Raw genomic sequence first — 54,792 nt, 5'->3', positions numbered from 1 at the left:
GGAGGCCCGATCCTCCGGCGGTTACGTCCGGGCGCCCACGGCCCTTCAGGGTCCCGGCTCTCGGTGCGGGTGTTCCCGTCCGTCAGCCGGCGTCGGGCACGGCGGTCTTGGCCGGCACGGTCGCACTCGCCTTCGCGGGGGGCCGGCAGCGGCCCGCCGCCGCGGCGGCCAGCCGGCCCAGGGCCTCGTCCTTGCCGCAGGGGTACGCGCCCAGCGCGGTCTGGCGGGCCACGATCCGGCGCTCGCCGCGCATCAGCCGCCAGCCGCGCCGCAGCAGGAACGGCACCGACTTGCGGCCCTCGCGCAGATCGCGCAGGAGCCGGCGGCGGAACGTCGTCGAGGGGCGGCCGCGCAGGCACAGCGCGTCGGCGAGGACGCCCAGCGACTGGCACCGGCCCACGATGTCCGCGGCGAAGATCCCCTCGGCGACGAACAGCGGGGTGCGCTCGATGTGGAAGCCCTCGTGGCCGGTGCGGGAGCTGGTGGCGATGTCGTACACCGGCACGTCCGTGTGCCCGGTGCGGCAGAGTTCTTCGATCGCGGCGACGGCGGCGTCCGCGTCCCAGGAGTCGGGGGAGTCCCAGTCGATGTCCTGGGAGCCGGCGACGAGCGGCAGCGTGGGGTCGCCCGCCTCCTTGTAGAAGTCGTCGAGCCGCAGCACCGGAAGGCCGGTGCGCGCGGCGAGGGAGGACTTGCCGGAACCGGAGGGGCCCGCCAGCAGGACGACACGGCTCGAAATCGCTTGGGAACTCACAGAACACGAGTGTGACGCATTGACCCGCACAGGGGATCCCCCGGAGGTCTTGTTGGTATCCAGCATCACACCTCAACTACGCTACGCATTCAGTCGATTACCCGATTCGATCGACGGTTCGATCGACCCGACCAGGTGGGAACCCCATGGCACGTCACGCACGATCCACGTCCCGGCGCCGCACGCTGCTGCGCGCGGGCCTGACCGTCACCGCGGTCGGCGCCGCGCTCGGCGCGGGGGGTGCGGCGGCCCAGGCCGCCCCGCTGCCCCTCGTCCAGGCGACCGGCACCGACACCAGCATCGGCGACGCGACCGAGGCGGCCGGTGGCGCGGTCACCGGAGCCCTCGGCAGCGCGGTGGGCAACGGACTCGCCCCCGTGACCCACCTCAGGCTCGACCCGCTGGCCGGGACCGGCGTGGACCCGCTGGACAACGCGGTCGGCACCCAGATCGCCGACTTCAAGCCGGTCTCCACCGCCCTGGTCACCGACTCGCTCACCAGCGGCGGCGCGCTCAAGGACCTGCCGATCGTCGGCCAGGTCACCGGGCTGCTGCACGGCTGACGCAGGCCGGCGCGCACGAGGGCGCGGACCGGGCCCCGGATCTCTCCGGGTGCGTCGGTCCGCGCCCTCGTGCCGCGTACGGATCAGTACGAGGAGCCCGACACGCCCAGCGCGCCCGTCGGGTGCCAGACCGTCTTGGTCTCCAGGAACGCGGTCAGCCGGTGCGTGCCGGGGTCCGCGGACCAGTCGGCCTCCGCCTCGCCGTCACCGCCGCCGTCCACGGCGTGCGGGCGGGCGACGCGCTTGAGGTTGTCGGCCGCCGCGATCTCCAGCTCCCTGGCCAGGTCGGCCCCGGCGCCCGTGAGGTCGATGCCGTTGACGTCCTGGTGCGAGGCCAGGGGCGTGGCGATCTCCGCCGTACGGCCGGACAGGATGTTGACGACGCCGCCCGGGACGTCCGAGGTGGCCAGCACCTCGGCCAGGGAGAGTGCGGGGAGCGGGGCGTGCTCCGAGGCGACGACGACCGCCGTGTTGCCGGTGGCGATCACCGGGGCCAGCACCGAGACCAGGCCCAGGAACGACGACCGCTGCGGCGCCAGCACCGCCACGACACCGGTCGGTTCGGGCGTCGACAGGTTGAAGAACGGTCCCGCGACCGGGTTCGCCCCGCCGGCGACCTGGGCGATCTTGTCGGTCCAGCCCGCGTACCAGACCCAGCGGTCGACGGCCGCGTCCACCACCGCCGCCGCCTTGGACTTCGACAGGCCCTCGGCCTCCGCCACCTCGCGGACGAACTGGTCCCGGCGGCCCTCCAGCATCTCCGCGACGCGGTAGAGGACCTGGCCGCGGTTGTACGCGGTGGCGCCCGACCAGCCGCCGAACGCCTTGCGGGCGGCGACGACCGCGTCGCGCGCGTCCTTGCGGGAGGACTGCGGGGCGTTCGCCAGCCACCTGCCCTTGGAGTCGGTCACCTCGTACACCCGGCCGCTCTCGGAGCGGGGGAACTTCCCCCCGACGTACAGCTTGTAGGTCTTGAAGACGCTCAGTCGGTCATCGGACATCGAGGTACGCCTCCAGGCCGTGGCGGCCGCCTTCGCGGCCGAAGCCCGACTCCTTGTAGCCGCCGAACGGCGAGGTCGGGTCGAACTTGTTGAACGTGTTGGCCCAGACGACGCCCGCCCGGAGCTTGTTCGCCACCGCGAGGATGCGGGAGCCCTTCTCCGTCCAGATGCCGGCCGACAGGCCGTACTGGCTGTTGTTGGCCTTGGCGACCGCCTCGTCCGGCGTGCGGAACGAGAGGACGGACAGCACCGGGCCGAAGATCTCGTCGCGGGCGATGGTGTGCGCCTGGGTGACGTTCGTGAAGAGCGTCGGGGCGAACCAGTAGCCCGCCGAGGGCAGTTCGCAGGGGGCGCTCCAGCGCTCCGCGCCCTCCGCCTCGCCGGTCTCGGCGAGCGCGGTGATCCGGGCCAGCTGCTCCGCGGAGTTGATCGCGCCGATGTCGGTGTTCTTGTCCAGCGGGTCGCCCAGGCGCAGCGTGGAGAGCCGGCGCTTGAGGGCGTCCAGCAGCTCCTCCTCGATCGACTCCTGGACCAGGAGGCGGGAGCCGGCGCAGCAGACCTGGCCCTGGTTGAAGAAGATGCCGGTGACGATGCCCTCGACGGCCTGGTCGATCGGGGCGTCGTCGAAGACGATGTTGGCGCCCTTGCCGCCCAGTTCCAGGGTGACCTTCTTGCCGGTCCCCGCGACCTGGCGGGCGATCGCCTTGCCGACGGCGGTCGAGCCGGTGAAGGCGACCTTGTTCACGTCGGCGTGCTCCACGAGCGCCCGGCCCGCGTCGCCGTATCCGGTGAGGATGTTGACGACGCCCCGGGGCAGCCCGGCCTGGCGGCAGATGTCCGCGAAGAACAGCGCGGAGAGCGGGGTCGTCTCGGCGGGCTTGAGGACCACCGTGTTGCCCGTGGCGAGCGCCGGGGCGATCTTCCACGCGAGCATCAGCAGCGGGAAGTTCCACGGGATGACCTGGCCGGCCACGCCCAGCGGGCGCGGGTCGGGGCCGTAGCCCGCGTGGTCCAGCTTGTCGGCCCAGCCCGCGTAGTAGAAGAAGTGCGCGGCGACCAGCGGGAGGTCCGCGTCGCGGGTCTCCTTGATCGGCTTGCCGTTGTCCAGGGTCTCCAGGACGGCCAGTTCGCGGGAGCGCTCCTGGATGATCCGGGCGATCCGGAAGAGGTACTTGGCGCGCTCGGAGCCGGGCAGCGCCGACCACTTCTCGAAGGCCCTGCGGGCCGCCTTCACGGCCCGGTCCACGTCCTCGGCGCCCGCCCGCGCGACCTCGGACAGCACCTCCTCGGAGGACGGGCTGACCGTCTTGAAGACCGTGCCGTCGGCCGCGTCGGTGAACTCACCGTCGATGAACAGGCCGTACGACGGGGCGATGTCGACGACGGAGCGGGACTCCGGCGCCGGTGCGTACTCGAATGCGGATGCCATGGGTATCAGTCCACCGTCACGTAATCGGGGCCGGAGTAACGGCCGGTGCTGAGCTTCTGGCGCTGCATCAGCAGATCGTTCAGCAGGCTGGAGGCGCCGAAGCGGAACCAGTGGTTGTCCAGCCAGTCCTCGCCCGCCGTCTCGTTCACCAGCACCAGGAACTTGATCGCGTCCTTGGAGGTGCGGATGCCGCCGGCCGGCTTCACGCCGACCTGCACGCCGGTCTGCGCGCGGAAGTCGCGCACCGCCTCCAGCATCAGCAGGGTGTTCGCGGGGGTGGCGTTGGTGGCGACCTTGCCCGTGGAGGTCTTGATGAAGTCCGCGCCGGCCAGCATTCCGAGCCAGGAGGCCCGCCGGATGTTGTCGTACGTGGACAGCTCGCCGGTCTCGAAGATCACCTTGAGCCGGGCGGCCCCGCACTCCGCCTTCACGGCGAGGATCTCCTCGTACACCTTCAGATAGCGGCCGGACAGGAACGCGCCCCGGTCGATCACCATGTCGATCTCGTCGGCACCGGCCGCGACGGCGTCGCGGACGTCCGCGAGCTTCACGTCCAGCGCGGCGCGCCCCGCCGGGAAGGCGGTCGCCACGGAGGCCACCTTCACACCGGAGCCGGCCAGCGCGGCCGCGGCGGTGGCCGCCATGTCGGGGTAGACGCAGACGGCGGCGGTGCGCGGCACCGTGCGGTCGGTGGGGTCGGGGTGGAGGGCCTTGGCGGCCAGCGCCCGGACCTTGCCCGGGGTGTCCGCGCCTTCCAGCGTCGTCAGGTCGATCATCGAGATGGCCAGGTCGATGGCGTACGCCTTGGCCGTCGTCTTGATCGAGCGGGTTCCGAGCGCGGCGGCGCGGGCTTCCAGGCCGACGGCGTCGACGCCGGGCAGCCCGTGCAGGAAGCGGCGCAGCGCACTGTCGGACGCCGTCGCTTCGGCGAATGCGGGTGCAGTGGTGGGCATGGTCACCAGAGGAGCATATCTACGCGCGTAGCGGCCTGTACAGGGGGTGGGGTCCGGCCACGGTTCCCGGCACCCGCCCCGCACGGTCCGCCACCGCCCCGCGCGGGGCCCGTCCGCGTGTCCGGACGGCCGCCCCCGCGCCCGCCGCGGCCGTCAGGCAGAATCGGGCCCATGACGAGCCCCACGCCGCCCTCCGAGCCCACCTACGCCGACCGGACCTTCCGGTCGCCCGCCGGGCTGGTCGGGGGCGCCCTGATGCTCCTGCTCCTCTGCTGGATCGGCGGGGACGCCGCGTTCCGGGGTCACGGCCGGGTGCCGTGGCTGGCGCTGGCCGGGCTGCTGACCTCGGTGCCGCTGGTGGTCGCCTTCACCCTGCGCCCCGTCGTCGCCGTCAACGACGAACGCATCCGCATCCGCAACCCGTTCCGCACGATCGTGCTGCCGTGGACCGAAGTCGCCGACGTCCGCGCCGGGTATTCGAGCGAGCTGTTCACCGCCGACGGCCAGAAGTTCCAGCTCTGGGCGGTCCCGGTCTCGCTGCGCCAGCGCAAGAAGGCCGCCCGCAACCAGTCGCGCGCCGCCATGGACGACCCGCATCGCCGTACCTCCGTCACCGCCGACGTCCGGGACTCCAAGGCCCGGGTCGCCCCCGCCGACCAGACGGTCGTCGATCTGCGGGAGCTGGCCGAGCGCGCCGGCGACGAGCCCCTCCCCGGCGGCACCGCCCGCTCGATCCGCTGGGCCTACGAGATCATCGCCCCGGCCGTCGTCGGCGCGGTCCTGCTCGTGGTGCTGGGGGCGTTCGGCTGATCTCCGGGCGCCCGTCCGGGGCCCCGGTGTGTACGCCCGGTGGCCGAGGTCAACCAGCGGGTGAAAGCGGACCGGTTCGGCGGTTTTTCGGTGTACCGGACCCCTCCGTCTCCTTGCATGGCGCCTGCCTCACCGGCATCCGACCGGACGGCGGGGAGGCGGCCACGAAAACGTGACCCCGGGGCCGGCCGCACGGATCAGATCCCGGCCGCGGCCGCCAGGTCCCGCCGGATGCCCGCCAGCAGCTCCGCGCCTCTGGTCCGGGCGCGGGGCAGCGCGGCGGCCGAGGCGACCGGCACCACGACCTCCAGATAGCACTTGAGCTTGGGCTCGGTGCCGCTCGGGCGGACGATCACCCGGGCGCCCTCCAGCTGATAGCGCAGCCCGTCCGTGGGCGGCAACCGCTTCGAACCGCGCGCCAGGTCCTCGGCCGAGACGACCGGGAGACCCGCCAGCGAGACCGGCGGGTGCTCGCGCAGCCGGCGCATCGCGTCCGCGATGACGGACAGGTCCTCCACCCGCACCGACAGCTGGTCGGTGGCGTGCAGCCCGTGCTCCACCGCCAGATCGTCCAGCAGATCGAGCAGGGTGCGCCCCCGCTCCTTGAGCACCGAGGCGAGTTCGGCGACGAGCAGCGCCGCCGTGATGCCGTCCTTGTCGCGGACGCCGTCGGGGTCGACGCAGTAGCCCAGCGCCTCCTCGTAGCCGTACCGCAGGCCCTCCACCCGGGCGATCCACTTGAAGCCCGTCAGCGTCTCCTCGTAGCCGAGGCCCGCCTTCTCGGCGATCCGGCCCAGCAGCGAGGACGAGACGATCGACTCGGCGAACACCCCGGTGGCGCCCCGCGCCACCAGATGCGCGGCGAGCAGCGCGCCGACCTCGTCGCCCCGCAGCATCCGCCAGCCGCCCTCGGCCGACGGGTCCGGGACGGCGACGGCGCAGCGGTCGGCGTCCGGGTCGTTGGCGATGACGAGGTCGGGGTCCGTGCGGCGCGCGGTGGCGAACGCGAGGTCCATCGCGCCCGGCTCCTCCGGGTTGGGGAAGGCCACGGTGGGGAACGCCGGATCGGGCTCCGCCTGCTCGGCCACCAGCACCGGGGCGGGGAAGCCGGCCCGCGCGAAGGCGGCGGTGAGCACGGACGTGCCGACGCCGTGCATCGCGGTGTACACGACGCGCGCGGTGCGCGGCGAACCGGCCGCGAGCACCGCGTCCGTACGTGCCAGATAGGCATCCAGGACCGATTCGCCCAGCGTCTCCCAGCCGCCGCCGGGCCGGGGCACGGTCTCCAGGGGGCCGACCGCGGCGATGGCGGCGGCGATCTCACCGTCGGCGGGCGGCACGATCTGCGAGCCGTCGCCGAGGTAGACCTTGTAGCCGTTGTCGCGCGGCGGGTTGTGGCTGGCGGTGACCTCGACCCCGGCGACGGCGCCCAGATGCCGTATGGCGTACGCGAGGACGGGCGTTGGCAGCGGGCGGGGGAGCACGGCGGCGCGCAGTCCGGCGCCGGTCATCACGGCGGCGGTGTCCCGGGCGAAGTCGGCGGACTTGTAGCGGGCGTCGTACCCGACGACCACGAGCCCGTCGCCCTGCCCCCGGTCCTTCAGATACGCGGCGAGCCCGGCGGCGGCCCGGATGACGACGGAGCGGTTCATCCGCATCGGCCCGGCGCCGATCTCGCCCCGGAGCCCCGCGGTGCCGAACTGGAGGGTGCCGGAGAAGCGGTCGCCCAGCTCCTCCAGGTCCTCCGCGTCGATGAGCTTGGCCAGCTCCTCGCGCGTCTCGGGGTCCGGGTCCTCGGCGAGCCAGGTCCTGGCCCGGTCGATGAGGTCCTGTGTCGTCACGGTCGTCCGCCTTCCGGGGGGTGGCTGGGGTGGGATGGGCGCGGGTGCGGTCAGATCCGGTCGAGGACCCGGGCCAGCAGCGAGCCCATCCGGGTCGCCGAGTCGCGGCCCGCCTGGAGGACCTCCTCGTGGTTGAGCGGTTCGCCGCTCAGCCCCGCCGCCAGGTTCGTCACCAGGGAGATGCCCAGCACCTCCGCGCCGGCCTCGCGCGCCGCGATGGCCTCCAGCACCGTGGACATGCCGACCAGGTCGCCGCCCATCACCCGGACCATGGCGATCTCGGCGGGCGTCTCGTAGTGCGGCCCGGGGAACTGGACGTAGACGCCCTCCTCCAGGGTCGCGTCGACCTCCTTGCACAGCGCCCGCAGCCTCGGCGAGTACAGGTCGGTCAGGTCGACGAAGTTGGCGCCGACGATCGGCGACGCCGCCGTGAGGTTGATGTGGTCGCTGATCAGGACCGGCTGTCCCGGGCGCATGCCCTCGCGCAGTCCGCCGCAGCCGTTCGTCAGGACGACGGTCCGGCAGCCCGCGGCCACTGCGGTGCGCACCCCGTGCGCCACGGCGGCGACGCCCCGGCCCTCGTAGTAGTGCGTCCGGCCCAGGAAGACCAGGGCGCGCTTCTCGCCGATCCGGTACGAGCGGATCGTGCCGCCGTGGCCCGCGACGGCGGGGGCGGGGAAGCCCGGCAGCTCGGTCACCGGGAACTCGGCCTCCGGAACGCCGAGCGCCTCCCCGGCCGGCGCCCAGCCCGAGCCCATCACGAGGGCCACGTCGTGGGTCTCGGCACCGGTCAGCTCGCGCAGGCGGGCGGCGGCGTCGGCGGCGGCGGAGTACGGGTCGCCCTGGATGTGGTCCGGAATAACAGATGCGTTCACGCGGATGAGCGTAACCGCTGAATCCCTACGCGCGTAGATGCTCCTGGACAGAGTCTGGGCGTGTTCGTTCGTGTGTTCCCACAGTCGGGCCCGCGCACGGCCGTGAAACGGCAGTTCAGCGCGGGGGTCCGGGGCTCAGCAGGGGCGCTTGCGGAGCTCCATCACATAATCGTGCGGCGCGCCCGCGGACTCGGCCGCGTCCGCGATCTCGCCGAGGTAGCGCGCGGAGGGCAGACCGCCCTCGTACCCGTTCAGCACATAGATCCAGGCCGGCTCCTCGCCGTCCAGGGTGTGCACCCGCACCCGCATCCGCCGGTAGATGTCCAGGCCGACGCCCTCCCAGCGGTCCATGGAGTCCTCGTCCATGGCGGCCAGGTCGTAGAGGGCGACGAAGACCTGCGAACGCGGCGCCTCGACCACCGTGGCCAGCGCGCCCTCCCAGCCCATCTGCTCCCCGCCGAAGGTCAGCCGCCAGCCGTTCAGCCAGCCGGTGCCGCGCAGCGGGGAGTGCGGGGCGCGGCGCGTCATCAGCCGCGCGTCGAGGTTGCCGGCGTACGCGGCGTAGAGCGACATGGGATCGAGGGTACGGGAGGGGACGGCGGGAGCGTCGGTTACCGGAAGGTTGCCCCCCGCCGGGGGAGCGTGATCACCCGGCCCTCCCGGTTCCCGCGCCCGGTTCCCCGGCCGCCGCGCGCACGGATGGAGGGCCCCGGGGCGAAGCAGCTTGGCGCGTGCGGGACAATGAAGTACGTACTGCATTCCCCGGGGCGATCCCCCGGACCCCCGGCCGGGGCAGCAGACGGCCGCGGGACGAGAAACGCGAGGCGGACTTTCGTGACCCGGATCGTGATCATCGGCGGCGGACCCGGCGGGTACGAGGCGGCGTTGGTGGGCGCCCAGCTCGGCGCGGAGGTGACCGTCGTCGACTGCGACGGCCTCGGCGGCGCGTCCGTGCTCACCGACTGCGTGCCCTCGAAGACGCTGATCGCGACGGCGGAGGTGATGACCACCTTCGACTCCTCCTACGAGGAGCTGGGCATCATCGTCGCCGACGACACCCCGAGCGAGCAGGCCGCCCGCGTGGTCGGCGTCGACCTCGGCAAGGTCAACCGACGGGTCAAGCGCCTCGCGCTCGCCCAGTCCCACGACATCACCGCCTCGGTCACCCGGGCCGGCGCCCGGGTGATGCGCGGGCGCGGCCGGCTGGAGGGGCTCCAGGCCGCCGACGGCTCCCGCACGGTCGTGGTCACCGCGGCCGACGGCACCGAGGAGACCCTCACCGCCGACGCCGTGCTGATCGCCACCGGCGGTCACCCCCGGGAGATACCGGACGCGCAGCCCGACGGCGAGCGCATCCTGAACTGGACCCAGGTCTACGACCTCGACGTGCTGCCCGACGAGCTGATCGTGGTCGGCTCCGGTGTCACCGGCGCCGAGTTCGCCGGGGCCTACCAGGCCCTCGGCTCCCGGGTCACCCTCGTCTCCTCCCGCGACCGGGTGCTGCCGGGCGAGGACCCGGACGCCGCCGCCGTCCTGGAGGACGTCTTCCGCCGCCGCGGCATGAACGTCATGGCCCGCTCCCGCGCCCAGTCCGCCAAGCGGGTCGGCGACCGGGTCGAGGTCACGCTGGCCGACGGCCGGGTCATCACCGGATCGCACTGCCTGATGGCGGTCGGCGCCATTCCGAACAGCGCGGGCATGGGGCTGGAGGAGGCCGGGGTCCGGCTGAAGGAGTCCGGCCACATCTGGACCGACAAGGTCTCGCGCACCAGCGCGCCGGGCGTCTACGCCGCCGGTGACGTCACCGGGGTCTTCGCCCTTGCCTCGGTCGCCGCCATGCAGGGCCGGATCGCGATGTACCACTTCCTCGGGGACGCGGTCGCCCCGCTGAACCTGAAGACGGTCTCCTCCAACGTCTTCACCGACCCGGAGATCGCCACCGTCGGCTACACCCAGGCCGACGTCGACGCGGGCACCATCGACGCCCGGGTCGTGAAGCTGCCGCTGCTGCGCAACCCGCGCGCCAAGATGCAGGGCATCCGGGACGGCTTCGTCAAGATCTTCTGCCGCCCCGGCACCGGCATCGTGGTCGGCGGCTGTGTCGTCGCCCCGCGCGCCAGCGAGCTGATCCACCCCATCTCGATCGCGGTCGACAACAATCTGACCGTCGAACAGATCGCGAACGCCTTCACGGTCTACCCGTCGCTGTCGGGATCGATCGCGGAAGTGGCCCGGCAGTTGCACACCCGGAAGAGCGCGGGCGAGGCGTAACCGGGCACCGGGCGGCCGGAAGACGGCCGTTCGGTCAGTACGGGACAACAACAGGGCCGCCTATACCACTTGGCGACCCTCGGTATGCGCAACTTCTGCTATTCGCCGCAAACACCTGAAAACGCTCGGGCGGTCACGTTACTGTCAGTTCTGTGTTCGCTGCAGAACGTCGTCAGTTGATCCTCGAAATGGTGCGTGCCAACGGGGCGGTATCGCTCCGTGAGCTCGCCCGCGTCGTCCAGACCTCCGAAGTGACCGTACGGCGGGACGTGCGGGCACTGGAGGCAGAAGGACTCCTCGACCGCCGGCACGGCGGTGCGGTCTTGCCGGGCGGTTTCACGCGGGAGTCCGGCTTTCCGCAGAAATCCCATCTCGCCACCGCGGAGAAAACGGCCATCGCCGATCTGGCGGCCGGCCTCGTCGAAGAGGGCGAGGCCATCGTCGTCGGCGCCGGTACGACCACGCAGGAGCTGGCCCGCCGGCTCGCGCGGGTCCCCGGTCTGACCGTGGTCACCAACTCGCTGCTGGTCGCCCAGGCCCTGGCCCATGCCAACCGGGTCGAAGTGGTGATGACCGGGGGCACCCTGCGCGGTTCCAACTACGCCCTCGTGGGCAGCGGGGCCGAGCAGTCCCTCCAGGGGCTGCGGGTCTCCCGCGCCTTTCTGTCCGGGAGCGGCCTCACCGCCGAACGCGGACTCTCCACGTCCAACATGCTCTCCGCGAGCGTGGACCGGGCGCTGGTGCAGGCCGCGGCCGAGGTGGTGGTCCTCGCCGACCACACCAAGCTCGGCTCCGACACCATGTTCCAGACCGTGCCGACCGACCTCATCACCCGTCTGGTCACGGACGAACCGGCCGCGCACGACGACCGCTCGGCGGCGGAGCTCCAGGCCCTGGCCGACCAGGGCGTGCAGATCGCGGTCGCCGGACCCGGCGGGGCCGCCCCCGCCACCGACCCGCTGCCCTCCGGGCGCTCCTCGCGCCGCGAGATGCCCCTGCCGGGACAGCGCCGCACCCACACCCAGCAACTGCGGGGCGGATCGGTCCTGGCCGACCAGAGCGGCCAGGGCGAGCGGGCCAGAGTCGCCGACCTGCGCCGCCGCTGATCGTTCCCCCCTGGCTCAGGGGGCCGTCCGCAGGCCGAGCAGAGTGAGCGTCAGCAGCCGCTCGGCCAGCGCCGGATCGTCCGGCGACTGCTCGGCGGCGAGCGCGATGGCGTTGGTCAGCCGCATCAGATCGTCCATGGAGACGTCGGCGCGCACCGAGCCCGCCTCCTGCGCCCGGGACAGCAGCACCGCGCCCGCCTCGCGCAGGGGCACATTGCACCGGGAGAGCGCCGAATTCTCGTCCCGGCAGGTGGAGATGAGCGCCTGGGCCAGGCCCCGGTATTCACCCGCATGAGTGATCATCGCCCCCAGCCATTCCACCAGCGCGGCGCACGGGCGCTCGGCCGCCGCCAGTTCGCGGGAGCGGTCGATCAGGGCGGCCACCGCCTCCTGGAAGACCGCGCTCATCAGCGCGTGCCGCGTCGGGAAGTGCCGGTACAGCGTGCCGATGCCCACCCCCGCCCGGCGCGCCACGTCCTCCAGGGACGCGTCCGTACCGTGCTCGGCGAAGGCGGCGCGGGCCTCGGTGAGCAGCCGGTCGTAGTTGCGCCGCGCGTCGGCGCGCATGGGCCGCTGCGGCGCGAGGGCCGGTGTCCGTGCCGTGCTGATCGCCATTGCGCAGTCCTCCCAGTGTCCGCACCGGGGTCCAGGATGCCACCGCGCGGGCGGAGCGATCCTCCCGCACGACGACCGGCGCCCCGCCAGCGTCGGATGACGTGGGCGGGGCGCCGGCGGAGCGGACGGGCGGATCAGTCCTTGATCTCGCAGAGGACCGCGCCGGAGGAGACCGAGCTGCCGACCTCGGCGGCCAGGCCCTTGACCGTGCCGGCCCGGTGGGCGTTGATCGGCTGCTCCATCTTCATGGCCTCCAGGACGACGATCAGATCGCCCTCCTGGACCTCCTGGCCCTCCTCGACGGCGACCTTGACGATGGTGCCCTGCATCGGGGAGGCGAGGGTGTCGCCGGAGACCGCCGAACCGGACTTCTTCGCCGCGCGGCGCTTGGGCTTGGCGCCCGCCGCGAGGCCCGTACGGGCCAGGCTCATGCCCAGCGAGGAGGGCAGAGAGACCTCCAGGCGCTTGCCGCCGACCTCGACGACCACCGTCTCGCGGCCCGCCTCGTCGTCCGCCTCGGCCTCGGCGGGCGCGGTGAACGGCTTGATCTCGTTGACGAACTCCGTCTCGATCCAGCGGGTGTGGACGCGGAACGGGTCGGCGGTGAACGCCGGGTCGGTCACGACCGCGCGGTGGAACGGGATCGCGGTGGCCATGCCCTCGACGTGGAACTCGGCGAGCGCGCGGGAGGCGCGCTGGAGCGCCTGCTCACGGGTCGCACCGGTCACGATCAGCTTGGCGAGCAGGGAGTCCCAGGCCGGGCCGATGACCGAACCGGACTCGACGCCCGTGTCGAGGCGGACGCCCGGACCGGTCGGCGGGTCGAAGCGGGTGACGGTGCCCGGGGCCGGGAGGAAGCCCCGGCCCGGGTCCTCGCCGTTGATCCGGAACTCGAACGAGTGGCCGCGCGAGGCGGGGTCGTCGTAGCCCAGCTCCTCGCCGTCCGCGATCCGGAACATCTCGCGGACCAGGTCGATGCCGGAGACCTCCTCGGTCACCGGGTGCTCGACCTGGAGGCGGGTGTTGACCTCCAGGAAGGAGATCGTGCCGTCCGCGCCGACCAGGAACTCGACCGTGCCGGCGCCGACGTAGCCGGCCTCCTTCAGGATCGCCTTCGAGGCGGCGTACAGCTCCGCGTTCTGCGCGTCGGAGAGGAAGGGGGCCGGGGCCTCCTCGACGAGCTTCTGGTGGCGGCGCTGGAGCGAGCAGTCACGGGTGGAGACGACGACCACGTTGCCGTGGGTGTCGGCCAGGCACTGGGTCTCCACGTGCCGGGGCTTGTCGAGGTAGCGCTCCACGAAGCACTCCCCGCGGCCGAAGGCGGCGACGGCCTCGCGGACGGCGGAGTCGTACAGCTCCGGGATCTCCTCCAGCGTGCGCGCGACCTTCAGCCCGCGCCCGCCGCCGCCGAAGGCGGCCTTGATGGCGATCGGCAGCCCGTTCTCCCGGGCGAAGGCGACGACCTCCTCGGAGCCCGAGACCGGGTCCGGGGTGCCGGCCACCAGCGGGGCGCCGGCGCGCTGGGCGATGTGCCGGGCGGCGACCTTGTCACCGAGGTCCCGGATGGCGTGCGGCGGCGGGCCGATCCAGGTCAGCCCGGCGTCGAGTACGGCCTGGGCGAACTCGGCGTTCTCCGAGAGGAAGCCGTAACCCGGGTGGACCGCGTCCGCCCCGGAGTCCTTGGCGGCCTGGAGCACCTTGGCCATGTCCAGATAGCTGGCGGCCGGGGTGTCACCGCCCAGGGCGAATGCCTCGTCGGCCGCGCGGACGTGCAGAGCGTCGCGGTCGGGGTCGGCGTAGACGGCCACGCTCCCGATACCGGCGTCCCGGCAGGCCCGAGCAACACGGACAGCAATTTCGCCACGGTTGGCGATGAGCACCTTGCGCACGATGGCTCCCTCCTTGAAACAAGCTGAGTTTAGGGACTACCGACACGGCCTTACGACCCGTCCCCAATGGTGAGCTTGCCCACACGGAGTGTGATTCGAGGCTTGCTCGAGTCGCGAAATCCCTTGTGGCACCACGGTACGCCGGGAGCCGTGACCGCACAGTAGCCACGAGGTGTGGTCCAGGTCTCTGTTGGTACGAGCAGCGACGCGCGCTGTTTCTTTGTTGGTTTCCTACTAAGCCGGGAAACATTCTTTGCCCGACGCACTTGGGGGTGAACAACAGGGGTCCGAGGGCCGGGAGGAAGGGGTGGGGCGGGGTCGTGCCGCACCCCTTGTCCCCCGCATTACCCGTTAGTAGGGTCCGGGCATTCACACGTACTGCTGGTAACAGGGGGTGAGCGCCGTGGTGCGCAGGCCGGTGGCTTTCATAGCCGCGCTCGTGCTGTTCGCGGAGGCCGTGGGCGTCGTGATCGTCAACATGGTCCTCGGCACGGTCGTGAAGAACCAGACCATGTCCCTCGCCGGCACCGATCCCGACGTCATGTCCAAGGGCACCTGGGTGCTCGGCGGAGTCTCCGGGGTCTTCCTGCTCCTGTGCGGTGCGCTGCTCCTCGCCGCCGGCCTCCGCGACCGCGCCCCCGGCCGCGCGGCCCGGATCCTCCTCGTCGTCTGCGCCGTCGTCCACGGGGTGCTGGGCGCCCTCACGGTCGGCCTGGTCGGCTGGGCGGCCTTCGCCGGGATGATGCTCGTCCTCGGGCTGATCGTGCTGGTCCTGGTGGCGTACGGCCCCGCCGGCCGGGAGCCGGAACCCGGCCCCGGCGCCGAGCCCGAGCAGCCCGCGGCCCCCGCGCCCGCCTGAGCGGGTCCGGCCGGCCTCAGGCCCAGAGGTCGGTGACCCGGATGCCCAGCTCGCCCAGCAGCCGCCGCAGCAGCGGCAGCGACAGCCCGATCACATTGCCCGGGTCCCCGTCGATGGAGTCCACGAACGGCGCCGAACGCCCGTCCAGGGTGAAGGCGCCCGCGACGTGGAGCGGTTCGCCCGAGGCCACATAGGCGGCGACCTCGGCGTCCGAGGGCTCCCCGAAGCGGACGGTCGTGGACGCGGTCGCCGAGGCGGTGCGCCCGCTCGCGGTGTCGACCAGGCTGTGCCCGGTCCGCAGCACCCCGGAGCGCCCCCGCATCGACTTCCAGCGGGCGGTGGCCTCCTCGGCGTCGGCCGGCTTGCCGAGCGCCTCGCCGTCCAGTTCGAGGACCGAGTCGCAGCCGATCACCAGGGCCCCGGCCGCCTCCGGGCGCGCGGCGACCGCCGCGGCCTTGGCCTCGGCCAGGACCAGGGCCAGTTCGGCGGGGGTCGGGGCGCTCAGCGCGTCCTCGTCGACCCCGCTGACGATCACCTCGGGCGCGAACCCGGCCTGCCGCAGCAGACCGAGACGGGCGGGGGACTGGGAGGCGAGGACGAGGCGGCGGGGCGTCGGCGTGGTCATGGGCGCCATCGTACGGACGCCGGGAGGCCGGCTCAGCGCGTGCCCAGGACGAACATCGCCAGGACCATGGCCAGCGCCAGGACCAGGCCCGCGCGGCGCATCATCGTCTCCGCGTCGCGCAGTTCCTTGGGGGGCTTGTTCTCGGGGTCGGACCAGAGCATGCGGTGATCCTCCCGGTCGGTCCTCGGGCGGCGCCTGAGTACGCGTACTCAGCCCGCCGCCCCCGGCACGTCGCCCGCGTCACACGGGCCAGTACGTGCGCGCCCAGGCGCGCGGGCCGGGCACGTGCCGGCCCCGGCGGGCCAGCCGGCCCGGGTCGGACCACCGGGCGGGCGGCTCCGGAGCCCCGGAGGGCGCGGCGGACGCCGCCGCGGCGCGCGCCCGCACCACCGCCAGGGCGGCGGCCAGCTCCTCCGGGGTCGGGTTGCCCCGTACGACCTTGATCATGGCCAGGACCCTTTCTAGAGGGGGATGTTGCCGTGCTTCTTCGGGGGCAGGGCCTCCCGCTTGGTCCGCAGCTGGCGCAGCCCCTTCACCACGTGGGCGCGGGTCTCGGACGGCATGATCACCGCGTCCACGTAACCGCGCTCGGCCGCCACGTACGGGTTGAGGAGCGCGTCCTCGTAGTCCCGCATCAGCTCGGCACGGGTGGCGTCCCTCTCGTCGGCATCCGTGACGGCTGCGATCGTGCGACGGTGCAGGATGTTGACCGCGCCCTGCGCGCCCATGACGGCGATCTGCGCGGTCGGCCAGGCCACGTTGATGTCCGCGCCCAGGTGCTTGGAGCCCATGACGTCGTACGCGCCGCCGAAGGCCTTGCGGGTGATCACCGTGATCAGCGGGACGGTCGCCTCCGCGTACGCGTAGATCAGCTTCGCGCCGCGCCGGATGATGCCGCCGTACTCCTGGTCGACACCGGGCAGGAAGCCCGGCACGTCCACGAAGGTCAGCACCGGGACGTTGAACGCGTCGCAGGTCCGCACGAACCGCGCCGCCTTCTCACTGGCGTTGATGTCCAGACAGCCGGCGAACTGCATCGGCTGGTTGGCGACCACCCCGACCGGGTGACCCTCCACACGGCCGAAGCCGGTGAGGATGTTCGGCGCGAACAGGGCCTGGGTCTCCAGGAACTCGCCGTCGTCCAGCACGTGCTCGATGGCGGTGTGCATGTCGTACGGCTGGTTCGCCGAGTCCGGGATGAGCGTGTCCAGCTCCCGGTCCTCGTCGCTCACCGCCAGGTCCGCCTCCTCCGGGAAGGCCGGGGCCTCGGAGAGGTTGTTCGACGGCAGGTACGACAGCAGCGACTTGACGTACTCGATGGCGTCCTTCTCGTCGCCCGCCATGTGGTGCGCCACCCCGGAGGTGGTGTTGTGCGTACGGGCGCCGCCCAGCTCCTCGAAGCCGACGTCCTCGCCGGTGACCGTCTTGATGACGTCGGGGCCGGTGATGAACATGTGCGAGGTCTGGTCGACCATCACCGTGAAGTCGGTGATCGCGGGGGAGTAGACCGCACCGCCCGCGCACGGCCCGACGATCAGCGAGATCTGCGGGATCACACCCGAGGCGTGGACGTTGCGGCGGAAGATCTCCGCGAAGAGGCCGAGGGCCGCGACACCCTCCTGGATGCGTGCCCCGCCGCCGTCGTTGATGCCGATGACCGGGCAGCCGGTCTTCAGCGCGAAGTCCATCACCTTGACGATCTTCTCACCGTAGACCTCGCCGAGCGAGCCGCCGAAGATGGTGAAGTCCTGCGAGTACACGCAGACCGGGCGGCCGTCCACCGTGCCGTAGCCGGTGACGACGCCGTCGCCGTACGGGCGGTTCTTCTCGATGCCGAAGTTGGTCGAGCGGTGCCGGGCGAACTCGTCGAGCTCCACGAAGGAGCCCTCGTCGAGAAGGAGATCGACGCGTTCGCGCGCGGTCAGCTTGCCCTTCGCGTGCTGCTTCTCCACCGCGCGCGCGGAACCCGCGTGGGTCGCCTCGTCGATACGGCGCTGCAGGTCCGCGAGCTTGCCCGCGGTGGTGTGGATGTCGGTCTCTTCCGGCTCGGACATCGGGTGGCGGCTCCCTGCCTGGTCACGGGGGACGACTGCCGCTGCCGGCGCTGCGGCCGGTCGGCGGATGGACAGCCGTGGACAGCTACTGAGCCGTAGCGTATCCGCGCGGATACCGTTCGGCAGTGCGTCGTTTGACACACCTAGGGTGGCTTGCATGACTCCCTCGGATGCGCCACACAACCGTTGGTCCGACCTGGACCGGCCGCCCCTGAACCTCGCCGCGCTGCGGCGCGGACTGCTGCGGCCGGACGGGCTGTGGACCGCGCTCGACGTGGTCGAGTCCACCGGTTCCACCAACTCCGACCTCGCCGCGCGGGCCGGCTCCCTCGCCGAGGGCACCGTCCTGGTCGCCGAGGAGCAGACCGCCGGACGCGGCCGGCTGGACCGCGCCTGGTCCGCCCCCGCCCGCTCCGGCCTGTTCTTCTCGGTCTATCTGGCCCCCGGCGGCGTACCGATGGAGCGGTGGGGCTGGCTGCCCCTGCTCACCGGGGTCGCCGTCGCCACCGGCCTGGCCCGCTCGGCCGGCGTCGACACGGCACTGAAATGGCCCAACGACCTGCTGGTCACCGTGGACGGCGGGGAACGCAAGGCCGGCGGCATCCTCGCCGAACGGGCCGGGGACGGCGTCGTCGTCGGCATCGGCCTCAACGTCTCGCTGCGCGCGGACGAACTGCCCGCCCCCACCGCCGGCTCGCTCGCCCTCGCCGGAGCCGTCTCCACCGACCGCGAAACCCTTCTGCGGGCCGTGCTGCGCTCCCTGGAGCAGTGGTACGGGCAGTGGAAGGCGGCCGACGGCGACGCGGCGGCCAGCGGACTCCAGGCGGCCTACGCGGCGGGCTGCGCCACCCTCGGCCGGACCGTGCGCGCCCAGCTGCCGGGCGAGCGCACCCTCACCGGGGAGGCGGTCGCGATCGACGGCGACGGCCGGATCGTCCTGTCCACCGGTGACGGACTGCGCGCACCCGTCTCCGCCGGTGACATCGTGCACCTGAGGGGCGCGGACGGCGGTCTGACCTGACCCGGGTGCCTCGTCCGCTCCCGCCTCTGCGACGTGAGGTAGGGCACACCTGCCGTATCGTTGAGGCGATCCACCGACAGATCGGCAGGGCAGTGCGCAGGGAACGGGCAGGAGGCGGCTGGTGACCGTCGACGACACGAACTCCGGTGCGGGCGAGCAGCCCCCGCCGGGCCCCTCGGTCCACGCGACACCGCATCACGACGTCGACCACACGGCCGAGCCGACCGACGATCCGCTCGCGATCCGGCTGGAGGCGCTCATCCTGGGCGCCGACCGGCGCTACACCCCCTTCCAGGCCGCCCGGACCGCCGGTGTCTCCATGGACCTCGCCTCGCGGTTCTGGCGGGCCATGGGCTTCGCGGACATCGGTCAGGCCAAGGCGCTGACAGAGGCGGACGTGCTCGCGCTGCGGCGGCTCTCCGGTCTGGTCGAGGCCGGGCTGCTCAGCGAGCCGATGGCGATCCAGGTGGCCCGGTCGACCGGCCAGACCACCGCCCGGCTGGCCGAATGGCAGATCGACTCCTTCCTGGAGGGGCTCACCGAGCCGCCCGAGCCGGGGATGACCCGCACCGAGGTCACCTACCCGCTGATCGAGCTGCTGCTGCCGGAGCTGGAGGAGTTCCTGGTCTACGTGTGGCGGCGCCAGCTCGCCGCCGCCACCGGCCGGGTCGTCCAGGCCGCCGACGACGAGGAGATGGTCGACCGCCGTCTGGCCGTCGGCTTTGCCGACCTCGTCGGCTTCACCCGGCTCACCCGGCGCCTGGAGGAGGAGGAGCTGGGCGAACTGGTCGAGTCCTTCGAGACCACCTGCGCCGACCTGGTCGCCGCCCACGGCGGCCGGCTCATCAAGACCCTCGGCGACGAGGTGCTCTTCGCGGCGGACGACGCCGGCACCGCCGCCGAGATCGCGCTGCGCCTCATCGAGGCGATGACCCAGGACGAGACGATGCCGGCCCTGCGCGTGGGCATCGCCTTCGGCACGGTCACCACCCGGATGGGCGATGTCTTCGGGACCACGGTGAACCTCGCCAGCCGGCTGACCTCCATAGCCCCGAAGGACGCCGTGCTGGTGGACGGCGCCTTCGCCGAGGAGCTGATCCGGACCGGCGACGCCCCGGTCTCCGAGGCGCGGGCCGCCCAGGAGGCGGCCGCCGCCGCCGAACGGGCCGAGAAGGAGGGCGCGGAGGGCCGCGAGCCCGCCCCGCTGCCCGCGTACCGCTACGGGCTCCAGCCGATGTGGCAGCGCCCGGTCCGCGGCCTCGGCGTCGTCGAACCCTGGCTCCTGGCCCGCCGCGGCACCTCCTGACACCGCCCCCGGTCCCTTCCGGGGGCGGGGCTACTTTCACCGCACGCCCTAGGATCCTTCCGATAACGCTCGTTAACGCGTCGATCCGAGGGGTGCAGTCATGACGGTCACGTCCGAGCAGAGGTTCGGGGAGTTCGTCGTCGTCCGGAGCCGTGAGGGCCTGGAGCACGTCGCCGAGCTGGTCCTCGACCGGCCGAAGGCCATGAACGCCGTGTCCACGGACATGGCGCGCTCGATCACCGCCGCCTGTGCCGCGCTGGCCGCCGATCCGGCGGTGCGGGTCACGGTGCTCAGCTCCAGCCACGAGCGCGCCTTCTGCGTGGGCGCGGACCTCAAGGAGCGCAACTCCTTCACGGACGCCGATCTGCTGCGCCAGCGGCCCGTCACGCGCGCCGCCTACACGGCCGTGCTGGAGCTGCCGATGCCGACGATCGCGGCCGTGCACGGCTTCGCGCTCGGCGGCGGCTTCGAGCTGGCCCTGTCCTGCGATCTGATCGTGGCCGACCCGACCGCGCTGGTGGGGCTGCCCGAGGTCTCCGTGGGCGTCATCCCGGGCGGCGGCGGCACGCAGCTGCTGCCGCGCCGGATCGGGGCGGCCCGCGCCGCCGAGCTGGTCTTCACGGCCCGGCGGGTGGAGGCCGCCGAGGCCCACGCCCTCGGGCTGGTCGACGAGCTGGTCGGCGCGGGCGAGGACCGGGCCGAGGCGCTGGCCCTGGCCGGGCGGATCGCGGCGAACTCCCCGGTCGGGCTGCGGGCGGCCAAACGGGCGCTGCGGCTGGGCCACGGGCTCGATCTGCGCGCGGGCCTGGAGGTCGAGGACGCCGCGTGGCGCTCGGTGGCCTTCTCCGGCGACCGGGCGGAGGGCGTGGCCGCCTTCAACGAGAAGCGGAAGCCGAACTGGCCCGGCGAGTGACGACAGTCACCCTCGGTGAGGTTTAAGCGACGCACCGTGTCCAAAGGGAGCCGCCAACTGATCAAAGTGCCCGAAATCTCCCTAAGCTGGGGTGATGGGTGGTGACGATGCGCGACTGCGGTCCGTGGTTTCCCTGGCGCAGGCGATGGCCGCGGCGCACACCCCTCGGGGGTGCTGGCGGGCCGCCGCCCTCGGCGCCTGCGAGGCGCTGGGCGGTTCCTTCGCCGCGCTCTCGGTCTGGGAGCGCGGGCCGGGCCGGCTGAGGGTCCTGGTCAACGCGGGCGCCCGGGCCGAGGGGGAGGAGGAGTTCCCCGAGGACGAGACCTATCCGGTCCACCAGTTCCCGGAGATCACCGAGTTCCTGCACGAACGGTGGGCGGGCGGCGGTGAGCCGGACGCCTGGGTGGAGACCGCCGACGAGCCGGAGCGGCCGGCGGTCGCGGGCGTGCGCGGATACGGGCGCGGCTACTGCCACCAGCGGGTGGCGGCCCTGCGGCGGCGGGGGCGCGGCAGCTGCGTCGTCGCGCCGATCGTGCTGCACGGGAGGGCCTGGGGCGAGCTGTACGTGGCCCGTCCGATGGGGGCGCCGGTGTTCGACCGCCGGGACGCGGACTTCGCCACCGTGCTGGCCGCCGTGGCCGCCGCCGGGATCGTCCAGACCGAACGGCTGGAGGAGGTGCGCAAGCTCGCCTTCACCGATCCGCTGACGGGCCTCGCCAACCGTCGGGCCGTGGACGTGCGGATGGACGAGGCGGTGGAGCGGCACCGGGTGCACGGTTCCGTGGTGAGCCTGGTCGTCTGCGACCTCAACGGCCTCAAGCGGGTCAACGACACCCAGGGGCACGCCGTCGGCGACCGCCTGCTGGAACGTTTCGGCTCGGTGCTCTCCCGCTGCGGGGCGATGCTCCCCGGGACGCTCGCGGCCCGGCTCGGCGGCGACGAGTTCTGTCTGCTCGCCGTGGGCCCCGAGGCGGACGAGGTGGTCGCGGTGGCCGCGGAGCTGTGCGACCGGGCGGCCGAGATGGAGCTGGGGGACGGGGTCGCCTGCGGGGTCGCGTCCACCGGCGACCCGATCGGGCCGGACGTCTCCGCCCGTCGGCTCTTCCGGCTGGCGGACGCCGCCCAGTACCGGGCCAAGGCCGCCCGCTCGGCCCGGCCCGTGGTGGCCGGGCGCGACGACGAGGTCATCCGGCTCGCGGACTCCCCGCCGCCCTCCCCGCACGACCGCCGCAGGCTGCGCGGGAACCGTCCCGAGGGCTGAGCCGGGGTAAGGGGTCAACCCGTCGACCGCTAGTGACATGGGGGCTTTCAATCCGTACGCTTCTGAATATGGATATGCACACAGTCGTGGTGGGGACGTCCGGCACCACCGCTCAGGACGTCATCGCCGTGGCCCGCGGCAACGCCCGGGTCGAACTCTCCGCCGCCGCGGTGAGCGCCCTGGCCGCCGCCCGCGAGATCGTGGACGCGCTCGCCGCGAAACCCGAACCGGTCTACGGCGTCTCCACCGGATTCGGCGCGCTGGCCAGCCGCCACATCAGCCCGGACCTGCGCGCCCGCCTCCAGCGCAACATCGTCCGCTCGCACGCCGCCGGGATGGGCCCGAGGGTCGAGCGCGAGGTCGTCAGGGCGCTGATGTTCCTGCGGCTGAAGACCGTCGCCTCGGGCCGTACCGGGGTGCGCCCGGAGGTCGCGCAGACCATGGCGGACGTACTGAACGCCGGGATCACACCCGTCGTCCACGAGTACGGATCGCTCGGCTGCTCCGGCGACCTGGCCCCGCTCTCGCACTGCGCGCTGACCCTCATGGGCGAGGGTGACGCCGAGGGCTCCGACGGGACCGTGCGCCCCGCCGGCGAACTCCTCGCCGCCCACGGCATCACCCCGGTCGAACTGCGCGAGAAGGAGGGCCTGGCCCTCCTCAACGGCACCGACGGCATGCTCGGCATGCTCGTGATGGCCCTCGCGGACCTGCGCACCCTCTACACCTCGGCCGACATCACCGCCGCCCTCTCCCTGGAGGCCCTGCTCGGCACGGACAAGGTCCTCGCCCCCGAACTGCACGCCATCCGCCCGCACCCCGGGCAGGGCGCCAGCGCGGACAACATGCTGCGGGTGCTGGCCGGTTCGGGCCTGACCGGCCACCATCAGGACGACGCGCCGCGCGTCCAGGACGCCTACTCGGTGCGCTGCGCCCCGCAGGTGAACGGCGCGGGCCGCGACACCCTCGCGCACGCCGCGACCGTCGCGGACCGCGAACTGGCCGCCGCCGTCGACAATCCGGTCGTGCTCCCCGACGGCCGGGTCGAGTCCAACGGCAACTTCCACGGGGCGCCGGTCGCGTACGTCCTGGACTTCCTCGCGATCGCCGCCGCCGACCTCGGCTCCATCACCGAGCGCCGCACCGACCGGCTGCTCGACAAGAACCGCTCGCACGGGCTGCCGCCCTTCCTCGCGGACGATGCCGGGGTCGACTCGGGCCTGATGATCGCCCAGTACACCCAGGCCGCCCTGGTCAGCGAGATGAAGCGGCTCGCCGTCCCCGCGTCGGCGGACTCCATCCCGTCCTCCGCGATGCAGGAGGACCACGTCTCCATGGGCTGGTCGGCCGCGCGCAAGCTCCGTACCGCCGTCGACAACCTCGCCAGGATCGTCGCCGTCGAGCTGTATGCGGCGACCCGCGCGATCGAGCTGCGCGCCGCGAAGGGGCTGACCCCGGCGCCCGCCTCCCGCGCCGCGATCGACGCGCTGCGGGCGGCCGGGGCCCAGGGGCCGGGACCGGACCGCTTCCTCGCGCCGGACCTGGCCGCGACGGACGCCTTCGTGCGCGCGGGCGGTCTGGTGGCGGCCGTGGAGCCGGTCACGGGCCCGCTCGCCTGACCGATCGCCGCACGGCGTGCGGAAGCGGCCACCGGATCGGTCCGGTGGCCGCTTCCGTGGTGCGGGGCGGGTGCTCAGCGCACCGGGTGTGGGTCCGCGCGGTGGGCCGAGCGGACGACGTAGCCCGCGCCGGCGCCCAGGAACGCCATGCCGCCGAGCAGATAGGGCGTGGTGTCGAAACCGGGGCCGTTCTCGGCGAGCGCGGTGGCGCCGGGACCGGCCTGGGCGGTGGCCGCCGTGGGGGCCTGGGGGCCGGGCGGTGCCGAAGGGTCGCCGTCCGCGTGGGCGGACGGGACGAACCACAGCGCGCACAGCAGCGTTCCCGCGGCGGTCGCGGTCAGCAGGGGGCGGCGGGGGATGGCCAAGGAAATCGTTCTCCCTCAAGGCAGCCGTGGAGGAGGGGGCGGCCCAAGTGCCGGGCCCCCTCAGGCGTGTTGCGGTGATGCTAGTGAACGCTCCGGGCCCCGGGAAAGGGCGCGGAGGGGGTGGTGACGAGGCGTGCGGGGTCGGTGGCCCGCGCACGCACCGGGACGTCCTGATTCGCACTCTTTCGGGCGGAAATGGTGAGGGACATCACGGACGCCTGCGCCCTGTGCCCGCCCGGTCACCCGACCCCCCGGATCCCGTGCGCATACCGGCATCCGGAGCGGGGAAGGCGAGCAGCCGGAGAGGGGCGCGGCAGCGGTGGCGCTTTTGGCGTCCCGCACAATGGGGGGAACGGAGCCAGGCGGTCGACCGGTGCGCACACCCCGAGCCGGCCAAGGGAACCGCCGCCCCCGCCACCGCGTCGATGAGTGGTGTTCCCCACATCGAAGACGCATGTGGAACGGGTGACCCATGACAGGGGTTCTGGAACATTGAGGGGAAGGCCCGGTCGACGGCCTTGCTCGGGGTTTTCGGGGATTTCGGCAACGATGGAGAAGCGTGTGATGACGGACAGCAAGCGGCGCAAGGGCCTCATGGCCGCGTCCGCACTGCTCGGCGGCGTACTGGTGCTCTCGGCCTGCAACGACAGCGACGGGGACAGTGGCGGGGCCGCGACTCCCGCCGCCTCCACGCAGTCGCAGGCCGCCGACGTCGACAAGGCGGCGGCGCAGGAGACCTCCGAGGCGCAGATAACGATCGCGCCGAAGAACGGTGCGACGAACGCGAGCATCAACAACGCCGCCAAGGTCTCCGTCACCAAAGGCACACTGACGTCCGTCGAGATGACGACGGCCGCCGGCGCGGCGGTCAAGGGCACGATCTCCGCCGACGGCACCAGCTGGAAGCCGGACGTCCAGCTGGAGCGCTCCACCACGTACAAGATCAACGCGACGGCGAAGGACGCCAAGGGCCGCGAGGCCCACGAGAACTCCTCCTTCACCACCGTCTCGCCCGCCAACAGCTTCATCGGGAACTTCACCCCCGAGGACGGCTCCACGGTCGGCGTCGGCATGCCGGTCTCGATCAACTTCAACAAGGCGATCACCGACAAGAAGGCCGTCCAGGCCGGCATCACGGTGACGTCCAGCAGCGGCCAGCAGGTCGTCGGCCACTGGTTCAACTCCCAGCGGCTCGACCTGCGCCCGCAGGAGTACTGGACCGGTGGCTCGACCGTCACGCTGAAGCTCGCCCTGGACGGCGTCGAGGGCGCGGACGGCGTCTACGGCGTCCAGCAGAAGACCGTCACCTTCAAGATCGGGCGCAACCAGGTCTCCACGGTCGACGCCAAGACCCACACGATGACCGTCACCCGGGACGGCAAGACCATCAAGACCATCCCGATCTCCGCGGGCTCGCCCGACAACCCGACGTACAACGGCCAGATGGTGATCTCCGAGAAGTACAAGGAGACCCGGATGAACGGTGCGACCGTCGGCTTCACGGACGACGACGGCAAGGGCGAGTACGACATCAAGGACGTGCCGCACGCCATGCGGCTCTCCACGTCGGGCACCTTCATCCACGGCAACTACTGGGGCAAGGGCATCTTCGGCAAGGTCAACACCAGCCACGGCTGCGTCGGCCTCGCCGACGTCAAGGGCGCCGGCGACCCCAACCAGCCCGCCGCGTGGTTCTACAACAACTCGATGATCGGTGACGTCGTCATCGTCAAGAACTCCCCGGACAAGACGATCCAGCCCGACAACGGCCTCAACGGCTGGAACATGAGCTGGGCGCAGTGGACGGCGGGCTCCCAGGCCTGAGCCGGCCCCCGCTCCCCAGCCGGAACCCCACCCCGTACGCCGGAGGCGGCGGCACCCGATCCCCGAGGATCGCGGAGCCGCCGCCTCCGGCGTACCGCGTTCTCATCCGGATCTCATCGCGGCCTTAACCCACCATCACACGCGCTCCCTAGCCTCGCGCCCATGTTCTTCACCTACCTCCGGCGCGAACTGCGCCGCCGCAGAAAGGCGGCGCTCGTCGTCGCCTCCGGGCTCGCCCTCGGCATCGCGCTGGTCATCATCGTGAGCTCGGTCTCCTCGGGCATGAGCAAGGCCCAGGACAAGGTCCTGGAATCCCTGTACGGCCTCGGTACGGACATGACCGTCACCAAGGCCGCGGCGGCGCCCGGCTCCGGCGGTACCGACCGGCCCCGGTTCCAGTTCGACGCCAAGGACGGCGACGACGACACGACGCAGAGCACGGACCGGGTCATGGTCCAGGGCTTCCAGTCGCTGGCCGCCTCCACCGTCGACCGGGTGGGCGAGCAGAAGGGTGTCGCCGATGCCGTCGGCGGGCTGAGCCTGACGGTCATGAAGGTCGACGGCCAGTTCAAGCGCGGCGAGTTCAAGCAGCGGGAGGGCGGCGCCTCCCAGGGCGGCGGCCCGGGCGGATTCGGCGGTTCCGGTCAGCCGCAGGGCGAGGTCCAGGGCGGCGGCGCCTCCTTCGACGTCAACTCCTACACCGTGTACGGCACCGACGTCACCCGGCAGGACCTCGGCCCGCTCACCTCCTCGAAGATCACCGCCGGACGCACCTTCACGACCGCCGAGACCGACGCGAAGGTGGCCGTCGTCGACGCCGCGTACGCCAAGGAGAAGTCCCTCGCGGTCGGCAAGTCCCTGACGATCCACGGCACGACGTTCTCCGTCATCGGCGTCTCCACCGCCGACAGCGGGGACGCGGCGGCCAACGTCTACGTCCCGCTCCGGCAGGCGCAGACCCTCGCCGACGCGAAGGACAAGGTCACCACGGTCTATGTGAAGGCCACGGACTCGCAGAAGATCGACAGCGTCAAGTCCGCCATCCAGAAGAACATCTCCGGCACCACGGTCACCACCTCGGCCGATCTCGCCGACACCGTCTCCGGCTCCCTGTCCACCGCCTCCGACCTCGCCGCCGGCGTCGGCAAGTGGCTCTCCCTCGCCGTCCTCGCCGCCGCCTTCCTCGTCGCGGGCCTCCTCACCTCCTCCGCCGTCAGCCGGCGCGTCCGCGAGTTCGGCACGCTCAAGGCGCTCGGCTGGAAGAGCGGCCGGGTCACCCGCCAGGTCGTCGGCGAAGCCCTCGTCAACGGTCTGATCGGCGGCGTCCTCGGGATCGCGGTCGGCCTGGCCGGGGCGTACGCCGTCACCGCCGTCAGCCCCACCCTCACCGCCGAACTCGGCTCCTCCGGCGGCGGGATGCGCGGCCCGATGGGCGGCGGCATGGGCGGACCCGGCCGCCAGAGCGCGTCCAAGGCCCTCGACATCGCGCTGACCGCACCCGTCTCCCTCTCGGTCATCCTGACCGCCGTCGGCCTCGCCGTCGCGGGCGGGCTGATCGCGGGTGCCTTCGGCGGCTGGCGCGCCTCCCGGCTCCGCCCGGCGGACGCGCTGCGCCGGGTCGAGTAGCCCGAGCCTCCTCACCCGTCACCCGTCGCGCGACACGCGCCCACCGTCCAGCAGGAGTTGGCCCATGTACACCCTTCACGGCGTCACCAAGCAGTACACCCGGGGGAAGTCCACCGTCCACGCCCTCGCCGGCGTCGACCTCACCATCGAGGACGGCGGCCGGCTCGTCATCCAGGGACCCACCGGCGGCGGCAAGTCCACCCTCCTCCAGATGCTCGGCGGGCTGGACCGGCCCACGGCCGGCACGATCGAGCTCGACGGGGTGGACCTCGCCGGGCTCAGCGAGGCCAGGCTCACCAAGGTGCGCGCCGAGAACATCGGCTTCGTCTTCCAGAGCTTCAACCTCATCCCGACGCTCACCGCCCAGGAGAACGTCGAGACCGCCCTCGTCCCGCTCGGCGTCAGGGCCTCCGAGCGGCGCACCCGGGCCGCCGAGGCGCTCGTCTCCGTCGGCCTCGGCGAACGGCTCGGCCATCTGCCCAGTGAGATGTCCGGCGGCCAGCAGCAGCGCGTCGCCATCGCGCGGGCCCTGGTCAAGCGGCCCAAGGTGCTGCTCGCCGACGAGCCCACCGGCAACCTCGACGAGTCCATGCGCGACGAGATCATGGAGGTGCTGGAAACCCTGTGGAAGGAGCACGGGCTCACCTTCGTCATGGTCACCCACGACAGCGCGATCGCCCGCCGCGCACCGAGACTGGCCACCATCCGCAAGGGCAGGGTCACCATCACGGAGAACGCGGCGGCCTGAGCGGCGGCGGGGTGCGTGCCTCCGGCCGGCCCCTGGCCCCCTCCGCCCCGTCCGCCGGGGCGGTGGAGGCTCAGCCCGTCCGGGCCCGGACGGTGAGGGCCGCAGCGCGGCGGAACGCCGCGAGGTCGCCCCGGCGGACCTGGCGCAGCCCGAGCGGGTCGTCCGAGGCCAGGTGCTCCGCGAGCCCCCGGGGCCCGTGCGGGGCGCCGTACGGGCCCTGGGTGGTGCGGGCCCCGGCCCGCAGTCCGTGCCAGGGCCGCAGGGGCAGCCAGCACAGTCCGTACAGCCAGCGCAGCGCCAGCCGGCCGGGGCCGGGGCGCCGGACCTCCGGCAGGCTCACCACCCGGATGTCCATGATCAGCTTCCCGGCGCCGCCGCCGAAGCAGGCGGTGAGCAGGACCTGGTTCAGGAAGGACAGCGCGAGCACCGGCCCGGCCAGCAGGGCCGCCGCCTGGGCGACCGGGGCGCCGTCCACGTACGGCCTGATCAGCAGCCCCGCCGGGACCACGCACAGATAGCAGTCCAGGCCGACCGCGAGGAAGCGGCGCATCTCGCCGGCCCGGGGCGGTGTGCGGGGCCCGGGGCGTACGGCCGTCCCGGGCCCGGCCGCGCGGGGGGCCGGGCCGGAACCGGGGCGTCTGCGGTGCCCCCGTAACGGTGTCATGCGCGAATCATGACTGATGGCCCCGTGCCGCGTCCCGTGGTCCGCCCGGAGCGTCGCGCACGGGCGGCCACGGCGCGGCGGGCACCCCGGGGGTGCAGCCGGCTACACCCCCGGTCCGGGGGTCCGGCACCTCGTGGTCCGGCGCCCGCGCCGGAAGCATGGAGCAAGAGGCGGACCCGCCCCGCCCGCACCCCGTCTGGAGGAACCCGTGAAGTCACTGCTGTGGACCGTCCTCGTCGGCGCCGTCGCCGCCAATGTCGCCCTCACCTTTCTCGTCGAGCAGGACACGCTCTCCACCGTGCTGAGCGCCGCCTCCGGAGTCGTGTTCCTCGCGGCGGGGGCGGGGCTGTGGATGCTGCGCGGGACCCGGGAGGAGTGACGGGCGGCCCCGCGACCTCACAGCGGCCTCCGGCCCGTTGTGAGGTTCACCACTTCGGCCGGATCCCGGCCGCCGCCGCAACCCGGCCATTGCTGCCCGGATCCGGTCTCGCGCAAGGCCGTTGGCCAGGTACCGAGCCCTTGCGGGCGGGATCACCATGTGGATGGCGCGGGCCTTTCCGCCGGGCCACTGGGACAATCGGTAGGCCACAACGGTCCTGTACGCCGCATGCGTGAGCGCGGTAATGCGCGAAGTCGCGGCGACACCCTCAATGGGGAGGGGGACCTGGCGCGCCCCCCGGGACGGGGGCGCCCCCGCGTGCGAGCCGACCCATGGAAGGTCTTGATCAGATGACGGTCACCCCCGACTCCGCAATCCCCCACGCCGCCGAGAACCGCATCATCGAGCCGCTGTACGCCGAAGTCCTCCGCCGCAACCAGGGCGAGAAGGAGTTCCACCAGGCCGTACGGGAGGTCCTGGAGACCCTCGGCCCGGTGCTCGCGCAGCGGCCGGAGTTCGTGGACGCCCGCATCATCGAGCGCATATGCGAGCCGGAGCGCCAGCTCATCTTCCGGGTGCCGTGGTCGGACGACTCGGGCGACATCCACGTGAACCGCGGCTTCCGGGTCGAGTTCAACAGCTCGCTCGGCCCGTACAAGGGCGGACTGCGCTTCCACCCCTCGGTCAACCTCGGCATCGTGAAGTTCCTCGGCTTCGAGCAGATCTTCAAGAACGCCCTCACCGGCATGCCCATCGGCGGCGGCAAGGGCGGCGCGGACTTCGACCCGAAGGGCCGCTCGGACGCCGAGATCATGCGGTTCTGCCAGTCCTTCATGACCGAGCTGCACCGCCACCTCGGTGAGTACACCGACGTGCCCGCCGGGGACATCGGCGTCGGCGGCCGGGAGATCGGCTATCTCTTCGGCCAGTACAAGCGCATCACCAACCGGTACGAGTCCGGTGTCCTCACCGGCAAGGGCCTCGGCTGGGGCGGTGCGCTGGTGCGCACCGAGGCGACCGGCTACGGCTGCGTCATGTTCACCGCCGAGATGCTCCGCAGCCGCGGCGAGTCCCTGGACGGCCAGCGCATCTCCGTCTCCGGCTCCGGCAACGTCGCGATCTACGCGATCGAGAAGGCCCAGCAGCTCGGCGCGACCGTCGTCACCGCCTCGGACTCCGGCGGCTACGTCGTCGACGACAAGGGCATCGACCTCGACCTCCTCAAGGAGATCAAGGAGCGGGGCCGCGGCCGGATCTCCGAGTACGCCGAGCGGCGCGGCTCGCACGTGAAGTACGTCGAGGGCACCGGCGTCTGGAACGTCCCCGTCGACGTCGCCCTGCCCTGCGCCACGCAGAACGAGCTGCACGAGGCCGACGCCGTGGCCCTCGTCCGGGGCGGGGTCAAGGCCGTCGCGGAGGGCGCCAACATGCCCACCACCCCCGAGGCCGTCCGGGTCCTCCAGGACGCCGGCGTCGCCTTCGCCCCCGGCAAGGCCGCCAACGCGGGCGGGGTCGCCACCAGTGCCCTGGAGATGCAGCAGAACGCCTCGCGCGACTCCTGGACCTTCGCTCACACCGAGGAGCGGCTGGCGGAGATCATGCGCCACATCCACGACTCCTGCTACACCACCGCCGAGCGCTACGGCACCCCCGGCAACTACGTCGTCGGCGCCAACATCGCCGGCTTCGAGCTGGTCGCCGAGGCGATGCTCGCGCAGGGCCTCATCTGACCCCCGCGGCCCTCTCCACCGCCGTACGCACGGTACGGACCGACGGGCCCGGGACCCCTTCCGAGGGGGTCCCGGGCCCGTCGGGCTTCCGAGGGGAGCTACGCGGCGGCGGGCCGCCGCCGGAACGTCTCGGCGAGCGCCGTGTTCACCACGACCACCGCGCCCATCACCCCCGCCGCCACCGGATGCCCGACCCCGTACAGCGCGAGCGCGCCCCCGCCCAGCACCACGGCCTTCACGGCGAGCACCCCGGCGAGCGGCGGCCGGAACCGCGCACGCGGCGCGGCGAACAGACCCCACAGCGCGACGGCCGCCCCGGTCACCACGATTCCCAGCGCCACCCCGGTCGGGCCGCCGTCCCCGCGGTCGTAGCCCCACCGGAACAGGCAGCCCAGCGCCACCAGCTCCAGGACGAACGCCAGGCCCTCGTTGGCCGCCCACCAGGGCCGCCCGGCCACCGACGGGATGACCGGCGTCTCCGGGGGCATCAGACGCCCGCCCGCGTGTACGTGAGGAACAGCGCCCCGCTCTTGAGCACCGTGTGGTCCACGAGCTCCCAGGTGCGCGGGTCGAAGGCGGCCCCGCCGGAGAACAGCGGAATCCCGTTCCCGATGGTCAGCGGAGCGAGCTTCAGGACCAGCGTGTCGATCTCCCCGTACAGCGACTCCGCCAGCCCGGCCCCGCCCAGCAGCCAGATGTCCTTGCCTTCCTGCCGCTTGAGCTCCCGCACGGTCTCCACCGGATCGTCCGCGACCAGCTCCACGCCCGCGTCCGGGCTCTCCTTCAGCGTCCGCGAGAACACCAGATGACGCAGATGCGGATACGCGTCGGTGACCCCGGCCGCGAGCCCGATCTCGTAGCTCCTGCGCCCCTCCAGCACCGTGTCGAACCGCGTCCCCTCCGCCGTCACCGACAGCGCCCGGCGCGCCGGCCCCGGCAGCGTCTCCGGGTACTCGGCGACCAGGTGCGCGATGTAGTCCTCCGGCACGGGCCAGAACCCGCCCGGCCCCGTGGGGTCCGCCCCGTCCGGTCCCGCGATGAAACCGTCGAGCGTGGTGGCGATGTAGTAGACGAGCCTGCGCATGCGGATCCCTTCCCCGTGGATGCCCTGTCACCGTGCCGTGCGGGCGTACGACTGCCCGGTGATCATGGCCTCGGGCCGGCGGTGCGATCAACAGGTCGCGGCGTCGGCATTTCTGACGGGCATTCACGGGACCCCCGGCCCGGGGCTCAGCTCCCCGCCGGTGCCACCCCGATCGGGCAGCTCACGCCCGTGCCGCCGATGCCGCAGTAGCCCGCGGGGTTCTTGTCGAGGTACTGCTGGTGCGCCGGTTCGGCGGGCCAGAAGGTGCGGCCCTCGGCGGGGAGGATCTCGGTGGTGATGTCGCCGTGGCCGGAGGCGGTCAGGACGCGCTGGTACGCCTCGCGGGAGGACGCGGCGGCCTCGGCCTGGGCGGGGGAGTGGGTGTAGACGGCGGAGCGGTACTGGGTGCCGACGTCGTTGCCCTGGCGGAAGCCCTGGGTCGGGTCGTGGGACTCCCAGAAGAGCTTGAGCAGCTCGGCGTACGAGACGACGGCCGGGTCGAAGACGACGCGGACGGCCTCGGTGTGGCCGGTCAGGCCGGAGCAGACCTCTTCGTAGGCCGGGTTCTCCGTGTAGCCGCCCTGGTAGCCGACGAGGGTCGTCCAGACGCCGTCCGTCTGCCAGAACTTCCGCTCGGCGCCCCAGAAACAGCCCAGCGCGAAGTCGGCGACCTCCAGGCCCTCCGGGTACGGGCCCAGCAGCGGGTTGCCCAGCACGGTGTGGCGGGACGGGACGGTGAACTCGGGGACCGGACGGCCGCGCAGGGCCTCCTCCGGGGTGGGGAGCTGCGGGGTGCGGCGGTGCAGGAACATGCGGGGGCTCCTCCTGGGTCGGCGTGGTCCTCGTACAACGCGCCGGGGCCGCCCCGGATTCCTGCCCGGGGCGTCGTCAGCGGCGCGGACCCGCCTCGTCCGACTCCATGGAGGAGACGTAGGCCGACGCCCGCTTGCGGGCCTTGAACCAGAAGTACAGGCCGAGGCCGATGAGGATCAGGGGGACGAGGCGTGCCACGGGGTACCGGTCCTTGGTGTCGGGGGCGGGGTGCGGCCCCACCGTGCCACACCGGCCCGCGGCGCCACTACCTCGGCAGCGTCGCCGGGCTGCCGCCGTTCGCCTCGTAGCCCGCGACCGCCAGCGCCCGGTACACCGCGTACTCGGCCGCCGGGTCCGAGCTCTCCGTCCACGGCAGGGCGCCCACGTGGCCGTCGATGTGGACGAGCTGGGTCATGGCCTCGGCCCACCGCTCCATGCGGACCAGGAAGAGGACGAGGAGGTGGCGCACGTGGGCGAGCATCGGGTCGTCGGGGCGGGCGGAGTGGACGGCGTACATCGCGCCCTCCACGGCGCGGGTGACGACCTGGCTCTGGTAGAAGCCGCGCACGAAGTTGACCTCCGGCAGGTGCTCGTACACCGCGAAGAGCGGCAGCGCGGCCAGCAGGGAGCCCTGCGGGGCGCGGGCGGCCGCCGCCGTGGCGAAGGCGTCGGCCTCCTCGCGGGAGCCGTGCCACTTCTCGCACCAGAAGTGCAGGGCCGCGATGTGGGCGCCCATATGGGCCGGGGCGCGGTCGATGATCTTCGCCCAGAGCCGGTCGAACTCCTCGTGGGAGTAGCCCAGCCCACGGGCCACCGCCAGCTCCACCAGATAGGGGACCGGATCGCCCGGGGCCAGCAGCGCCGCCTCGGCGGCCACCGTACGCGCCTCCTCCAGGATGATCCGGAAGTCGTCCGTTCCCGCCGTCGAGGACCGCCAGGCCTGCTGGACCAGGAACTCCGCGTGCACCGCCGCCGCGCCCGCGTCCTTGGGCGCCTCGGCCCGCCACGCGCGCAGCCACGCCCCGCCGACGCCCGGCTGCCGCATCAGCTCCAGCGAGGCGGCCCCGGCGAACGCCTGCACCCGCTGCCAGCGGACCTCGCCCTCCTTCGGCGTCCCGGCGAGCAGCTGGGAGGCCGCCTTCCAGGACTGGGTGTGCTGGACCACGTCCAGGACGTCGAGGAGATCCTGGTCGGGGCCGGGCATCCGGATGTCCAGCTCCTCCTGGCGCACGAAGCCGTAGGTGTCCGGATCGGCGGCGTCCGGGGACCCCGGGGCCACCTGGCGGATAGCGCCCCGGCGACGCAGCGCGAAGGGACCGATCACCGCCGCGAGCATGCACAGCGCGAGCAGGAACCACAGAATCTCCATGCCCCCATTGTCACCGGACGGCCAGGTGGCCCGTGAGCGCCCTCGTGACGAACTACGCTCGGCCCCATGAGCGACCAGCACAGCTTCGAGACCCTCGCGATCCACGCGGGCAACACCGCCGATCCCCTCACCGGCGCCGTGGTCCCGCCCATTTACCAGGTGTCCACGTACAAGCAGGACGGCGTGGGCGGGCTGCGCGGCGGCTACGAGTACAGCCGCAGCGCCAACCCGACGCGCACCGCCCTGGAGGAGAACCTGGCGGCCCTGGAGGGCGGCCGCCGCGGTCTCGCCTTCGCCTCCGGCCTCGCCGCCGAGGACTGCCTGCTCCGTACGCTGCTGACCCCCGGCGACCACGTGGTCATCCCGAACGACGCCTACGGCGGCACGTTCCGGCTGTTCGCGAAGGTCGCCTCGCGCTGGGGCGTGGAGTTCTCGGTCGCCGACACCTCCGACGTGGCCGCCGTACGGGCCGCGATCACCCCGCGCACCAAGGCCGTCTGGGTGGAGACCCCCTCCAACCCGCTGCTCGGCATCACCGACATCGCGGCCGTCGCCGGCGTCGCCCGCTCCGCCGGGGCGCTCCTCGTCGTCGACAACACCTTCGCGAGCCCCTACCTCCAGCAGCCGCTGGCGCTCGGCGCCGATGTGGTCGTGCACTCCACCACCAAGTACATGGGCGGCCACTCCGACGTGGTCGGCGGTGCGCTGATCGTCAACGACCCGGACCTCGCGGAGGAGTTGGCGTACCACCAGAACGCCATGGGCGCCGTCGCCGGGCCGTTCGACGCCTGGCTGGTGCTGCGCGGCATCAAGACGCTCGCCGTCCGGATGGACCGGCACTGCGAGAACGCCGCCAAGGTCACCGAGCTGCTGACCCGCCATCCCGAGGTCACCCAGGTCCTCTACCCCGGGCTTCCCGAGCACCGGGGCCACGAGACCGCCGCCAAGCAGATGCGCGCCTTCGGCGGCATGGTGTCCTTCCGCGTCCGGGGCGGCGAGGAGGCGGCCGTCGCGGTCTGCGACCGCGCGAAGCTCTTCACGCTCGGTGAGTCGCTGGGCGGTGTCGAATCGCTGCTCGAACACCCCGGCCGGATGACCCACGCCTCCGCCGCCGGCTCCCCGCTGGAGGTCCCCGCCGACCTGGTCCGCCTCTCCGTCGGCATCGAGAACGCCGACGACCTGCTGGCCGACCTCACCCAGGCCCTCGGCTGAGCCCGTCCGCGCGGCGGAAGGGGGCGGGACCGGCCGCACGGCCCGTCCCGCCCCCTTTTTTCTTTCCCGGCTCGGACCGAGTTCCTTCCCGGCTCAGGCCGAAGCCTTCTCGTCCTCCAGCGACGCTCTGATCTGCTCCCGCAGTTCGGGGCTGTCCGTGTGTTCGTGCACCGAGACCGCGTGCTCGGTCGCGGCCCGGACGACCTCGTCCTCCTCGCCGGAAATGGCCAGCGAGCAGTGCGACACGCTCGGATACTTGCGGCAGTCAGCGATCTTCCTCGTCATCACAGCCTCCTCGGCCGGTGGTGCCGCTCCCCTCCAGGATAGATCGGAAATACCGCAACGAAACGGGTGGTCGTCACCATTGCAGCGGCGGGGTCGTCTCGGCCGGCGGGGCGTGCCACGGCCGGACCGTCACCGCCCAGACCGTGAACGCCAGCACGATCGCGGTCGCCGTCAGCAGCCAGATCCGCCGCAGCACCCGCCGTCTGCGCAGCCGTCCGGCGCCCCGCCGCACCGCCCGCGCCGCCAGATCGGCCGGCACCTGCGGGTGCGGCGTCTCCAGCATCCGCCGGACCTCGTCCTCCCTGCGTCCGGTCCCGCTCACCCGGCCGCACCCAACTGCCCCAGGTGCCAACGCCGTTCGGTCGGCGCACGGGTGCCGCGCATGGTGGCCACCGAGCGGTTGCAGACCGCGCGGACGCGGTCGGCCGGCACCCCGAGCAGGGCGGCGGTCTGCTCCTCGGGCACCCCTTCGTACAGCCGCAGGACCAGCACCAGCCGCTCCTGCGGGGTCAGCCGGCCCAGCAGCCCGCCGCGCGGCCGGTGGTGGCGCCACGCCTCACGGGCGAAACGGGCGGCCAGATCCTCGCGGGTGCGGTTGTACGGGTCCTCGCCGTGCAGCCGGTCCCATTCCGCGTACGTCCGGGCCAGCGCGTCCGTCAGCAGCCGCAGCGCGCGGGGATGGGCGTCGGGCGGGTCGGCCGGCTCGGCGGTGAGCAGCGCGGCGGTGTGCAGCAGCCGGCCCGCCGCGCCCGCCACGAAGGCATCGAACTCCTGGGCGCGGCGCCGCTCCCGGCCCGCCTGACGCTCTCGCACGGGTCCATCGCAACGCCCCGCGGCCCCGGGGTCAACCCCCGGGGGACGTAAGGAGGTTGATCAGTTCGACGGAGGCTGGTGGGCGGCCTGCCGGGCGGCCAGCGCGGCGTTGAACCGGGTGAGGAGCGTGCAGAAGGTGTCGCGCTCGTCCTCCGTCCACTCGTCCGTCACCTGGGACATCAGTGCGCGCCGCGAGGCCCGCACCTCCTCCAGCCGGGCCTGGCCGCGCGGCGACAGCTGGAGCACGACCGCGCGCCCGTCCTCGGGGTGCGAGGTGCGCTTGACGAGGCCGGTGTCCACCAGCGGCGCGACCTGGCGGGTCACCGTCGACGAATCGATCCCCATCCCGGCGGCCAGCGCCTTGACGCCCATCGGGCCTTCCCGGTCCAGCCGGTTGAGCAGCAGATACGCGGCCCGGTCCATGGAATTGCGCACCTGGCCGACACCGCCGAGGCGGGTCTGCTCGGCACGCCGGGCGAAGACCGCCACCTGGTGCTGCAGAACGTCGAGCAAGTGGTCGTGACCCGGGTTCTCCGGGGCTGCGCCCCCGGAAGGAGACGCGGCAGTCGTCATGTCCTGAGGGGGCATGGCCGGGGGCTCTCTTCGTGCGGTGTCGGATGGGTGGGGGACAGAGTACGCGGCCACGGGGCAACGTGTGCCAGTGCCGCACAAACCTGTGGACATCGGCGCAGTACGGCCCGGCGGGCGGCGGCGACGGCCCCGTGGGGCTGGAAGACTTGCGGTATGAGCTACCTTCCGCCCGGCCGCTTCCCCTCGGTGATCCTCGACGACGTCAGGGGAGCGCAGAAGATGCTCTCCGGAGTCTCCCGGGTCACGCCGCTGGAGGGCAGCCGCCATCTGTCCGAGCTGGTGGGCGCGCCCGTCCGCTTCAAGTGCGAGAACCTCCAGCGGACCGGTTCGTTCAAGCTGCGCGGAGCGTACGTGCGCATCTCGGGGCTGACCCCGGTCGAGAAGGCCGCCGGCGTCGTCGCCGCGAGCGCCGGGAACCACGCGCAGGGCGTCGCGCTGGCCTCCTCGCTCCTCGGGGTGCGCTCGACGGTGTTCATGCCGGTCGGCGCGCCGCTGCCGAAGGTCGCCGCGACCCGGGAGTACGGGGCGCGGGTGCGGCTGCACGGCCATGTCGTGGACGAGACGCTGGCCGCCGCCCAGGAGTACGCCGACGAGACCGGCGCGGTCTTCATCCACCCCTTCGACCACCCCGACGTCATCGCCGGGCAGGGGACCGTGGGGCTGGAGATCCTGGACCAGTGCCCCGAGGTGCGGACCGTCGTCGTCGGGATGGGCGGCGGCGGGCTCGCGGCCGGGATCGCCGTGGCGGTCAAGGCGGTCCGGCCCGAGGTGCGGATCGTCGGGGTGCAGGCGGCGGGCGCGGCCGGCTACCCGCCCTCGCTGTCCGCCGGGCACCCGGTGGCGGTCCGCTCGCCCCAGACGATGGCGGACGGCATCAAGGTGGGCCGCCCCGGAGACGTACCGTTCCGCCTCGTCCAGGAGCTGGTCGACGAGGTCGTCACGGTCACCGAGGACGAGCTCTCCAGCGCCCTGCTGCTCTGTCTGGAGCGGGCCAAGATGGTGGTGGAACCGGCCGGGGCGAGCCCGGTGGCGGCGCTGCTCGGCGATCCCGGGGCGTTCCGGGGGCCGGTCGTGGCGGTGCTGTCCGGCGGCAATGTGGACCCGCTGCTGATGCAGCGCATCCTCACGCACGGCATGTCGGCGGCGGGCCGCTATCTGAGCCTCAGGCTGCGGCTGACCGACCGCCCCGGCGCGCTGGCGACCATGCTGGGCGTGCTCACGGTGGCCGACGCCAACGTCCTGGACGTCAGCCATGTGCGGACCGATCCCCGGCTCGGGCTCACCGAGGCGGAGGTGGAACTGCACCTGGAGACCAAGGGCCCCGAGCACTGCGAGGAGGTCGCGGAGGCGCTGCGCGGGGCAGGGTACCGGGTGATGGCCTGAGGGACCTGAGGGGCCCGAGCAGCCTGGGGAGGGATGCCAGGAGGTTTCCGGCACCCCCTCTTGTTGGTCGCGATATATCGCGATATCGTCCCCGCTTCCGGAGTGAGCGGCGGCCGTGACCGTACGCCTGTTCGCCTCGCGTGTTCGCCGGGCGCCGAAACCCGCGCAAATCTAGGATCTGTGAGGAAGTCACCCGAACGCACTGGGGGAACCCCGTATGCCAGGCGCCATCTACGCCGAAGGTCTGGTGAAGACCTTCGGAGACGTGACTGCCCTCGGCGGCGTCGACCTCGACGTGCCGGAAGGCACCGTCCTCGGACTCCTCGGCCCCAACGGAGCCGGCAAGACGACCGCCGTACGCGTCCTCACGACGCTGCTCAGGCCCGACAGCGGCAGCGCCTTCGTCGCGGGCATCGACGTCCTGAAGAAGCCCAACGAGGTACGGCGCTCCATCGGGCTCTCCGGCCAGTTCGCCGCCGTCGACGAATACCTCACCGGCCGCGAGAACCTCCAGATGGTCGGCCAGCTGTACCAGATGTCCGGACGCGACGCGAAGGCGCGGGCCGCGGAGCTCCTGGAGCGGTTCAACCTCGCCGACGCGGCCGACCGCACCGCGAAGACGTACTCCGGAGGCATGCGCCGCCGCCTCGACCTGGCGGCGGCGCTCGTCGTCTCCCCGCCGGTCATGTTCATGGACGAACCCACCACCGGGCTCGACCCGCGCAACCGGCAGCAGCTCTGGGACGTCATCGAGGAACTGGTCGCCGGCGGCACGACCCTGCTGCTGACCACCCAGTACCTGGAAGAGGCCGACCGCCTCGCCCACGACATCTGCGTCATCGACCACGGACTCGTCATCGCCCGGGGCACCTCCGACGAGCTGAAGGCCCGCACCGGCGGCGAACGCGTCGAGGTCGTCGTCCAGCGGCGCGAGCAGATCGACCCCGCACGCGAGGTCCTGACCGGCCTCGGCAAGGGCGCCGTCGCCGTCGTCCCCCACATGCGCAAGCTCACCGTCCCGGTCGACGGCGGCGCCAGACTGCTCGCCGAGGTCATCCGCGACCTCGACGCCCGGGGCGTGGAGATCGACGACATCGGGCTGCGCCGCCCCACCCTCGACGACGTGTTCATCTCTCTCACCGGCCACGCGGCCGAGGAGGGGACCGACGAGAACGACGGGGACGGGCCCGATGCCCCGTCCGCCGCCAGGACGGAGGCAGCGACGTGAGTGCCGTGACCGGGACGGGCGCGCGCCCCGTCCCCCGGGGCGCCGGAGGCGTCGGCCAGTCCGTCCGCGACTCCCTGGTCATCGCCCGCCGCAATCTGATCCGGATGACCCGCATCCCCGAAGTGGTCCTCTTCGGGCTCATCCAGCCGATCATGTTCGTGGTGCTCTTCAGCTACGTGTTCGGCGGCTCGATGAACATCGGCGGCTCCACGGACCCCACCGTCTACCGCAACTTCCTCATGGCCGGGATCTTCGCGCAGACCGTCACCTTCGCCACCGCGGGCGCCGGGGCCGGGATCGCCGACGACATGCACAAGGGGCTCGTCGACCGCTTCCGCTCGCTGCCCATGGCGCGGGGCGCCGTCCTCACCGGCCGTACCCTGGCCGACCTCGTCCAGACCACGTTCACCGTCCTGGTCCTCACGATCGTGGCCCTGATCGTCGGCTGGCGGATCCACGAGGGCGTCCCCAAGGCGCTCGGCGCCTTCGGACTGCTGCTGCTCCTCGGCTACGCCTTCTCCTGGATCGGCGCCCTGATCGGCCTCTCCGTCCGCACCCCGGAGGCGGCCACCTCCGGCGGGCTGATCTGGCTCTTCCCCGTGACGTTCATCTCCAACGCCTTCGTGGACTCCAGCCAGATGGCCGGCTGGCTCCAGCCGATCGCCGACTGGAACCCCTTCAGCGCCACCGTCCAGGCCTGCCGCGTCCTCTTCGGCAACCCCGGGGTCTCCACCTCGGACGCCTGGCCGATGCAGCACCCGGTCTGGGCCTCGCTGATCTGGTCCGCCCTGATCATCGTGGTCTTCCGCACCCTGGCCGTACGGAAGTACCGCTCGGTCGCCGTCTGAGCACCGGCGCAGGGAGGGCCCGGCACACGGAAGGGCCCCGTCACACGGAAGAGCCCCGGCCGCCTTCGTGGCGGCCGGGGCTCTCGCGTACGCGGGCCGGGAATCAGCCGGAGTACGGCTTCGCCGACAGGATCTTCACCGTGGCGGTCCGGCCGTTCGGCAGTTCGTACTCGGCGTCGTCGCCGGTGCGCTTGCCGTTCACGCCCATGCCGAGCGGCGACTGCGGCGAGTAGGTCTCGATGTCCGCGCTCGCGTACTCGCGCGAGGCCAGGAGGAAGGTCACGGTGTCGTCCTCGTCGCCGTCGAAGGCGATCGTGACGACCATGCCGGGCTCGACCACGCCGTCGTCGGCCGGCGCCTCGCCGACCTTCGCGTGTTCGAGGAGCTGGGTCAGCTGGCGCACCCGGAGCTCCATCTTGCCCTGCTCCTCCTTGGCCGCGTGGTACCCGCCGTTCTCTCGCAGGTCGCCCTCCTCACGGGCCGCCGCGATCTTGACGGCGATCTCCGTGCGCGCGGGACCAGACAGGTACTCCAGCTCGGCCTTGAGCTGGTTGTACGCCTCCTGCGTGAGCCAGGTGACGTTTTCGCTGGTCTGGGTCACAGGGTGCTCCTCGTCGGTACTTGGGAAATACAAAGCAACGCCCTGCCCCGCAAACATCGCGTTCACGGGTGGGCGAAACCACGAGCCTAACAATTCGGCGGGAAAAGGGGGAGAAGGTAAACGGCTGAGACTGGGAAACCGCAGCTCAGCGGGCGTAACTGCGGGTCAGCAAGGGGGCGCGGCGGTCAACGCGACGCACCGCCGTCGTCCGTGCATCCCAGCAATTCCACACTCGTCGCCCGGGAGGTGGTCCGCAGTGTGAGGATCCGGTCGATCCGGGTGCTCGGGTCGTCGAAACGGAAACCCTTGCGGGCGACCTCCGTACCGTCCTCGCGCTGCGAGCGGAGCGTGCAGTAACCCTGGGCGTCCCGCTCCTTGCGGACCTCCAGATGGACCTCGACCTTCTCGTCCGAGACCACCTTGAACTTGATCATCTCGGCGCTCAGGGCCTGGCCGCTCACGTACCCGTAACCGATCCAGCCGACCACGCCCAGCAGGAGCGCACCGAGCACCGCGCCGATGATCTTCAGCTTCCGGTCGGCCCGCCGGTCGGCCGAGCGGCCGTAGCGGTTCTCGGGAAGCGCCTGGCGCACCGCCGTCATGATCGTTCCTCCCGTACCGGGGACCGAGGAATTTTCCACCCCCCGGTTCGGTCACTATAGAAGCCGCCCACCCGTCACCCGACCGCCGCCCCCGCGGGACGGCACCACCGATGGCGACCAACCACTGAGGATCGAGTCTTGACTGAGCAGCTTCGACTGATGGCCGTGCACGCCCACCCCGACGACGAGTCGAGCAAGGGCGCGGCCACCATGGCCAAGTACGTGTCCGAGGGGGTGGACGTGCTGGTCGTGACCTGCACGGGCGGTGAGCGCGGCTCCATCCTCAACCCGAAACTCCAGGGCGACGCGTACATCGAGGAGAACATCCACGAGGTGCGCCGCAAGGAGATGGACGAGGCCCGCGAGATCCTGGGCGTCAAGCAGGAGTGGCTGGGCTTCGTCGACTCCGGACTGCCCGAGGGCGACCCGCTGCCGCCGCTGCCCGAGGGCTGCTTCGCGCTGGAGGACGAAACCGTCGCCGCCGGGCGCCTCGTCGCGCGGATCCGCGCCTTCCGGCCGCAGGTCATCACCACGTACGACGAGAACGGGGGCTACCCGCACCCCGACCACATCATGACCCACACCATCTCGATGATCGCCTTCGAGGGCGCTGCCGACACCGAGAAGTTCCCCGAGGCCGAGTTCGGCCCGGCGTGGACCCCGCAGAAGCTCTACTACAACCAGGGCTTCAACCGGCCGCGCACGGTCGCGCTGCACGAGGCGCTGCTCGCCCGGGGCCTGGAGTCGCCGTACGGGGAGTGGCTGGAGCGCTGGAAGGAGTTCGGCCGCCCCGAGCGCACGCTGACCACGCACGTGCCCTGCGGAGACTTCTTCGAGATCCGCGACAAGGCCCTGATCGCGCACGCCACGCAGATCGACCCCGACGGCGGCTGGTTCCGCGTCCCGCTGGACATCCAGCGGGAGGTCTGGCCGACCGAGGAGTACGAGCTGGCGAAGTCTCTCGTCGATACCTCCCTCCCCGAGAGCGACCTCTTCGCGGGCATCCGCGACAATGCCTGATATGTACGCGACTCAGGCACTGCCGCACCTTGTCCCGCTCGCCGAGGAACTGGACAAGAACAAGGTGACCCCCGGGGTCCTCGGCTTCCTCGTCTTCGCCGCGCTCGCGGTGGGTGTGTGGGCGCTGATGAAGTCCATGAACCGGCACATGGGCAAGGTCGACTTCGAGGAGGCGCCCGAGGAGCCGGCGGAGTCCTCCGCGGAGCCCGCGGGTTCCGCGCGGCGCAAGTAGCGGCCCGCCGCCTGACCGTGGGCGGTACCGGACCCGCCGGTACCGCCCCTCAGCGCGTGCCGCCGCGCGCCCTGCCGCGCGCTCAGCGCACGGTCAGTGTCCGGTACGCGCGGGTCGCGGAGCTGGTGCCGGCGTAGACGTCGATCCGGCCCGGCTCGACGGTGAACGTGCCCGCCGGGTCGTTCGTCCAGAAGCCCAGGTCCTCGGCGCCCAGCCGGAACGTCACCGTGGTGCGCGCGCCCGGCTCCAGCGTCACCCGGGCGAAGCCGCGCAGCCGGCGCACCGGCTGCGCGATGCTCGCGGCCACGTCGTGGACGTAGACCTGGACGACCTCGTCGCCGGTCCGCGCCCCGGTGTTCTCGACGTCCACCGAGACCTCGACGGCCGCGCCGCGCTCCAGCTCGGCCACCGTGACCTCCTCGCGGTCCAGCCGGGGCCCGTCCGTGGCGAAGGTCGTGTAGCCCAGCCCGTACCCGAACGGGAACAGCGGACCGTCCTCCAGATCGAGGTACTTCGAGACGTACTTCTCGTCCGGGACGTCCGGACGGTAGGGGCGGCCGGTGGACTCGCGGTTGTAGTAGACGGGGATCTGGCCCACGTCGCGCGGGAAGGACACCGGGAGCTTGCCGCCCGGGGCGACCGTGCCGAACAGGACGTCGGCCACCGCGTGACCGGCCTCGATCCCCGGGTGCCAGGCCTCCAGCACGGCGGGCGCCGACTCCAGCCAGCCGCCGATCGTCAGCGGCCGGCCGTTCAGCAGGACCACCGCGAACGGCCTGCCCGTCGCCGCGACGGCCGCAATCAGCTCCTCCTGGCCGTCCGGCAGCCCGATGTCGCTGCGCACGGCGGCCTCGCCGCTCAGCGCGGGCTCCTCGCCGACGACGACCACGGCGACCTCGGCCGACTCCACGGCGGCGACCGCCTCCGCGAGGCCCGGGCCGGCCGGGGCGACGACCGTGCCGGCGGCGGCCTCGCGCACCGCGTCCAGGACGGTGACCGAGGGGAAGCGGGTGCCGCCGGGGCCCGCCCAGGTGCCGTGCAGATCGGCGGAGTCCGCCAGCGGGCCGACGACGGCGATCCGGGAGGCGGCGGGGGACAGCGGCAGGACGTCGTCCTGGTTGCGCAGCAGCACCATGGAGCGGGCGCCGGCGGTACGGGCCGCGGCGCGCGCCTCGGCGGTGGGACCGGCGACGGCCGCCGACTCGTCCGCGTACGGCCGCTCGAAGAGGCCCAGCGCGAACTTCAGCCGCAGGATCCGGGCCACCGCGTCGTCGAGCCGGCTCTCCTCGATGCGCCCCGATGCCAGCAGCTCCTCGCCGTGGTCGGCGAGGCGGGTGGAGACCATCTCCATGTCGAGCCCGGCGTTGAGGGCGAGCCGCGCCGCGTCCGGCCCGTCCTCGGCGAAACCGTGCGCGATCAGTTCCTCGACGCCCGTGTAGTCGCTGACCACGAAGCCGTCGAAGCCCCACTCCTCCTTGAGGACGCGGTTCATCGTGTGGGCGTTGGCGTGCGCGGGGACGCCGCTGACGGTGTTGAAGGCCGCCATGACGGTGGCGACGCCCGCGTCCAGCGCGGCCTTGAACGGCGGCAGGTACAGATTGCGCAGCCGCTGCTCGGAGACGTCGACCGTGTTGTAGTCGCGGCCGCCCTCGGCCCCGCCGTACGCGACGAAGTGCTTGGCGCACGCGGCGACCCGGTCCTTCGAGGCCAGCCCGGAACCGTCGGCGGGGCCCTGGTAGCCACGGACCCGGGCCACCGCCAGCACGGAGTTCAGATACGGGTCCTCGCCGCTGCTCTCGGCGATGCGGCCCCAGCGGGGCTCGTGGGTGACGTCCATCATCGGCGAGAAGGTCCAGTGGACGCCGTTGGCCCGGGTCTCGCGCGCCGAGACCTCGGCGTCGGACTCGGCCACCGCCGGGTCGAAGCTCGCCGCCTGGGCCAGCGGGATCGGGAAGGTGGTCCAGAAGCCGTGGATGACGTCCAGCCCGAACAGCAGCGGAATGCCGAGCCGGGACTCCTCGACCGCCATCCGCTGGAGCGCGTTGGTGTGCTCGGCGCCGTGGATGTTCAGCACCGAGCCGAGCAGCCCGGCCCGCGCGGCGGCCTCCGTGAGCGCGGTCTGGCCGCCGCCCGGTCCGGTGTCGCCGGTCCAGGTCAGCTGTTGCAGCTGGCCGAACTTCTCGGCGGTCGTCATCCGGCCCAGAAGGGCCTTGACCTGGTCTTCGTACGTGCGCCGCATCCGGGTTCCCTCATGTGTCCCACCGCGTCGGGGCGCGGCGGGTCGGACATTCCTCCCTTCATGTAAGCGCATTCATTTTCTGGGCACAAGCGCCGTTCCGGACCGGGGACCGCAGCACGACGCGGTCGGCGGGACGCCTACCGCGAGCCCGGGACCGCCACCCCCATCACCTCGCGGGCATGGCGGGCCGGGGTCAGCCCCAGCCGCCACGCCTGCCAGCCGTCCTCCAGGTCCACCCCCCGGTTCAGCACCACCCGGAAGGTCTCCGCGCACTCCGCCAGCTTCGGGTCCCGGGCCGGGTGGCCGGCCGCGGCCAGCTCCGCCAGCTCCTGCTGCGCCACCGCGGACCCCACCTCGGTGCCGCCCGGCGAGGCGTACGGCAGCAGCGTGCAGCGCAGGAAGCGCGCCCAGTCCCCGCCCCGCGCGTCCCCGTACGAGTCGAACAGCGCCGCCGCCTCACCGCACAGCTCCAGCGCCTGCGGCGCCCGCGCGTTGCCCGCGTCGATCAGCGCCAGCTCCAGGCAGGTCCACGCCTCCCCGTGCGCCACCCCGATCCGCCGGAAGTCGCTGCGGGCGTCCACCAGCAACTGCCGGGCGAAACCGGAATTGCGCAGGTTCCCCGTCTGCGCGGCCCGCTGGTCGCGGGTCACCCGCCCCGAGTGGTGCCGGGCGCACGCCAGCCCGTACACGTCCCGCATCCGCGAGAACATCGTCCGGGCCCGCTCCAGATGGCGCACCGCCCGGTCGGCGTCCCCGCTCTCCTCCAGCGCCTGGCCCAGGTAGTACAGCGTCCACGCCTCGCCCCGCGCGTCCTCGTTGTCGCGGTGCCGGGCCAGCGCCGCGTCCAGCCCCTCCACCGCCGGCACCGGGTCGCCGTCCACCAGCCGGGCCCGCGCCAACTGCGTCAGCGCCCACGCCTCACCGCGCTCGTCGCGCGTCTGCCCGTACAGGTCGAGCGCTCTGCGCAGCGCCGACTCCGCCCGCGCCACCTCACCCGTCCGCAGCCGCACCTGCCCCAGCTGGAACTGCGTCCACGCCTCCCCGTGCAGCGACTCGCCCTCGCGGTGCAGCACCAGCGCCCTGTCCAGCAGCTCCAGCGCCTCCGCCAGGTTGGCCCGGTCGCGCTCCACCGCGCCCAGCGCGTGCAGCGACCACGCCCGGTCCTCCGCCTGCGCGTCCGAGGACTGCAGGCCGATCGCCTCGCGCAGCCGCGCCGACGCCTCCACCAGATTCCCCTGGTGGTGCAGGGTGATCCCGAGCGAACACAGGGCCAGCGCCGTGCCCGCGTCGTGGTGCGACTCCCGGTACAGCCCGACGACCGACGTCAGCGTGGTCCGCGCCTTGTCCAGCTCGCCGAGCTGACGCGCCGCGATCCCGGTCCGCCACTGCACCGAGCGCTCCAGCAGCCCCTGGTCCACCGCCTGGGTCAGCTCGCTGATCTCACCCAACCGGTACAGATCGCCCCGCAGCAGGCAGTAGTCGCACAGCGCGCCCAGCAGGTCCAGCACCGCGCCCTGGTCGACGCCCTCGCTGTGCCGGAGCGCGGAGGTGATGAAGCTGGACTCGTCGTCCAGCCAGCGCAGCGCCGCGTCCAGCGAGGCGAAGCCGTACGAACCGAACTGCCCGGCCCGGGTGGACATCTTGCCGTCCACCATCCGGATCACCGCGCCCGCCAGCTCCGCGTAGTTCCCGATCAGCCGCTCCTGCGCGGCCGTACGCTCCGCGGCCTCCTCCTCGTCGTGCAGCCGGGCCAGCGCGAAGGCCCGCACGAGCGCGTGCAGCCGATAGCGCGAACCGCGCACCCGGTCCAGCAGACCGGCCTCCGCCAGCCCCGTCAGCAGCCGCTCCGCCTCCTGCTCGTCCGCCGCCAGCAGCGCCGCTGCCGCCGCCGCGCCGAGGCTGGCCCGCCCGGCCAGCGCCAGCCGGCGCAGCAGTCGGCGTCCCTGGGGGGACTGGTCGGTGTAGCGCAGCCAGAGGGCCCGCTCCACCGGCTCCACCGGACCGTACGCGGCGAGATCGGCGGCCAGCGCGGCCGGTGTGCGCGGCCCCAGCGCCGACCCGGCGACGCGCAGCGCCAGCGGCAGCCCGCCGCACAGCCCGGTGATCGCCTCGCTCGACGGATGGTCGTACGGCGCCTCCGCGTCCTCCCGCGACACCTCGCGCAGCAACTCCTCCGCGCCCGCCGCGTCCAGCGCCCCGACCTCCAGCTGGTGCACCCACGCGGGCACGGACTCCGGCAGGAGCAGCCGTTCGCGCGCGGTGACCAGGACCAGGCTGTCCGAACGCTCCGGGATCAGCGTGCGCACCTGCTCCGCGTCGCTCGCGTCGTCCAGGACGACCGCCACCGGGGTGCCGGTCAGATGCTGGTGGTACAACTCGCCCAGCCGGCGCACCTGCTGCTCGGCCGACGCGCCGTCCCGGAACAGCAACTGCTCGCGCGGCGCGCCCAGCCGGTTCAGCAGATGCAGCAGCGCGTCCCGGGTCGGCAGCGGCGCCTCCCCGTCCGCACCGCCCCGCAGATCCACCACACAGGCGCCCCTGAACTGGTCCTTCAGCGCCTGCGCCGCCCGCACGGCCAGGGTGGTGCGCCCGGAGCCCGGCGGCCCGTACAGCACCACGACCGTCGGCCTCGTCTCCGTCGACGCGCGGGCCTCCCGCACCCACCGCCCGATCTGCCCCAGCTCCGCCCGCCGTCCCGCGAACACCCCGTCGCCGGACGGCAGATGGCCGAAGGACTGCTCCAGCAGCGCCCGGGTGCGCGCGGCGGCGCTGCGGTCCTGGCCGCGCAGCGGAGCGGTCCGGGCGGCGGCCTTCTTCGCCTTCGCCGGTGCACGGGACGAGGCGAGCAGCATCCGCTGCTGGTCCAGGAAGGGCCGGATGCCCCGCACCTCCAGCGCCGTCAGCCACTGCAACCTCAACTGCTCGGTGCCGCCAGGCTGTCCGGCCGCCCCGGCCCTGCGGTGCGCGGCCGGCCAGTGCGACGCGGTCACCTTGGCGACCGTGGTCGCCGCGCCCGCCACCGCCACGACCGCCCCCGCCCCCAGCGCCGGCCCCGCCGCCGTCCCGAGCACCACGTCGGCACCGAACGCGGCCACCGCGGCCACCCCGGTGACCAGCAGCGGAGTGCTCAGCGCGGCCCGGTTGAGCCGGTGCGCCAGGGGCCGTTCCCCGGCCGCCGCCGCGTCGAGCGCGGCGGTGTACACCGCGTACTCCTCGGCCGCCTCGGCCGCCAGCCCGTCGAGCGCGCCCCGGCCCCGCGACATCAGCGTCCCCGCGTCCGCCCGGCCGCCCGAACGGCGCACCTCTTCCTCCACGGCCCGAGCCAACAGCCGTTCGGCTTCCGCGCGGTGGCTGTCCCGCATGTCTGTCCCCCTCCGGATACGACGACGGCCGGCGGTCTCCGCGGGCGCCGGGCCCCCGGGCGCCGCACACGGGCGCGGGGAAGCGCGACGGGCCGGGCGAGCGCGCGCGAGGGCGCCCCCGCCGAATCGTCTGGAACGGGAGACTTCCCCGTAACTCCCGCGCCATGCCGAGCATTTCGGTGGCGGGGGTGGGGGAGGGCCGGGAACCTCGCGCGTTCACCGGCGGTGGTGCCGGCCGAGGCGGCGTTGCCGGCGGCGCGGTTCCCGTACGTCCCCGACGCATCCGTGCGCCCATGGTGCGCGCAGCGTCCGGCCGGGCTGTCGTCGGTACGTCCCCGACGAACCCACGCCTCCATGACACGATGCCGCCATGAACCGACCCGCCGACGCGCAGGAGGTCCCGTGCCGCATCCGCTGATGTTTGACGACGACGACCCCTACCTGGCGCGGCTCCGCCGGATCGCCCTCCTCCTCCCCGACGCGGAGGAGCAGATCGCCCACGGCCGCCCCGGCTTCCGGGCCGGCAAGTACTTCGCCTGGTACGGCGGCGGCACCAAGGGCAGCGCCACCACCCGCACCCGCTACGACCAGGCCCTCATCGTCCTCCCCGACCCCTCCGACCGCCCCGCCCTCACCGAAGATCCCCGCTTCTTCTCCCCTGCCTACCTCGCCCCCTCCGGCTGGATCGGCCTCGACCTCACCGCCGCCGGCACCGTTTCGCCCCACGCCGTCGACTGGCAGGAGGTCACCGAACTCCTCGACGCGTCGTACCGGCAGGTCGCGGGGGTACGGCGGATCGCACGGCTCGACGCGGGGGGTTGAGGCGGAACGCGCGCCTCAGCCCGTGGCGCGCGGGTGTCATGCCGGTGGGTGCCTGAGGATGGGGGCATGATGAGCAGACTCCCCTGCCTGCTTCAGTACGCGGATAACCCCGTCGACTGGTGGGAGTGGTCCCCCGAGGCCTTCGCGGAGGCCGGGCGGCGGGATGTGTCGGTGCTGCTGAGTGTCGGTACTCCGCCTGCCACTGGTGCCAGTGAACTTGCGGACCCAGGAGTCGTCGGTGCTTACACCTCTTTGACGATCACCCTCTTCTCGCAGAGCTTCGACCAGTCGTCACGGTCGGAGGTCAGGACGATCACGGGGCTCGGGACGCGGAGCGCGAGCGCGGCGACGAGGGCATCGACCGCGTACTTGTGTCCGTGCAGCCCGCCTGCGTCCTGAAGCAGCTTCACTGCGGTCAGGGAGTCCTCTTGGCTGACCGGTTCCACCCGCAGTCGCGAAAGGACCCACTTCAGACGCGCCAGATCGGTCTTCCCGTGTACGGCTTCGACGATCGTCAGTGCGGACACGAGGACGGGAACCCCAGCCTGCCGGGAGGCCTCGATGCGAGCCGCCATACCGCGGTCGTTCCGCAGGAGCAGAGAGAGCGCCTCGGAGTCGAGCACCAGCGAGCGGGCCGGCTGCTCCTTCACGCGGCGCCCCGCTCGGCGTTCTCTTCTCCGAACAGCTCGCGACGAGCCGCTTCGATCTCCTGCTCCGTGAGCGCGCCGTGCTCCTCCTCGTGCGCTGCGACGATCTCGGCGAGGCCATCCATGGCGAGCTGGTGCCTGACAGCCTCGGTGATGTAGCCGGACAGCCCGCGGCGGCCGGTTCGGGAGCGGAGCTCGCTGACCAGCTCGGTGGGCATGGACACGGAAATGTTCTCGGTGGTTCCAGCGCGGGTTGACTTCATGCTCAAAGTGTAGGACAAGCTCTATTACACTGCGAGTGCTGTCCATGCGTGCGCCTGTTGTCAGCCGAGTGACGACCCGCTCTCCGTGATCAGGAAGCCCGGGCTAGGCCCGAGAATCGCCTCGCGTTCTCGGCAACTGGCGCGGGCAACTGTGGCGTTTTCGCGCCGTCATGATGCCCGGCGGCCTTCCCGGCGATCCCGCAAAGATCGTCAAGCTCACCGGGCAAGGCGTGAACTTTCCTGACTGCATCACGTTGCTCAAGCGGCATGACGCTTGGCGGGCGACGGGTTGGCGGTTCCCGCAGCAGGGCTTCGCCGAACGCATGGACCGGGTCCGAAAGGTCCGTAACGAGACCATGCACTTCCAGGCTTTGTGTCGGTTATGGGGTGGTTTAGCGTACGAGAATCAGTCCGCAACTGTAGGCGCGTGCGTGGCCTACGCCCTGAGCGAGGGCCGCGATGAAGGCCGTGGGGTCGGTGACCGTGAGGGTGCCCTTGATCTCCGCACGAGCGATGCGCAGGCCCTTATGGGGCGCAGGGCTCGAGACGTTCGGGAGCATGCGTACGGCGATCCGGTCGGCGTCGGCGTCCGCCCCGATGCGGGTGACACCATCCGGGGCGATCGCGGGTTCGCCCGGCGGTTGGAGGCGGCGCACGAACCATCGCTTCACGTGCTCGGGGCGGGTGTGGGGGACGCGGGTGCCCCGGGTCCCCGGCGGAGAGCCCGGCGGAGCCGGAACGCTGCGTACGGGATTGACGACCGTGCGGAAGGCGACCCTGTCGCCGCAACGGAAGGTGCGATCGACCGTAAGGAGCTCCGGCTTTTCGGCCAGGGCCGCATGGGGAATGCCGCTCCAGTCGGCCGGGAGCGACGACTGGACCACCAGGTTGAGCCGCGCCTGCCGGAGGTCGACGGTCCAGGTCGACAGGATGCCCATCTGGGCACGAGGGTCCGGGCTGCCGTCGTCCACCCAGCCGGGGAAGCCGCTCATGACGGTCCGGTGCATGTCCTGCGCGTCGATGAGTGACTTGCCGGCGAACGGATGCCGGGCGTCCAGGGTCAGCAGGCTCTGCGCGGCGACGAACCTGGCGGCTCGCCCCTTGTCCGACGAGGCGTTCGGCGCGGTGGGGGTGGCGTTCACAGGATGATGTCCCATCCACGGGCGTGTGCGGCGATGGTGATGCGGTGGCGGGTCTCCCAGCGGAGGCTGTGGGTCCCGCCGTCCGCTCCGAATCGAACGGGCTGATCGGACAGGGGGCCGACGCCGGGCAGCGGCCGTCTGCTCTCGATCCAGGCCCACGGGCGTATCCGCCGCGCGTTTGCCGACGGAGCGGCTTCGGGGCCGACCGCGTCGGGCAGCAGAGAGTGCGTCTCGAACACGTCCTTGAGCGAGCCCGGAGCGATGCGGAGGGCGAGGTCACCCGACGGCGGACAGGCCTTGCGGCCGAGCCAGAGCAGTCGCTTCGGGTGCTCCAAGGCGTGGGCGACATTCTCCAGGAGGTCTCTGTTCTCGTGTTCCAGACCGATGAGGAAGGCGGCGTCGGCGAGGTACCAGCGCTCGGTGATCAGGCTGTGGCGGCGGACCTCCCCGGAGACGAGCACTCCGGACTCCGGGTCGGCGGTGACGTACTTCGGAGAGCCGTACCAGGCCCGCAGTTCGGCACGTCCGAACGGACCGGGCCCCGGGGCGTCGTCCGGCGACGGCCCGGGCAGCGGGTCCGTCGTCGCCTTGGCGGCTCGCTGGTGGTCGGTGATCAGGTCTCGCGGGCGCAGCGGATACGTCCCGCCGCCCACCGTGTGGTAGTCGCGCAGCGATGTGCCGGGGCGGTCGGCCCGCGCTCCGAAGCGCACCTCGGCGAGTTCCCCCAGCGGGTGGTCCCGCGGCAGCCCGAGGGCTGCCGCGCACAGACCGATCACGCCTGACTTCGTCGGACGGCTGTGTGTGTCGCGGCGGGCGAACCTGCCGGAGATTCCCCAGGACTGCAGGGGACCCGCCAGCCGGACGAGGAGGACGTGCGCGTCGTTCGCGCCGCTCACGGTGTGAGGTCCTCGGCCCGTTCCACCACGGACAGCGACGCCGGCAGCTCCAGTTCACCCAGGAGCAGATCGATCTCGGGGTCGTACGTGAGCAACCGTGTGGTGCGCAGATCGGCGCGACGGCGACTGACGAAGAGGTGGTGGCGCAGCAGTCTGCGCACGGCGGCGGGCCCCGCCGGTCCCTCCCCGCCGGCCGTCAGGGACCCTTCGTCGACCGGCCGCTGGAAGGCGGACGCGTAGTTGTAGGGGCGGTCCCCTTCGAATGCGAGGACGAACACCGGGAGCGACCCGGTGGACGCGGTCGAGTTCTTCTTCGCTTCCGGGAAAGCCTCCACGAAGGAGTTCACGAACTCCTTCTCGGCCTCGGACGCCACCTGTTCGGCCTCCGCCTCCTCCATTCCGGCCGCCCTCAGATTGACGCGAAGCTGCGTACGGTCGAGGACCGCGTGCCGGTAGAAGGTGCCGGAGATCAGGGACTGGTACCCGGTCATACCCGCGCCCGCGTCGTCCGCGGCGTCGAGGAAGTCGAGGGCATTGCGCTTGCGGTCGAGCTTCGCGTCATCGGCAGCCGCGTAGAAGTCCTCGATCTGTTCCGCTTCGTGCACCGTGAAGGCGTGGCCCGTCTGGACGGCGCCGTCGACGTTGGGCGAGTCGGGGATCTCGGCGAGGAACCGGCCGTAGAGAGCGATGTCCACGGCGTCCCGAGGAGCGAGGGCCAGCAGCACGGCGTCGCGGGTGGCCTTGGGCAGCGGGGGCAGCGTGACGGTCCCCGCGGATTCCCCGGGCGGCTCCTGTGCACCCGGCTCCTCCGCGCCCTTGCTCTTCGCCCCCCGGCGCGTCTTCTTCTTCGCCGCCTCGACGCGGGCCTGGGCTTCGAGATAGGCGTCGCGCCACTCCTCGATCTCCGGCGCCCGCTCGGCGATGTGGCGCGCGATCCTCGCTCCGGCGTCGGACGGCGCGAAGATGAGCACCTTGGTCAGATTGGCCACGGTCTTCTTCTTCGGATCGCCGAACTTGAGACCGCTGGCCTCCATCACCGCGCGCGCCGTGACCAGCGCCCTGTCTCCGTCCCAGCCGTGGACGGACTCGAGTTCACGACCTGCCAGAAGGGCCCATTCGCGGGTACGGACGCCCATGGCGCGCCCCTTGAGCTCACCCAGGCCGGCGTTGGCCCGGTTGCGGGCGTGGACCCGTTCGGCGCGCCGGCGCGCCTGGCTCGTGATCATGTGGCGCTCCACACCGCCGTAGACCAGCGACTTGGGCTGCCCGTTCTCGTCCCTGACCGGGAGGACGGCGGCCAGGGTCTCAAGGAGGTGCAGGGAGAGGAACTGGCTCCGAGGTGGCTCGGTCACGAGGTGGTGTCCCTTCGAGTCGTCGGTGGAATCGCCGGCGGCAACGTCGCTCGCGTCACGGGGTCGTTCCGCGCTTCCCGGCCGCCCCGGGAGGGGTGTGGAAATGGACCGACCACTCGTAGGCGATGCGCGCCTTGCGGTCGTGCCACCGGATGAGGTCGTCGGTCAGGGCGGTCCAGGACGGCGGGGGCTGTTCGCAGGAGCGGAGCCGGGTTATCCCGTGCTGGAGGTGGCGCCAGGGCACGCGCCGGCTCGCGACGACACGGTCCACGAGCCGCTGGGCACCGGGATTGTCCGGTCCGCGCCCGGTCCCGTCCCCGATCCTGCGGGCCGCGTCGCCGAAGCTGCCGTGGCCGTACGAGGGCGTGGAGCGCCCCTGGTGGTAGACCGCGAACAGGAAGGCCATCCGCTCGAAGAGGTCGCGGTGGTCGTCGCCGCCGTACCAGCCCGCGCGGATGTGCGCGTTGGTACGGATCCGGGCTCGTCGTAGATCGGCGAGCGTTCCGTACTCGCGGTTGCGGACGAGGGTGGTGAGCCACGTGATCAGTGCCGCGCTGTCGTGCGGGAAGCGATGCTCTTCCGTACCGGGCGACGGTTGCTGCTCAGTCAATTGCTGTCTCCCCTCGGAGTTCGGCCGGAGCCCGGCTCCCGGACACGGCCTCCTCGAAGAGCCGCACGGCCCGGGACCGTGCTTGGTTGTAGCGGTGGCCGGGCGGCAGGGTGTCGAGGAGCTGGAGCAACCTGGTCCGGGCCGTGATCATCAACTTCAGCGCGTAGGCGACCAAGGGAGCGGACACCGGATCGTCGTCCTCGAATCCCCGGTCGACCACTTCGTCCAGAAGTTCGAGGAAGGGGTCCTCGGCTGCGGGCCAGAAGTCGTACCGGGC

General features: G+C 72.5%; 57 protein-coding genes and 1 pseudogene (1 of these 58 cut by a window edge). 23 read left to right on the top strand and 35 right to left on the bottom strand.

All coding sequences use genetic code 11. From position 1 onward, the window contains the following. Window positions 1-82: 82 nt before the first annotated feature. Window positions 83-820: a uridine kinase family protein gene (locus ACWCXC_RS24300; protein WP_450890520.1), complete on the bottom strand. Its 738-nt coding sequence runs from the start codon at window positions 818-820 to the stop codon at window positions 83-85. An 80-nt stretch (window positions 821-900) separates the two neighbouring features. Between ACWCXC_RS24300 and ACWCXC_RS24295 the strand changes: the two genes are divergently transcribed. Next, window positions 901-1,317 (top strand): hypothetical protein, encoded by a 417-nt coding sequence (locus ACWCXC_RS24295; protein ID WP_450681490.1) that lies wholly within the window; start codon window positions 901-903, stop codon window positions 1,315-1,317. Window positions 1,318-1,400: 83 nt separating this feature from the next. Here ACWCXC_RS24295 and ACWCXC_RS24290 read toward each other — a convergent pair whose 3' ends face one another. The 3 genes from ACWCXC_RS24290 to deoC are packed head-to-tail and all read right to left on the bottom strand — an operon-like array spanning window position 1,401 to window position 4,700. After that, a complete protein-coding gene (locus ACWCXC_RS24290; RefSeq protein ID WP_450681491.1) occupies window positions 1,401-2,318 on the bottom strand; it encodes an aldehyde dehydrogenase family protein in 918 nt (305 codons plus the stop codon). After that, window positions 2,308-3,747, bottom strand: coding sequence for an aldehyde dehydrogenase family protein (locus ACWCXC_RS24285; protein WP_450890519.1), 1,440 nt, complete (start codon window positions 3,745-3,747; stop codon window positions 2,308-2,310). Before ACWCXC_RS24285 ends, ACWCXC_RS24290 begins: the two co-directional genes overlap by 11 nt. A 5-nt stretch (window positions 3,748-3,752) precedes the next feature. After that, window positions 3,753-4,700, bottom strand: a complete 948-nt coding sequence (deoC, locus tag ACWCXC_RS24280; RefSeq protein ID WP_450681493.1) for a deoxyribose-phosphate aldolase — start codon at window positions 4,698-4,700, stop codon at window positions 3,753-3,755. Window positions 4,701-4,871: 171 nt separating this feature from the next. Between deoC and ACWCXC_RS24275 the strand changes: the two genes are divergently transcribed. Beyond that, window positions 4,872-5,510 (top strand): PH domain-containing protein, encoded by a 639-nt coding sequence (locus ACWCXC_RS24275; RefSeq protein WP_450681494.1) that lies wholly within the window; start codon window positions 4,872-4,874, stop codon window positions 5,508-5,510. A 197-nt stretch (window positions 5,511-5,707) separates the two neighbouring features. Here the strand turns inward: ACWCXC_RS24275 and ACWCXC_RS24270 are convergent, their stop codons facing one another. The 3 genes from ACWCXC_RS24270 to ACWCXC_RS24260 all read right to left on the bottom strand — a co-directional run bounded on the left by ACWCXC_RS24270 (window position 5,708) and on the right by ACWCXC_RS24260 (window position 8,799). Beyond that, window positions 5,708-7,351: a phospho-sugar mutase gene (locus tag ACWCXC_RS24270; RefSeq protein ID WP_450890518.1), complete on the bottom strand. Its 1,644-nt coding sequence runs from the start codon at window positions 7,349-7,351 to the stop codon at window positions 5,708-5,710. A gap of 50 nt (window positions 7,352-7,401) precedes the next feature. Continuing rightward, window positions 7,402-8,226 (bottom strand): purine-nucleoside phosphorylase, encoded by an 825-nt coding sequence (locus ACWCXC_RS24265; protein ID WP_450681496.1) that lies wholly within the window; start codon window positions 8,224-8,226, stop codon window positions 7,402-7,404. 135 nt (window positions 8,227-8,361) lie between these two features. Continuing rightward, window positions 8,362-8,799, bottom strand: coding sequence for a gamma-glutamylcyclotransferase (locus ACWCXC_RS24260; RefSeq protein WP_383650164.1), 438 nt, complete (start codon window positions 8,797-8,799; stop codon window positions 8,362-8,364). 261 nt (window positions 8,800-9,060) lie between these two features. On the opposite strand from ACWCXC_RS24260, the gene ACWCXC_RS24255 reads away from it, so the two are divergent. Beyond that, a complete protein-coding gene (locus ACWCXC_RS24255; RefSeq protein ID WP_450890517.1) occupies window positions 9,061-10,497 on the top strand; it encodes an NAD(P)H-quinone dehydrogenase in 1,437 nt (478 codons plus the stop codon). A gap of 152 nt (window positions 10,498-10,649) precedes the next feature. Beyond that, on the top strand, window positions 10,650-11,603 hold the full coding sequence (locus ACWCXC_RS24250; RefSeq protein WP_450681498.1) for a DeoR/GlpR family DNA-binding transcription regulator: 954 nt from the start codon (window positions 10,650-10,652) through the stop codon (window positions 11,601-11,603). 15 nt (window positions 11,604-11,618) lie between these two features. Here ACWCXC_RS24250 and ACWCXC_RS24245 read toward each other — a convergent pair whose 3' ends face one another. Further along, window positions 11,619-12,218: a TetR/AcrR family transcriptional regulator gene (locus tag ACWCXC_RS24245; protein ID WP_450681499.1), complete on the bottom strand. Its 600-nt coding sequence runs from the start codon at window positions 12,216-12,218 to the stop codon at window positions 11,619-11,621. A 134-nt stretch (window positions 12,219-12,352) separates the two neighbouring features. Continuing rightward, entirely contained in the window at window positions 12,353-14,107 is a 1,755-nt protein-coding gene (locus ACWCXC_RS24240) for an acetyl/propionyl/methylcrotonyl-CoA carboxylase subunit alpha (RefSeq protein WP_450681500.1), read from the bottom strand. A gap of 394 nt (window positions 14,108-14,501) precedes the next feature. Here ACWCXC_RS24240 and ACWCXC_RS24235 point away from each other — a divergent pair, with 394 nt between their 5' ends. Then, the gene (locus tag ACWCXC_RS24235) at window positions 14,502-14,966 is read left to right on the top strand and encodes a hypothetical protein (RefSeq protein ID WP_450681501.1); all 465 of its coding nucleotides are present in this window, start codon (window positions 14,502-14,504) and stop codon (window positions 14,964-14,966) included. Between the two features lie 16 nt (window positions 14,967-14,982). Here ACWCXC_RS24235 and ACWCXC_RS24230 read toward each other — a convergent pair whose 3' ends face one another. From ACWCXC_RS24230 to ACWCXC_RS24215, 4 genes are all read right to left on the bottom strand, one after another. After that, window positions 14,983-15,591, bottom strand: a complete 609-nt coding sequence (locus tag ACWCXC_RS24230; protein WP_450890516.1) for a nucleoside triphosphate pyrophosphatase — start codon at window positions 15,589-15,591, stop codon at window positions 14,983-14,985. A 32-nt stretch (window positions 15,592-15,623) separates the two neighbouring features. Next, window positions 15,624-15,752 carry a morphogenic membrane protein MmpB gene (gene mmpB / locus ACWCXC_RS24225; protein WP_450681503.1) on the bottom strand — a complete coding sequence of 43 codons (129 nt, stop codon included), beginning with the start codon at window positions 15,750-15,752 and terminating at the stop codon, window positions 15,624-15,626. A 79-nt stretch (window positions 15,753-15,831) separates the two neighbouring features. Beyond that, the gene (locus ACWCXC_RS24220; RefSeq protein WP_450681504.1) at window positions 15,832-16,038 is read right to left on the bottom strand and encodes an acyl-CoA carboxylase epsilon subunit; all 207 of its coding nucleotides are present in this window, start codon (window positions 16,036-16,038) and stop codon (window positions 15,832-15,834) included. A gap of 14 nt (window positions 16,039-16,052) precedes the next feature. Next, window positions 16,053-17,645 carry an acyl-CoA carboxylase subunit beta gene (locus ACWCXC_RS24215; RefSeq protein WP_450890515.1) on the bottom strand — a complete coding sequence of 531 codons (1,593 nt, stop codon included), beginning with the start codon at window positions 17,643-17,645 and terminating at the stop codon, window positions 16,053-16,055. A gap of 157 nt (window positions 17,646-17,802) precedes the next feature. Here ACWCXC_RS24215 and ACWCXC_RS24210 point away from each other — a divergent pair, with 157 nt between their 5' ends. From ACWCXC_RS24210 to hutH, 5 genes are all read left to right on the top strand, one after another. After that, window positions 17,803-18,666, top strand: coding sequence for a biotin--[acetyl-CoA-carboxylase] ligase (locus ACWCXC_RS24210; protein WP_450890514.1), 864 nt, complete (start codon window positions 17,803-17,805; stop codon window positions 18,664-18,666). A 121-nt stretch (window positions 18,667-18,787) separates the two neighbouring features. Next, entirely contained in the window at window positions 18,788-19,972 is a 1,185-nt protein-coding gene (locus ACWCXC_RS24205; RefSeq protein WP_450681507.1) for an adenylate/guanylate cyclase domain-containing protein, read from the top strand. A gap of 100 nt (window positions 19,973-20,072) precedes the next feature. Next, complete coding sequence (locus ACWCXC_RS24200) at window positions 20,073-20,885, top strand: enoyl-CoA hydratase/isomerase family protein (RefSeq protein ID WP_450890513.1); 813 nt, start codon at window positions 20,073-20,075, stop codon at window positions 20,883-20,885. 94 nt (window positions 20,886-20,979) lie between these two features. Further along, window positions 20,980-22,146, top strand: a complete 1,167-nt coding sequence (locus ACWCXC_RS24195; protein WP_450890512.1) for a diguanylate cyclase domain-containing protein — start codon at window positions 20,980-20,982, stop codon at window positions 22,144-22,146. A 68-nt stretch (window positions 22,147-22,214) separates the two neighbouring features. Then, window positions 22,215-23,765, top strand: coding sequence for a histidine ammonia-lyase (hutH, locus tag ACWCXC_RS24190; protein WP_450890511.1), 1,551 nt, complete (start codon window positions 22,215-22,217; stop codon window positions 23,763-23,765). A 74-nt stretch (window positions 23,766-23,839) separates the two neighbouring features. Here hutH and ACWCXC_RS24185 read toward each other — a convergent pair whose 3' ends face one another. Next, window positions 23,840-24,130 carry a hypothetical protein gene (locus ACWCXC_RS24185; RefSeq protein ID WP_450681511.1) on the bottom strand — a complete coding sequence of 97 codons (291 nt, stop codon included), beginning with the start codon at window positions 24,128-24,130 and terminating at the stop codon, window positions 23,840-23,842. 549 nt (window positions 24,131-24,679) lie between these two features. Here ACWCXC_RS24185 and ACWCXC_RS24180 point away from each other — a divergent pair. The 3 genes from ACWCXC_RS24180 (at window position 24,680) to ACWCXC_RS24170 (ending at window position 28,328) form a co-directional block, all read left to right on the top strand. Continuing rightward, window positions 24,680-25,954: a L,D-transpeptidase gene (locus tag ACWCXC_RS24180; RefSeq protein WP_450890510.1), complete on the top strand. Its 1,275-nt coding sequence runs from the start codon at window positions 24,680-24,682 to the stop codon at window positions 25,952-25,954. Window positions 25,955-26,116: 162 nt separating this feature from the next. Next, the gene (locus ACWCXC_RS24175; RefSeq protein ID WP_450890509.1) at window positions 26,117-27,580 is read left to right on the top strand and encodes an ABC transporter permease; all 1,464 of its coding nucleotides are present in this window, start codon (window positions 26,117-26,119) and stop codon (window positions 27,578-27,580) included. A 64-nt stretch (window positions 27,581-27,644) separates the two neighbouring features. Next, a complete protein-coding gene (locus tag ACWCXC_RS24170; RefSeq protein WP_450681514.1) occupies window positions 27,645-28,328 on the top strand; it encodes an ABC transporter ATP-binding protein in 684 nt (227 codons plus the stop codon). 70 nt (window positions 28,329-28,398) lie between these two features. Here the strand turns inward: ACWCXC_RS24170 and ACWCXC_RS24165 are convergent, their stop codons facing one another. Next, a complete protein-coding gene (locus ACWCXC_RS24165) occupies window positions 28,399-28,878 on the bottom strand; it encodes an RDD family protein (RefSeq protein WP_450681590.1) in 480 nt (159 codons plus the stop codon). Between the two features lie 322 nt (window positions 28,879-29,200). On the opposite strand from ACWCXC_RS24165, the gene ACWCXC_RS24160 reads away from it, so the two are divergent. Both ACWCXC_RS24160 and gdhA read left to right on the top strand, forming a co-directional pair. Beyond that, on the top strand, window positions 29,201-29,371 hold the full coding sequence (locus tag ACWCXC_RS24160; RefSeq protein ID WP_450681515.1) for a hypothetical protein: 171 nt from the start codon (window positions 29,201-29,203) through the stop codon (window positions 29,369-29,371). A gap of 350 nt (window positions 29,372-29,721) precedes the next feature. Then, window positions 29,722-31,101, top strand: a complete 1,380-nt coding sequence (gene gdhA / locus ACWCXC_RS24155; RefSeq protein ID WP_450681516.1) for an NADP-specific glutamate dehydrogenase — start codon at window positions 29,722-29,724, stop codon at window positions 31,099-31,101. A 98-nt stretch (window positions 31,102-31,199) separates the two neighbouring features. On the opposite strand, the gene ACWCXC_RS24150 is transcribed toward gdhA, so the two are convergent. The 5 genes from ACWCXC_RS24150 to ACWCXC_RS24130 all read right to left on the bottom strand — a co-directional run bounded on the left by ACWCXC_RS24150 (window position 31,200) and on the right by ACWCXC_RS24130 (window position 34,367). Further along, complete coding sequence (locus ACWCXC_RS24150) at window positions 31,200-31,589, bottom strand: YrdB family protein (protein WP_450681517.1); 390 nt, start codon at window positions 31,587-31,589, stop codon at window positions 31,200-31,202. Next, on the bottom strand, window positions 31,589-32,185 hold the full coding sequence (locus tag ACWCXC_RS24145; RefSeq protein ID WP_450890508.1) for a dihydrofolate reductase family protein: 597 nt from the start codon (window positions 32,183-32,185) through the stop codon (window positions 31,589-31,591). Before ACWCXC_RS24145 ends, ACWCXC_RS24150 begins: the two co-directional genes overlap by 1 nt. Window positions 32,186-32,331: 146 nt before the next feature. Continuing rightward, a complete protein-coding gene (msrA, locus tag ACWCXC_RS24140) occupies window positions 32,332-32,997 on the bottom strand; it encodes a peptide-methionine (S)-S-oxide reductase MsrA (RefSeq protein WP_450681519.1) in 666 nt (221 codons plus the stop codon). A gap of 76 nt (window positions 32,998-33,073) precedes the next feature. Continuing rightward, window positions 33,074-33,196 (bottom strand): hypothetical protein, encoded by a 123-nt coding sequence (locus ACWCXC_RS24135; RefSeq protein WP_450681520.1) that lies wholly within the window; start codon window positions 33,194-33,196, stop codon window positions 33,074-33,076. A 67-nt stretch (window positions 33,197-33,263) separates the two neighbouring features. Continuing rightward, window positions 33,264-34,367 (bottom strand): hypothetical protein, encoded by a 1,104-nt coding sequence (locus ACWCXC_RS24130; RefSeq protein WP_450890507.1) that lies wholly within the window; start codon window positions 34,365-34,367, stop codon window positions 33,264-33,266. Window positions 34,368-34,433: 66 nt separating this feature from the next. Here ACWCXC_RS24130 and ACWCXC_RS24125 point away from each other — a divergent pair, with 66 nt between their 5' ends. Then, window positions 34,434-35,579: a cystathionine gamma-synthase gene (locus tag ACWCXC_RS24125; protein ID WP_450681522.1), complete on the top strand. Its 1,146-nt coding sequence runs from the start codon at window positions 34,434-34,436 to the stop codon at window positions 35,577-35,579. Window positions 35,580-35,672: 93 nt separating this feature from the next. Here ACWCXC_RS24125 and ACWCXC_RS24120 read toward each other — a convergent pair whose 3' ends face one another. The 4 genes from ACWCXC_RS24120 to ACWCXC_RS24105 all read right to left on the bottom strand — a co-directional run bounded on the left by ACWCXC_RS24120 (window position 35,673) and on the right by ACWCXC_RS24105 (window position 37,265). Then, on the bottom strand, window positions 35,673-35,864 hold the full coding sequence (locus tag ACWCXC_RS24120) for a DUF1059 domain-containing protein (protein ID WP_450681523.1): 192 nt from the start codon (window positions 35,862-35,864) through the stop codon (window positions 35,673-35,675). 73 nt (window positions 35,865-35,937) lie between these two features. Continuing rightward, complete coding sequence (locus tag ACWCXC_RS24115; RefSeq protein ID WP_450890506.1) at window positions 35,938-36,186, bottom strand: hypothetical protein; 249 nt, start codon at window positions 36,184-36,186, stop codon at window positions 35,938-35,940. Next, complete coding sequence (locus ACWCXC_RS24110; protein ID WP_450890505.1) at window positions 36,183-36,677, bottom strand: sigma factor-like helix-turn-helix DNA-binding protein; 495 nt, start codon at window positions 36,675-36,677, stop codon at window positions 36,183-36,185. Before ACWCXC_RS24110 ends, ACWCXC_RS24115 begins: the two co-directional genes overlap by 4 nt. Window positions 36,678-36,737: 60 nt before the next feature. Continuing rightward, complete coding sequence (locus ACWCXC_RS24105) at window positions 36,738-37,265, bottom strand: MarR family winged helix-turn-helix transcriptional regulator (RefSeq protein ID WP_450681526.1); 528 nt, start codon at window positions 37,263-37,265, stop codon at window positions 36,738-36,740. A gap of 156 nt (window positions 37,266-37,421) precedes the next feature. On the opposite strand from ACWCXC_RS24105, the gene ilvA reads away from it, so the two are divergent. From ilvA to ACWCXC_RS24090, 3 genes are all read left to right on the top strand, one after another. Continuing rightward, window positions 37,422-38,651, top strand: coding sequence for a threonine ammonia-lyase (ilvA, locus tag ACWCXC_RS24100; RefSeq protein ID WP_450681527.1), 1,230 nt, complete (start codon window positions 37,422-37,424; stop codon window positions 38,649-38,651). 217 nt (window positions 38,652-38,868) lie between these two features. Continuing rightward, window positions 38,869-39,879 carry an ATP-binding cassette domain-containing protein gene (locus ACWCXC_RS24095; protein WP_450890504.1) on the top strand — a complete coding sequence of 337 codons (1,011 nt, stop codon included), beginning with the start codon at window positions 38,869-38,871 and terminating at the stop codon, window positions 39,877-39,879. Then, window positions 39,876-40,727 (top strand): ABC transporter permease, encoded by an 852-nt coding sequence (locus tag ACWCXC_RS24090; protein ID WP_450681529.1) that lies wholly within the window; start codon window positions 39,876-39,878, stop codon window positions 40,725-40,727. The genes ACWCXC_RS24095 and ACWCXC_RS24090 overlap by 4 nt, the downstream gene beginning before the upstream one ends. 103 nt (window positions 40,728-40,830) lie before the next feature. Here ACWCXC_RS24090 and greA read toward each other — a convergent pair whose 3' ends face one another. Both greA and ACWCXC_RS24080 read right to left on the bottom strand, forming a co-directional pair. After that, complete coding sequence (gene greA / locus ACWCXC_RS24085) at window positions 40,831-41,328, bottom strand: transcription elongation factor GreA (protein ID WP_450681530.1); 498 nt, start codon at window positions 41,326-41,328, stop codon at window positions 40,831-40,833. Between the two features lie 185 nt (window positions 41,329-41,513). Further along, the gene (locus ACWCXC_RS24080; RefSeq protein WP_450681531.1) at window positions 41,514-41,930 is read right to left on the bottom strand and encodes a DUF4307 domain-containing protein; all 417 of its coding nucleotides are present in this window, start codon (window positions 41,928-41,930) and stop codon (window positions 41,514-41,516) included. Window positions 41,931-42,068: 138 nt separating this feature from the next. Between ACWCXC_RS24080 and mca the strand changes: the two genes are divergently transcribed. Then, window positions 42,069-42,950 carry a mycothiol conjugate amidase Mca gene (mca, locus tag ACWCXC_RS24075; protein WP_450890503.1) on the top strand — a complete coding sequence of 294 codons (882 nt, stop codon included), beginning with the start codon at window positions 42,069-42,071 and terminating at the stop codon, window positions 42,948-42,950. 1 nt (window position 42,951) lies between these two features. Continuing rightward, a complete protein-coding gene (locus ACWCXC_RS24070; protein ID WP_450681533.1) occupies window positions 42,952-43,182 on the top strand; it encodes a hypothetical protein in 231 nt (76 codons plus the stop codon). Window positions 43,183-43,264: 82 nt separating this feature from the next. On the opposite strand, the gene ACWCXC_RS24065 is transcribed toward ACWCXC_RS24070, so the two are convergent. Together ACWCXC_RS24065 and ACWCXC_RS24060 are read right to left on the bottom strand one after the other, a co-directional pair. Beyond that, window positions 43,265-45,421 (bottom strand): glycoside hydrolase family 3 N-terminal domain-containing protein, encoded by a 2,157-nt coding sequence (locus ACWCXC_RS24065; RefSeq protein WP_450681534.1) that lies wholly within the window; start codon window positions 45,419-45,421, stop codon window positions 43,265-43,267. Window positions 45,422-45,558: 137 nt separating this feature from the next. Then, complete coding sequence (locus tag ACWCXC_RS24060) at window positions 45,559-48,783, bottom strand: tetratricopeptide repeat protein (protein ID WP_450890502.1); 3,225 nt, start codon at window positions 48,781-48,783, stop codon at window positions 45,559-45,561. Window positions 48,784-49,185: 402 nt separating this feature from the next. Here ACWCXC_RS24060 and ACWCXC_RS24055 point away from each other — a divergent pair, with 402 nt between their 5' ends. Both ACWCXC_RS24055 and ACWCXC_RS24050 read left to right on the top strand, forming a co-directional pair. Continuing rightward, the gene (locus ACWCXC_RS24055; protein WP_450890501.1) at window positions 49,186-49,605 is read left to right on the top strand and encodes an MmcQ/YjbR family DNA-binding protein; all 420 of its coding nucleotides are present in this window, start codon (window positions 49,186-49,188) and stop codon (window positions 49,603-49,605) included. Between the two features lie 66 nt (window positions 49,606-49,671). Continuing rightward, window positions 49,672-49,814: pseudogene (locus ACWCXC_RS24050) on the top strand (DUF255 domain-containing protein); the annotation flags it as partial. Between the two features lie 33 nt (window positions 49,815-49,847). On the opposite strand, the gene ACWCXC_RS24045 reads toward ACWCXC_RS24050, so the two are convergent. The 7 genes from ACWCXC_RS24045 to ACWCXC_RS24015 all read right to left on the bottom strand — a co-directional run. Then, window positions 49,848-50,255: a PIN domain-containing protein gene (locus ACWCXC_RS24045; protein WP_450890500.1), complete on the bottom strand. Its 408-nt coding sequence runs from the start codon at window positions 50,253-50,255 to the stop codon at window positions 49,848-49,850. Then, the gene (locus ACWCXC_RS24040) at window positions 50,252-50,515 is read right to left on the bottom strand and encodes a hypothetical protein (protein ID WP_450681539.1); all 264 of its coding nucleotides are present in this window, start codon (window positions 50,513-50,515) and stop codon (window positions 50,252-50,254) included. The genes ACWCXC_RS24045 and ACWCXC_RS24040 overlap by 4 nt, the downstream gene beginning before the upstream one ends. A gap of 392 nt (window positions 50,516-50,907) precedes the next feature. Beyond that, window positions 50,908-51,657, bottom strand: coding sequence for a type I-E CRISPR-associated protein Cas6/Cse3/CasE (locus ACWCXC_RS24035; protein ID WP_450890499.1), 750 nt, complete (start codon window positions 51,655-51,657; stop codon window positions 50,908-50,910). Next, on the bottom strand, window positions 51,654-52,553 hold the full coding sequence (cas5e, locus tag ACWCXC_RS24030; protein ID WP_450681541.1) for a type I-E CRISPR-associated protein Cas5/CasD: 900 nt from the start codon (window positions 52,551-52,553) through the stop codon (window positions 51,654-51,656). Before cas5e ends, ACWCXC_RS24035 begins: the two co-directional genes overlap by 4 nt. Further along, window positions 52,550-53,905: a type I-E CRISPR-associated protein Cas7/Cse4/CasC gene (locus ACWCXC_RS24025; RefSeq protein WP_450681542.1), complete on the bottom strand. Its 1,356-nt coding sequence runs from the start codon at window positions 53,903-53,905 to the stop codon at window positions 52,550-52,552. The genes cas5e and ACWCXC_RS24025 overlap by 4 nt, the downstream gene beginning before the upstream one ends. Window positions 53,906-53,960: 55 nt before the next feature. After that, entirely contained in the window at window positions 53,961-54,515 is a 555-nt protein-coding gene (gene casB, locus ACWCXC_RS24020; protein WP_450681543.1) for a type I-E CRISPR-associated protein Cse2/CasB, read from the bottom strand. Next, window positions 54,508-54,792: the end of a type I-E CRISPR-associated protein Cse1/CasA gene (locus ACWCXC_RS24015; RefSeq protein ID WP_450890498.1), read on the bottom strand. 1,347 nt of this gene lie beyond the right edge of the window; 285 of the gene's 1,632 nt are visible here — the last part of the coding sequence; the start codon falls outside the window, past its right edge — the gene reads right to left on this strand; the stop codon is at window positions 54,508-54,510. The genes casB and ACWCXC_RS24015 overlap by 8 nt, the downstream gene beginning before the upstream one ends.

The organism is Streptomyces sp. NPDC001515 (assembly GCF_053597115.1).
Note: the sequence above shows the minus strand (reverse complement) of the source record. Positions and strands in the feature narration are given on the sequence as shown.

Excerpts from the sequence above, each read along its gene's own strand:
- ACWCXC_RS24245 (WP_450681499.1), bottom strand. The coding sequence starts at position 12,218 with ATGGCGATCAGCACGGCACGGACACCGGCCCTCGCGCCGCAGCGGCCC.
- ACWCXC_RS24095 (WP_450890504.1), top strand. The coding sequence starts at position 38,869 with ATGCCAGGCGCCATCTACGCCGAAGGTCTGGTGAAGACCTTCGGAGAC.
- ACWCXC_RS24285 (WP_450890519.1), bottom strand. The coding sequence starts at position 3,747 with ATGGCATCCGCATTCGAGTACGCACCGGCGCCGGAGTCCCGCTCCGTC.
- ACWCXC_RS24130 (WP_450890507.1), bottom strand. The coding sequence starts at position 34,367 with ATGGAGATTCTGTGGTTCCTGCTCGCGCTGTGCATGCTCGCGGCGGTG.
- ACWCXC_RS24065 (WP_450681534.1), bottom strand. The coding sequence starts at position 45,421 with ATGCGGCGCACGTACGAAGACCAGGTCAAGGCCCTTCTGGGCCGGATG.
- msrA (WP_450681519.1), bottom strand. The coding sequence starts at position 32,997 with ATGTTCCTGCACCGCCGCACCCCGCAGCTCCCCACCCCGGAGGAGGCC.
- ACWCXC_RS24060 (WP_450890502.1), bottom strand. The coding sequence starts at position 48,783 with ATGCGGGACAGCCACCGCGCGGAAGCCGAACGGCTGTTGGCTCGGGCC.
- ACWCXC_RS24175 (WP_450890509.1), top strand. The coding sequence starts at position 26,117 with ATGTTCTTCACCTACCTCCGGCGCGAACTGCGCCGCCGCAGAAAGGCG.
- ACWCXC_RS24195 (WP_450890512.1), top strand. The coding sequence starts at position 20,980 with ATGGGTGGTGACGATGCGCGACTGCGGTCCGTGGTTTCCCTGGCGCAG.
- ACWCXC_RS24040 (WP_450681539.1), bottom strand. The coding sequence starts at position 50,515 with ATGAAGTCAACCCGCGCTGGAACCACCGAGAACATTTCCGTGTCCATG.
- ilvA (WP_450681527.1), top strand. The coding sequence starts at position 37,422 with ATGAGCTACCTTCCGCCCGGCCGCTTCCCCTCGGTGATCCTCGACGAC.
- ACWCXC_RS24125 (WP_450681522.1), top strand. The coding sequence starts at position 34,434 with ATGAGCGACCAGCACAGCTTCGAGACCCTCGCGATCCACGCGGGCAAC.
- gdhA (WP_450681516.1), top strand. The coding sequence starts at position 29,722 with ATGACGGTCACCCCCGACTCCGCAATCCCCCACGCCGCCGAGAACCGC.
- ACWCXC_RS24300 (WP_450890520.1), bottom strand. The coding sequence starts at position 820 with ATGCTGGATACCAACAAGACCTCCGGGGGATCCCCTGTGCGGGTCAAT.
- ACWCXC_RS24145 (WP_450890508.1), bottom strand. The coding sequence starts at position 32,185 with ATGCGCAGGCTCGTCTACTACATCGCCACCACGCTCGACGGTTTCATC.
- mmpB (WP_450681503.1), bottom strand. The coding sequence starts at position 15,752 with ATGCTCTGGTCCGACCCCGAGAACAAGCCCCCCAAGGAACTGCGCGAC.
- hutH (WP_450890511.1), top strand. The coding sequence starts at position 22,215 with ATGGATATGCACACAGTCGTGGTGGGGACGTCCGGCACCACCGCTCAG.
- ACWCXC_RS24070 (WP_450681533.1), top strand. The coding sequence starts at position 42,952 with ATGTACGCGACTCAGGCACTGCCGCACCTTGTCCCGCTCGCCGAGGAA.
- ACWCXC_RS24165 (WP_450681590.1), bottom strand. The coding sequence starts at position 28,878 with ATGCGCCGCTTCCTCGCGGTCGGCCTGGACTGCTATCTGTGCGTGGTC.
- ACWCXC_RS24275 (WP_450681494.1), top strand. The coding sequence starts at position 4,872 with ATGACGAGCCCCACGCCGCCCTCCGAGCCCACCTACGCCGACCGGACC.
- ACWCXC_RS24105 (WP_450681526.1), bottom strand. The coding sequence starts at position 37,265 with ATGCCCCCTCAGGACATGACGACTGCCGCGTCTCCTTCCGGGGGCGCA.
- ACWCXC_RS24120 (WP_450681523.1), bottom strand. The coding sequence starts at position 35,864 with ATGACGAGGAAGATCGCTGACTGCCGCAAGTATCCGAGCGTGTCGCAC.
- ACWCXC_RS24150 (WP_450681517.1), bottom strand. The coding sequence starts at position 31,589 with ATGCCCCCGGAGACGCCGGTCATCCCGTCGGTGGCCGGGCGGCCCTGG.
- ACWCXC_RS24210 (WP_450890514.1), top strand. The coding sequence starts at position 17,803 with ATGACTCCCTCGGATGCGCCACACAACCGTTGGTCCGACCTGGACCGG.
- ACWCXC_RS24170 (WP_450681514.1), top strand. The coding sequence starts at position 27,645 with ATGTACACCCTTCACGGCGTCACCAAGCAGTACACCCGGGGGAAGTCC.
- ACWCXC_RS24180 (WP_450890510.1), top strand. The coding sequence starts at position 24,680 with ATGGAGAAGCGTGTGATGACGGACAGCAAGCGGCGCAAGGGCCTCATG.
- deoC (WP_450681493.1), bottom strand. The coding sequence starts at position 4,700 with ATGCCCACCACTGCACCCGCATTCGCCGAAGCGACGGCGTCCGACAGT.
- ACWCXC_RS24215 (WP_450890515.1), bottom strand. The coding sequence starts at position 17,645 with ATGTCCGAGCCGGAAGAGACCGACATCCACACCACCGCGGGCAAGCTC.
- ACWCXC_RS24220 (WP_450681504.1), bottom strand. The coding sequence starts at position 16,038 with ATGATCAAGGTCGTACGGGGCAACCCGACCCCGGAGGAGCTGGCCGCC.
- ACWCXC_RS24295 (WP_450681490.1), top strand. The coding sequence starts at position 901 with ATGGCACGTCACGCACGATCCACGTCCCGGCGCCGCACGCTGCTGCGC.
- ACWCXC_RS24260 (WP_383650164.1), bottom strand. The coding sequence starts at position 8,799 with ATGTCGCTCTACGCCGCGTACGCCGGCAACCTCGACGCGCGGCTGATG.
- ACWCXC_RS24290 (WP_450681491.1), bottom strand. The coding sequence starts at position 2,318 with ATGTCCGATGACCGACTGAGCGTCTTCAAGACCTACAAGCTGTACGTC.
- ACWCXC_RS24200 (WP_450890513.1), top strand. The coding sequence starts at position 20,073 with ATGACGGTCACGTCCGAGCAGAGGTTCGGGGAGTTCGTCGTCGTCCGG.
- ACWCXC_RS24230 (WP_450890516.1), bottom strand. The coding sequence starts at position 15,591 with ATGACCACGCCGACGCCCCGCCGCCTCGTCCTCGCCTCCCAGTCCCCC.
- ACWCXC_RS24080 (WP_450681531.1), bottom strand. The coding sequence starts at position 41,930 with ATGACGGCGGTGCGCCAGGCGCTTCCCGAGAACCGCTACGGCCGCTCG.